Below are 54,923 nucleotides of genomic sequence, written 5' to 3' on the forward strand. Positions count from 1 at the left end.
GTGGCCCCCCGTACTCGACGAGGAAGACGTGGCCGTCGTACCTGACCGCGTCGTACTCCTGTTCGGGGACGAACACGGAGTCGGCGTCGTCGGGGTAGTCGTGTCGGACGAACGCCGCCATCGCGCTGCCGTCCCGGGCCAGCGAGCCGGGGTCGGCCGACTCGAACATCGCCCGGTCGACCTGCGGGAGGTCGCCGTAGTCGACGACCCGCGCGTCATCGTCGACCGCGACGGTCGTGTTGTCGCCGCGGCCGGTGTAGGTCACGTCGAACGTCTCCAGTGTTCGGCGCTCGACGCCGATCCGCGTGGTACGGACGGCGACGACGCGCCCGTCGTGGCGCAGGACCCGCCCGTCGGCGATGTACGGGCCGTTCCGATCGGTGCTCGTCCGGACGTACGAGCCGTCCTCGTGCGCGCGACGAACGACGGTCTGGGCCCCGGGGGAGAGTTCGTTGGCGGGCCGAACCAGTCGCTCCTCGATGTCAGATTCGGGGAGCGCTACCAGCCGGAGGTCGACGCGGGGAGGGCGGCTGCAGCCGGCGAGGGCGACGGCGACGGCACCGCCGGCCGCCGCGAGGAACTGACGGCGTTGCATCACGTCGTATCGTCGTCACCATCCGTGAATACTTTCCGGTGGCGACCGCTCCCCACAGCCATGCCGACCACGACGCGCGACGGGACGACGCTGCAGTACCGGACCGACGGCGAGGGAGAGACGGTGGCGTTCGTCCCCGACATCGGCGTCGGGCCGTGGTTCTGGGGCTGGCAGCACGCCGGCCTCGCCGGGCCGTTCGAGACGCTGACGTGGGCGATGCGGGGGACCGACGGCTCCGACCCGCCGGCGGGACCGCTGTCGGTGGCGACGCTGGCGAACGACCTGGACGCCGTGCTCGCGGACCACGGTACCGACTCGGTCCACCTCGTCGGCAGCGGCCTCGGTGCGATGGTCGCGCTGCACTACGCGCGCAACTCGGGTCGCGTCCGGAAACTCGCCCTGCTCGCCGGCACGGCCACCGGCGACGCATACGACCCGGCCCCGCTGTTCGCCGACCCGGCCGACCCCGATGCCTGCCGGGAGACGCTCTCGATGGCGCTCTCCGCCGAGTTCCGTGCCGCACAGCCCGACGTACTCGACGGCATCGCGGAGTGGCGCGCTGGCGAGGACGCCGACGAGGAGTCGTGGGAGTCCCAGCGAGCCGCGCTCGACGGCTTCGACGCCGGCCCGCTGTACGAGATCGACCACCCGACGCTGGTCGTCGTGCCCGGCGCGGACGAGCTGCTCGACCCCGCGGCCGGCCGTCGGCTCGCGGAGGACCTGCCGCGTGGCGAGACCGTGGCCTACCCGGATGCAGGTCACTTCGTCGGAATCGAACGGTCACGCCCGGTCAACGACGCCCTCCTGGGCTTTCTCGAGCACGAGGACTGACTGGCGGGCGGTGAAGGGTGGTGGGGGAAGGATGGAGGGCTGACATGGCACGGTCAGCACGGGCGGGGGTCGGGCGGTGGACTGTGACAGGGGTGGGGCCTGTCGTGGCAGGTGTGGATTGGTGGGGTTGGTCGGTCGTCTGTCGCGCGGTGCGATGGGTTGGGATGAGTGCGATGCGGTCGTGGGTTTCGACGCGTCGCGGGCGACGGCACGGTCCGTCCGTCGGCCCGTGGTGGGGTGCTCCGACACGTCGACCGCAACTGTGACTTGGTGATGGTCGGCAGTAGTGGTGCGTCCTACAGAGTTAGGCGAGCTCGAAGCGTCGCCGACGACGGCAGGATTCGCCGGGGCGCAACGCCCATTAGGGCCGGTACCCTGCGTTCCGAGCATGAGCCGACTCCGCATCGCGCTGTTGAACGCCGCTCACGACGGAGCGGACACCCGACGGAACTTCCGTCGAGAGCTGGACGCCGACGTGGCCGAGTTCTCCGTCACCGACGGCGAGTTGCCCGAGACGTTCGACTACGACGCCGTGGTCGTCACCGGTTCGCGCTCGTCGGTGTACTGGGAGGAGCCGTGGATCCGAGCCGCACGCGAGTACGCCCGCGAGGCCGCCGGGCGCGGCCTGCCGTGTCTGGGGGTCTGCTGGGGCCATCAGCTGCTCGCGGAGGCACTCGGCGGCGAGGTCGACGCCATGGGCGAGTACGAGATCGGCTACCGCGAGGTCGAGCGCGTCGGGGAGGACCCCCTGCTCGACGGTCTCTCGGACCGATTCACCGTGTTCACCACCCACTCCGACGCGGTGGTCGAGCTCCCCGAGGGTGCCAAGGAGATCGCCGCCAACGAGTACGGCAACCACGGCTTCCGGAAGGGGCACGTCTTCGGCGTGCAGTTCCACCCCGAGTACGACCCCGAGACCGCCCGCACCGTCACCCAGGGGAAGGACGAGCTGAGCGACGAACGCAGGGAGCGGGTCGTCGACGGCATCACCGACGAGAACTACGCGAAAGCGTGTGAGGCGAAGGCCCTGTTCGACAACTTCTGCCGGTACGCCGTCGCGGTCCGCGACGAGCAGCCCACCACGGCGAGCGACTGAGCTGTCGCCCCCGCGAAACCGCCCGGCCGGAGGGTGCCCCTTCGGAAACGAATATAACCATCGGTGCCGTTCCTGCAAGCAAGTATGAACGTCCTCTCCAGAGTCCGGGAACCGGAGTACACGGGCGAGAACCGCTGCTGGCCCTGTACGACGGTGAACGCGATCATCGCACTCGTGCTGGCCAGCGTCGTCGACGTCGCGCTCCTCACCCTCGCGAACGCCGGCACGGCGGTTGCCGGCGGCGCCGCCCTCGCCGTCCTCCTCGTCTCCGCGGCGAGCATCTGGCTCCGGGGCTACCTCGTGCCCGGCACCCCGACGCTCACCAAGCGCTACATGCCCGAGTCCGTCCTCCGCCTGTTCGGCAAGGCGCCCGAGCACCCGATGCCGAAAGCCGGCGACACCCGCGAGGTCGACCCCGAGACGTACCTCTCCGACGCCGGCGCCATCGAGCCCTGCGACGACATCGACGACGTCTGCCTCACCGAGGCGTTCGCCGAGCGCTGGGACGCCGAGCTGGCCGCCATCGACGAGCCGGGTCCCGAGGACGTCCGCACCGTCTTCGGCCTCGGCGACGGCGAGTACGACCTCGACTTCCGCGAGGCGGCCGTCATCCTCGAACGCGACGGCCAGCGCGCGGGCGAGTGGCCCTCACGGACCGCGTTGCGGGTCGACATCGCCGGCGGCCACGCGCTCGCCGCCCTCGACCGCGACGCCTGGGCGGACCTCGACCCCATCGCGCGTGGTCGAGTGCTCAACGGCCTCCGCGTCTTCCTCGAGGAGTGTCCCGACGGCGGCCCCGTCGAGATGAAAGAGGAGACCGTCGAGTCCTGCTGCAACGCCTACGACGTGGTGGCGCTGACGTGTGCCGACAGCGGCGAGCGCGTGCTCGAACAGCGCGTTTCGTGACTGAGTGGTTCTGGTGTTCCTGTTGGCTGTTGTTTCCCGGCTGTAGCTGCAGTGGCTGGTCCGACGTCGTCACCAGCAGCAGATGATACAACATCTGTGAACTCTCGGCGGGTGCACCGACGGACCCGACTCGTGGGCGGACCAGTCAGACAGGCGCAAGGCAACATTTAGGAGTATTTTTCAGCACGTGGCCCCGACCAACTGTATGCTCGACTTCGTCGGCCTCGAATCCGACCTCGGCGACGAGGAGCGGCTCATCCGCGATACCGCCCGTGAGTTCGTCGAGGACCGCGTCAGACCCGATATCGCCGACCACTACGAAGCGGGGACGTTCCCCACCGAGCTCATCACGGAGATGGGCGAGATGGGCTTCTACGCCCCGAACCTGGACGGTTACGACCTGCCGAACGTCTCCGAGACGGCGTACGGCCTGCTGATGCAGGAACTGGAGGCGTGTGACTCCGGCCTGCGTTCGATGGCCAGCGTGCAGGGCGCGCTCGTCATGTACCCCATCCACGCCTTCGGCAGCGAGGAACAGAAGGAGGAGTGGCTGCCGGACATGGGCCGCGGCGAGAAGATCGGCTGCTTCGGCCTCACCGAGCCCGAACACGGCTCGAACCCCTCGGGGATGGAGACCCGCGCCGAAGCGGCCGACGGCGGCTACGTCCTCAACGGCTCGAAGACGTGGATCACGAACGCGCCCATCGCCGACGTTGCGGTCGTCTGGGCGCGGGACAAGACCGCCGACGGCAATCCGGTGCGCGGCTTCCTCGTGGAGACCGACCGCGACGGCTTCTCGGTGAACAAGATCACGGAGAAGCTCTCGCTTCGGGCCTCCATCACGGGCGAGTTCGGCCTGAACGACGTGTTCGTGCCCGAGGAGAACGTCCTGCCCGGCGTAGAGGGCATGAAGGGGCCGCTCTCCTGTCTCACGCAGGCCCGCTACGGCATCGCCTGGGGCGCGGTCGGCGCGGCGCGTGACTGCTTCGAGGTCGCCCGCGAGTACGCGACCGACCGCGAGCAGTTCGACAAGCCCATCGCCAGCTTCCAGCTGCAACAGGAGAAGCTCGCGGAGATGGCCACCCAGATCACGACGAGCCAGCTGCTCGCCCACCGGCTCGCCGAGCTCAAAGAGCGCGGCGACCTCCGCCCGCAGCACGTCTCGATGGCCAAGCGCAACAACGTCCGGATGGCCCGCGACCAGGCCCGCGTCGCCCGCGAGATGCTCGGCGGCAACGGCATCACCTCGGACTACTCGCCGATGCGCCACATGGCGAACATGGAGACGGTGTACACCTACGAGGGTACCCACGACATCCACACGCTCATCCTCGGGCAGGACCTGACCGGGATTGCAGCCTTTGAATAGATAGGGTCGGGCCCCCGGCACCAACCATACCCGTCCGGCCCACGAAGCACGAACATGGCCTCGACACTCGGCTGGTCGCTGCTCAGCTCCGGCATCGTGACCCTCGTGCTCGCCGCGCTGCCCGGCGACGACGTGCTCTGGGGCGTCCTCCTGCTCGTCCTCGGCATCGTCGTGATGGCGCGGCGGCTGTGACGGCACCGAAACACTGACGCCGGCGCGCCGACGAGTCGATATCGTTCTCCACAGGCAACAGCCGTGGCTGGGCCACGCTGTCGCCGGCCGTCGCACGTCACGCGACGGAGCAAGAATGACAGGAGACAGCCGAGACGACGGAATGGAATCGACAGCAACGGAACCGACGAGCGACGTCGACGCGGTGCTGTTCGACCTCGACGATACGCTGACGACGTACGAACAGGACGGGAGCGAGGTTCTGCCCGAGGCGTTCGACCGCGCCAACGTCGAGCCCTTCTGCAGCTACGCCGACCTCGAAGCCGTGGCGGCCGAGCAGGCGTTCCCGCCGGAGCGGACCCACGCGGACTTCTGGATCGCGGCGTTCGAGCGCGCGGCGGAGCGTCACGGCGGCGACCCCGCAGACGCCCGGGCGCTGTACGAGGCGTTCGGCACGGTGCTCGCCCGTGACCGGGTCGAGTTCCTGCCCGGGGCCGAGGCTGCACTCGAATCGGCCCGCGAGGGCTACCGCGTCGGGCTCGTCACGAACGGCGAGCGCGCGGTGCAGGAGTCCAAGCTCTCGAATCTGGGCATCGCGGACGCCTTCGAGACCGAAGTGTACGTCGACGAGGTGAGCGAGCCGAAGCCCGCCGTCGAGCCGTTCGAGACGGCGCTCTCCGACCTCCGTGTCGGCGCCGACCGGGCGCTCTACGTCGGCGACTCGTACCACCACGACGTTCGCGGGGCAGCGCGGGCCGGCCTCCGGGTCGCGTGGTGTCCGCCGGACGGGACGACGCCGGCCGAGGCGCGGGAAGCCGCCCCGGACGGCGAGGATGTCGGGCCGAACCACGTCCTCGGGAGCCTCCACGAACTCGCCGCGTTGCTCGGCTGACCTGGACAAAGCACTTACCCCCGTGTCCGGAATCCGTGGGTGATGCCCTCCCGCAGAGCCCTCCTCTCGACCACCGGCCTCGGACTGACGGCCGCGCTCGGCGGCTGTCTGTTCGGCGGTGGTTCGGACGACAGCGACGACCAGACCCCGGCGACGACGCCGAACCGGACCACGACCCGAATCACGGCCGAGCCCGAGCCGGTGCAGCAGCTCCAGCGCGTGGACCCGGTGGCGGTGCCCGACGACGCGACCGCCGTCCTCGCGAACGAGGACGTTCGGACCCTCGTCAGCGACGCCGCCGCGACCGACGGGAGAGTCGACTACCTGCCCGAGGACGGTCCTGTCGACGAGGACGACCGACTGGTGTTCGGTGCGTTCGACCGCGTGCAGTTCCGGGGGGAGACGTACGACCCCACGTCGAGCTACGCCGGGTTCGCACAGGAGGCGGAGTACGTGGTCGAGGCGACCGGGACGACGGAGAGCGAGGCGAGCGGCGAAGTCGTCGTCTACGGGGAACTGACCGACGCCGAACGGGGGATCGCAGACACCCTCCTGGCCGAGGGGAGCTCCACCGCCGGCGGCCACGAGGAGGTCCCCGAGGCGTTCTTCACGTTCCGGTCGGCCGACTACCTCAGGACGGACGACGCCGTCTACAGCCTGTCGACCCTCGTCGGCGACAACGTCGGCCACCACATGCTCACGCTCCGGCCCGCCGACGTGGGCCAGAACTCGACGCTCGTGACCGTCGAGGACCGTGTGGTGCCGGCAGCCCGCCGCGAGCCGGTCCGGACCGCCGTTGACGAGGGCAGCGTCGCGCTGTCCGCCGACGAGCTCGGGCGGTTCCGTGACGCGCTCGGCGAGGCCCGCTTCATCTGTACCGCTCACGCCGTCGTCGAGTTCGTCCCCGACGACGCCGGGCGGCTCGCGCCGCCTTAAGAACCCGCGGCCTACCGGCAACTGGTCGCGGTAGCGAAACCGGTTTTACTACACCCGTACGTAACTCCTACTGCGTCGACTTTCCCACTTCCACTTCTACTCGCCCCGAGCCGGCGGCTCGCAGCGTCGTATCCTGCCGAGGTGGTCCCGATTGTTCGCCAGCGTCCGGTATACCGGTTCCCGGACGGCCTCCCGGAGGCTCCCCGGGAAGAGCTGGAACGCTGCCATCGGCAGGCGCTCCCACGAGTCCATGCGGGCGACGATCTCCTCGGCGGCGGCCCCACAGGAGTACGTCTCCTCGCCGACGAACAGGTGCGCACAGGACTCGTAGTCCGGGGGCAGCCGCGCCAGCTGCTCGTCGGTGAGCTCGGAGAACCCGACGACTCTGAAGGGCCCACGTGCCGCGGCGTAGCGTGCGCTCCACGTGCAGAAGCCGCAGTCGTCGTCGTAGACGATGGTCGGCCAGGCGCTCATGCGTGACTGTTGGTGCCGAACCGACATGAAGGGCGGTCCCGGGGCGGGCCACGGTCGGCCTCAGGTGAACCGGCCGGTCTCCGCACCGCAGTCCACGCAGCTGCTGACGACCGCGTCGCGCTCGTCGGTGAGCGAGAGGCTCTGCTCGGTGCGCTCGCCGCAGTCCTCGCAGTGGCGGACCATGGTGAGCTCTGTCGACTCCTTCGGTGCGCCCATCGCGAGGACGACCGCCCGCTCGTCGCCCTCGTTGCTGCCGAGCTGCCACTCGCCGGGCGCGAACCGGGCGACCTCGCCCGCTCCGACGGGGACGTCGCCGTCCCCGGTCTCGAACGTGACGACGCCGGACTGGACGTAGAACACCTCCTCCTGGTCGTCGTGGCGGTGGTAGCCGAAGCCGAGACTGTCGCCCGGTGCGAGCTCGTAGTAGTTCAACGCGAGGTCGGTCGCACCGAGCGCGTCGGTCAGCGGTCGTTTCACGTCGGCGGGACCCATCCGCTCGTCGGCGTCCGCGATGGTCACCTTCTCCATGGCCGGGACGACGGCGGCCGGCGGCAAATAGCTGCAGGCTGCGGGAGCTTTAGGTGCCGACGGCGCGACCTGACGGCCATGAGTGGTCCGTTCGACGTGCGCATCCGCGTCGCCGAGATAGTCGACGCAGAACCGTTCCCCGAGGCACGCAAGCCCGAGCTGGTGAAGCTCACGCTCGACGTGGGCGAGGAGGAGCTCCAGTCGGCCGCCCAGCTCGGCTACCACCACGAGGTCGACGACCTCCCCGGCCGACAGGTGCTCTGTGCGACGAACCTCGGCACCGTCACCATCGCCGGCTACGTCTCCGAGGCGCTCACTGTGGGGGTCCCCGGCGACGACGGCAACCCCGTGCTGGTCACCCCCGACGAGGACGTGCCGCTCGGCGGCGAGCTGTACTGAGGGCGGCGGGCCGGTCGGTCGCCGCCGAGTCGGGTGGTTTTTCCACCTCGGCCACCGACCGACAGCCATGGCCATCGACCCGAACTTCGACGAGAACCGCGAGGCCGTCGACGAGCACGAGGGACACGCCGTCTGGGGCCCCGTCGACGAACCCGAGACGCTGGGCATCCACGGCACGCACGTCGCGGTGGACTTCGACATCTGCCTGGCCGACGGCGCGTGTCTGGAGGACTGTCCGGTCGACGTGTTCGAGTGGGTGGACACGCCCGGACACCCCGAATCGGAGATCAAGGCGGACCCCGCCCGCGAGGCGCAGTGCATCGACTGCATGCTCTGTGTCGACGTCTGTCCGGTCGACGCCATCGACGTGGACGCGAGCCGGTCGGCCTGAGCGACACCAGACACTTACCGTTCGAGTATCATCGTTCGGTCATGTCGACGAAGTCGATACAGCGCATCCACGTCTCGTCGGTACTGCTGCCGAGCGCCGTCGTCGGGTTCGTGGTTGGGCTCCTCGGCGGCCTCTGGTCCGTCCTCGCGTCCTCCTCCCCGTCGACCAGCTCGTTCGTCGCGTTCGTCGGGGCCGCGACCCTCGGCGGCTGTCTCGCCGGCGTCCTCGTTGCGATGCTCTACAACACCGTCGCCGACCACATCGGGGGAGTCAGGTTCGAGGTCGATGACACGGCCTCGCGACCGGCACCACCGGGCGAGAGCATCGTCGACGACGACGTGGTCCGCTGTCAGGAGTGTCAGGGCCTGGAGCATCGCGAGCGCGACAGCTGCCGGTTCTGCGGGAGCACGCTACCGAGCACGTAGCGAAGAATCAGGTTCGGTCGACGTCGACTTCCTCTTTGAGCTGCTGGAGTTCGTCGGCCTCCGCGAGGTCGTCGAGACGGTCGCGGAAGTGCTCCTCGCACAGCCCGACCTTGATGCCCTTGGATTCGACGGCGAACGCGGCATCGAGGTCGCAGTAGTGGCACTTCATGCAGCCACCTTGGCGGTGCAACCGTTTGAACGCTACGCTCGCGGTCGATGCCGGCGCGGAACCGTCGGCACGGCCGTCCCCTGCCAGTCAGGCGATACGGGCCGCGACGCGCTCGTACGCCGCCTCGCTGAGCCCGGTGATGCCGAGTTCGTCGTCGTGGGCGTCGCTCCCGCCGGTGACGAGCAGGTCGTACTCGTCGACGGCGCGCTCGACGAGCTCGGTGTCGACGGCGTGGCCGTAGTCGTAGTACCGCTCGACGGCGGGAAGGTCGGCACAGAGTTCGAGGGCGGCCTCGGGGTCGGGGTAGCGGAACGGGTGTGCGAGCGAGACGAGCCCGCAGGCCTCGGTCAGCACCTCACGGCCCTCCGCGAACGAGGGCACGTCACGCGGGACGAAGCAGGGACCGTCGTCGCCGATGAGGTGTTCGAACACCTCGCCGTACTCGTAGTCGGTGTCGGGGTGGTCGGCGACGGCGCGGGCGATGTGCGGGCGGCCGAGACCGGGCCGACTCTCCAGCCCGAGGTCGACCTCGAGGCGGTCCTCCACGTTGGCGATGATGGCCGCGCCGCGCTGTTCGCGGTCGGTCTGGAGGTGGTCGACGAGGGTGGCGAGATCGTCGTCGGTGTCGTCGACGCCGTAGCCGAGCAGGTCGACGCGCTGGTCGCCGGCCTCGACGCGGAGCTCGATGCCGTGGACGACCGCGACCCCGTCGTGCTGGACCACCGGCGCGTCGAGGGCCGGGTGGGTCCGGTCGTGGTCCGTGACGGCGACGACGGAGAGCCCGGCGCGCTCGGCGGCCGCCGGCACCTCGTCGATCGTCATCGTCCCGTCGGAGTTCGTCGTGTGGACGTGGAGGTCCGCGTACACCATACCCGCCGTTCGAACGGCCCGGGGAAACCCGTTCCGACACGTCGGTCTGATCACCTTAAGGTGTACAAGGAACCTGGGACGCTCGAAGGTCGTTTATGGACAATGTTTATAATTATCTTTCACGGAAGATGTGGTATGTTCCGCAATGGAACGGACGAGCGAATCGAGAACCAGACCTACCCACTGACAGCCGACGAACTCGCCGCGGAGCTCGGCGACGCGCAGCTCGACCTGACCCACGGCTCACAGACGGTGTCGGAGGTTCTCGAGCAGATCCGCTGTGACGAGACGTTCCAGCGGCCGGAGGACGTCCGGTTCACCCTCGTCGGCGGCGTCTCGGAGGACGCCGTCGGCCGGAAGGGCTACTCGGACCGCGACCCGACGCCGCCGGGCAGCCCCGAGGCTCCCGAGACGGTCTCGTTCTGAGTCACAGCAGCTTCCCTGTATCACCGTTCTCACGTCCGCTAGCCGTCGCTACAGCAGCGTCATCGCGGAGTCCAGGTAGAGCGGGACGTCGCCCTTCGTGTACCCCTCCGCGGAGCCGTCGGGTCGGACCCGGTAGACGACGGCCGGCCTGTGCCGGACGTCGGGCTGTTCGCCCTTCACGGCGGCCCACTGCTCGTCGGTGAACCCGGAGCAGTCGACGAACAGGACGACGCCGCCGCCGTGGTTCGCGAGCTGTCCGCTCGTCTTCACCTCCGCCGTGTCCCGCACCGCCACGACCGGGCTGTTCGTGCTCCGGCGGTTCGGCGGGCGCGGCCGCGTGACCTCGACGAGGTAGCTCGTGCCGTCGGGCTCGGTCGCCCGGTAGTCGAGGAAGTGGCCGGTCGTCACCTCGATCTCGGGGGTGACGTCGTAGCCGGCGTCGGTGAGCAGCTTCGCGGCGACGAACTCCGAGATGGCCGCGCTCATCCGCCAGTAGTCGAGTGTCTCGCTCGTACCGAGCTTGCCCGCCATCTCCTCGCGGTAGTCGTCGAGGTAGCCCGGCCTGAGCACGGATTCGAGGTACGACAGCGCCTCCTCGGGGTCGGAATCGGGGAAGCCACACGCCCGCTCGTGGAGGAACTCCCGCGTCGTCTCGCGGCCGTCCTTGGACATCAGGACGGTGAGGAAGTACCAGCGGACGTGCGGATAGTCGTCGAGCCACGGCGCCTCGACGGCGAGGTCGGCGAGCAGCTCGCGCTGGGCCCACCGGGCCACCTTGTAGGGGACGTCCTCCCACTCGTACTTGTCCGTCCGCCAGAGTGCGCTGGGGGTCTCGGTGTTGCCGAGCCAGTAGGCCACGTCGCCGTCGGTGCAGAACAGCGCCATGTCGCCGTTGTCCATCTCGAAGCGCCACGCCTGCCAGCCGTTCGGCGGTTTGTAGTGCGGCGAGACGAGGTCTGCACCGAGGTTGGCGTCGAGGTCCGCCAGCAGGTCCCGGCGAACGCGGTCGTCGTCCCAGCGTTCGTGCGAGCGCCGGAAGCGGAGGGGTCGTGCCACACCGGCGGTTGGTCGGCTTCGTTTAAACGGGTTCGGGTAGCTTCGGGCCCGCGTGACGGCGTTCTCCGCCCGGGTACACCTCGTGCGCGCCTGTCGCCCCCGTTCTCCCGGGCTGGTTTCGGCGATAGTTTGATAAGGAGTAGCAACCAATCATGAGTCGTATTGCCATGTCAATGGGTGCCTACGACGATGACGAGCACGAGCGGCGCGAGCAGCAGGCCAGTCGGGTCGACACCGACTTCGACGACGAGCGGACCATCCACCACGGGAAGGTCGAGTACGACTCGGGAGAGTCGACCGAGGACCTGCTCGAGCAGTTCGAGCAGATAAAGTCCGACTAGTTCGGGCCGTTCTACCGACGGATGCTCAGTCCCACCGAGAGCGACGTGGCCAGCGTGACCGCACAGACGTGGGCGACGACGACGGCCGAGAGCACCGGCCGTCCCAGGATGAACGGGACGAGCAGCAGCTGTGCGACCGCGAACCAGAGGTTCAGCAGGTCCGTGCGGGCGAACGCCCACGAGGTCTCGCGGTCGAACTCGTAGACGTACGCCCGCCAGATGGCGACGACGCCGGCCCACCAGCCGGTGCCGATGCGGTAGGCGACGTCCCAGAGGATGAGCAGCATCAGGTACACCGCGAGCACCGGCGGCTCCTCCCCGAACAGGCTGGTGATCAGCGGGTCCGTCGAGCGCGCCGGGTCGACGACGAACAGGTGCGTGACGACCGCGATGAACGCGAGCACGCCGAGGACGACCTCGACGCTCGACCCGAACAGGAGCCGACGGTAGTCGTCGGGTGCGGGGAGCCGGCGGATGGAGGCGCCGAGCCTGAGCATCAACGCGCTCCCGACCGCGGCGACGGCCACGGCCGCGGTGCCGGCGGGCACGGCCGACCAGAGGTCGTAGTACCACGCCAGCAGGAGCAGTGCGGCCTCGAAGCCGAGCAGCTGGATGGTGACGGCGGCCCGCTCGGAGATCTCGATGCCCGGGAGCGCGCCGACGATGCTCTCGTACACCCACGTCTCTCCGAACTCCTCGACCGGCTCGCGAGGCGACTCCGGCACCGAGTCGTCGCTCCTGGGCTCGTCCGCGCTGCCCGTCGTCGCTGCCCCCGGCGGCCCATCGCTCATGCGGGCTCCTCCACGGGAACGGGCGTCGGTGCCGTCGGGTCCGCCGCGAGCGCCTCGCGCACGGCCGTCTCGAACGGTGTCAACTCGACGTCGACGTACTCGGTGATGCTGTCGTCCGTGACGACGACCGGGTTCCGGAGTCCGGCGATGAGCGGTCGTGCGACTCCCTTGGGCACGTCGGTCACGAGGTCGACCCAGTACGCGGACAGCTCCGGGGAGAGGACCGGAACCGGAAGGACACGGAGCCGCTGACCGGTGAGCCGTGCCGTCGTCTCCAGCATCTCCCGGTACGTGAGCACCTCCGGGCCGCCGATCTCGAACGTCTCGCCGGCGGTCTCGGGTGCGTCGAGCACGCCCACGAGGTACGCGACCACGTCGTCGATGGCGATGGGCTGGCACGGCGTCGACACCCACTTCGGCGTCACCATCACCGGGAGCCGCTTGACGAGCTGGTGGACCATCTGGAAGCTGGCGCTGCCGGCACCGACGATGATGGCGGCCCGGAGCGTCGTCAGGGCGAACTCGCCCTCCTCGAGCAGGTGCTCGACCTCGCGGCGCGAGCGCAGGTGCTCCGAGAGCCGGTCGCGCTCCTCGCCGAGGCCGCCGAGGTAGACGACACGCGAGACGCCCGCCGCGTCGGCCGCGTCGACGAAGTGCCGTGCCGCGCGGCGGTCGCGGTCCTCGAAATCCTTCCCCGACTGCATCGAGTGGACGAGGTAGTACGCCGCGTCGACGCCCTCGAACGCGGTCGAGAGGCTCTCGGGTTCGAGCAGGTCGCCGCGGACGACCGTCACGTCGTCGGGGGCGTCGTACCGGGTGGGGTCGCGGACGAGCGCGACCACGTCGTGACCCGCGTCCCGAAGTGCGGGGACGAGGTGGCCGCCGACGAACCCGGTCGCACCGGTGACGAGTACGCGCATACAGCCACGAAGGGGTGGCTGCTGCAAAAAGGGTCACCCCGACTCGTTCCGACGACGTCGCACGCCGTCGCGGTCACTCCACCGCGTCCCAGCCGGGCGTCTGCGGCGCGCCGGCCGCGTCCTCGACGCGCTCGGCGGCGTCGGCGTCCGGTGCCGGCTCGCCCTCGCCGGACGCCCAGGCGGTCCACGTCTCGACTGCATCCGTGACCCAGGAGTCCGCCGACAGCACGGTCTCGCGGTACTCCTCGTAGTGGCGTTCGCTGTGCTCGGCCGTTCCCGGGGCCGACGCCGCCGCCCAGCCGACGAACTCGGCGCGGTCCGCGCTGGTCAGCGTCCCCGCGGCCGCCCGGCCGACGATGCCGGTCAGCGCGTCGGGCTCGGGGTGGACGAACACCTTCTCGCCGAGCGCCTGCGGGCCGAGCAGCAACCCCTCGACGGACTCGGGTGGCTCGTCGTCCAGCAGCCGGTCGCCACCGAACACGGCCTCGACGCGTTCGCACTCCGTCTCGCGCTCCAGCAGGAGGTTGTGTCCCGGATAGTCGGCGCACTCCGACGGGTAGAGCCCGTCGCCGTGGATGCGACACTGGAGCGTCGTCGGGTCGAGGAACACGCAGCTCCGGAGCCACCGCTCCCCGTCGGTCCCGACGGGCGCGACCGGCTTCGGAGTCTTCCGCAATCCGACGAAGAACGTCGGCTGCCCGTCGACGGCCGCCAGCCGGTGTCCGTCGACGACGACCGCGTCGTCCGCCGCCGTTGGCGCCGTCCAGAGCCGGGGGACCAGCGCGTCGCCGTAGCCAGCGTCGCAGAATCTCCGCACCTCCGCCCGCGTCAGCGGCACGAGGTTGTAGATGTCGTCGAGCGGTTCGTGCGGCCCCCGCCGCTCGTGGTCGCTCGGTTGCGCCGTGAGGGGTCGCCAGTCGACACAGCAGCCGGCACAGCCCTCGCAGTCGACGTCCATGTCCAGGTGGTTCGTCCGCCAGCGACAAATCGGTACCTGAGACGCCAGCTGGTCTATATAGCTCTCTATCACGCACCCAAACCTATTCCATACATGAGTGTGAACGAGGCTCACATGGTGAGTGGCAGAAACGGCGGTGTCAGGGCGGTGGCGAACCGCGAGGTGGTCGCGAGCTTCGCCCTGCTGGCATCGCTGGTCGCACTCGGACGGCTCACGACGCTCGGGCCGCTCGCGACACCGGGCACACTGCTGATCGAGGGCTACGAACTGGTAGAGACGTTCCTGACGGACGTGGTGGCCGTCTCCGCCCCGACCGTCGTGCTGTTTCTCGTCTACCTCTACGTCCTCGCCGTCGGCGTCGCCTGGTTCGTCCGCAACACGGGAAAGAGCTAACGCCGTCCAGCCCCCAGGCTGGGGCGTGAGCACGGACCCATGCGACGGCTGCGGGGAGCCGGTGAAGATCCGCGGCGGCATCGGCGACTTCTGGTCGTTCTTCGGCAGCAGCGACGACACCGAGGGGATGCTGTTGACGTTCGACAGCGACGCCTCCGAGCACCTGCTCTGCTACGACTGCATCGACCGGCTCCCGGACGAACCGACCGCGGCCGACGTCGAGGCGCTGTAATCAGTTCTCGTCGCGGGGCTCGACCGGCCTGCCGTCCTCCGTCGGTGGCGCGACGAAGTCCACGAACTCGTCGACCGACGGCTCCGTCACCCGCATCCGGACGTGGATGTCGCCCAGCTCGTCCGGGTTGCCAACCGAGAAGTTCACGACGCCCTGGAACGCCGCCTGCTTCTTCAGGTCGAACTCGACGACGGTCCCGTCACGGTGCTCGAAGAACTGCCCACGGGCCGTATCGAGGATGGCCTGCTCGTGCAGCAGCTCGGAGAAGTGGTCGACCTGGTGTGTCGTCGCGAGCAGTTCGCCCGGCTGCTCGGTCACCTCGGCCTCCGGGAAGATGTTCCGGATGGCGTCGGCGACCCGGTCCGTGACCTCCGTGTCCGTCACCGGCGCCGTTATCTGGACGTCGACGCTGTAGATCATCCCTGCACCTCCGAGACGGCCGCCGGGCCCTCCGCGAGCAACGTCTCGATCTGCTCGCGGAACGCCGCCAGCGTGTCGGTGTTGTCGATGACGACGTCCGCCCGGTCCATCGCGTCGTCCATCCCGAAGCCGCGCTCGCGCTCGTCGCGCTCCCGCAGGCTCTCGCCGTCCTCGTCGGTCCGGTCCCGTCCGCGCTCGGCCAGCCGGTCCCTGCGGACCTCGAAGGGGGCCTCGATGCTCACGAGCACGAAGTCGTCACCGAACGCGGCCTCGAAGGTGTCGAGCTCGACGCCCGAGCGCAGCCCGTCGACCAGCACGGTGTCGTGATCCGCGAGGTGATCGCGGATCATCGGTAGCGACCGCTGAGCGATGGCGTCGGGCCCGTTCTCCTCGCGCAGCGCCTGTGCGATGCGGCCGTGGTGTTCGGCCGGGTCGAGCCCGCGGTCGCGACACTCCTGTCGGATGACGTCGCCCATCGTCACGACGGGGATGTCGTGCTCGCGGGCGACGTTCGCCGCCTCGCCCTTGCCGCTCCCGGGGAGGCCGACTGTTCCGATGACGGTCATCGGCCGAGAGTTGTCGTGACGGCGGCTTAACCCCACCGCTCTCCCGTCGCGGCACCGGTCCGCTCGCCGACGGCACCGCCGTCTCGCTGCCAACCCTTTTCGCCGGTGGACACGTCCGTTCACGTATGGCCCGTTCCCTCCTCGTCCGTGCGGTGTGGTTCCTGCTCGTGGGCTGGTGGCTCACGTTCCTCGCCATCAACGTCGCGTGGTTCCTGAACGTCACCATCGTCGGCATCCCCCTCGGCGTCGCCATCATCAACCGCGTGCCGACGCTGCTGACGCTGAAGGAGCGCCGCGAGCCCATCGACCCCGACGGGGGGCGGAGCCAGCACTCGCTGGTCGTCCGTGCGGTTTACTTCCTGCTCGTGGGCTGGTGGCTCAGCCTGCTCTGGGCGAACGTCGCCTGGGCGTTCGCGGCCTCCATCATCGGCCTGCCGGTCGCCATCGTGATGTTCAACTACCTGCCGTATCTGACCTCGCTCTACCGGTTCGACGGCTGAGCGGGCACGACCAGCGACCCCGTCGCGAACCGCTCGAAGCCCAGCCCGTCCGCCAGCGAGACCGACCACGGCCACGCGTCGAGCGTACGGTACTGCGGCCACAGCCCGGCGTCGAGTGCCCGCTCCGTCGCCCGCGAGACGACCGCCCGGCCGAAGCCACGGGAGCGGTGGTCGGGGTGGGTGACGACGCCGACGTGTGCGACCTGCTCGTCCCACACCTCGTAGCCGGCCGCCGCGACGAGCTGCCCGTCGGCCGCGACGCCGACTGTCTCGCCCGGCTCGAACGCCGGCCCGCCTGCGTCCCACTCCTCGGCCGGCACCGCCGTCCGGAACCGGTCGTACGCCGCCTCGTCGTCCGCCGTCAGCACCCGCGCCGCCGACGCGACCGGTTCGAAGCGCTCGGCGTCGGTGTAGCCGTAGTACGCCGGCCCGAGCACCGTCTCGACGGTCGTGACGTGGTCGGCCACCCACCGAGTGAGCGCCGCCGGGTCGTCGGTCGCGACCGCAGCGAGGTCGGCGGCGTGTGCCCGACAGTCCGCGACGTGCGGGGACGGTGCCCCGATGGCGACGGTCCCGTCCCGGACGAACACCTGGATGCCCGCCTCGGCTCCCGTCTCACCGACGACCACGCCCTCGGACTCGAACGCGTCGCCCGGGACGCCGAGCTGGTCGGTCCAGTACGTTTCGAGCGCCTGCTCCGTCGCCGGCTGCATGGTCGCTCCGACGCGTGCCCCCGTGATAACGTTTCGACCGGTGTGTGAGTCCACCGCACCTGCCGCGTCGGTCGAATCCCGACCGCTTTTCTACGATGGGGACATAGCCGGAATCGAGGGCACGTAGCTCAGCCTGGATTAGAGCGTCGGACTTCTATCCGCACGCACCGGCTCCGGTGGTGTGGGAAGACATCCGATGGTCGTGGGTTCAAATCCCATCGTGCTCGCTATCTGGGAACGAAGTGAGTAGTAGCGACGCACGTGGGATCTGAATCAGGGAGCGGAACAGCGTGGGGAGACCGTGGTTCAAATCCCATCGTGCTCGTCTGTCGTCACGAACCCGCGAGTGACGACGACGAGCGAACGTGGGATTCGAAGCAGGGAGCGGAACGGCGTGGAGCGACCGTGGTTCAAATCCCATCGTGCTCGTCCCTTCGGTCGCTCCCCCGCCGCCTGGCTCAGTGTCACTCGGCCGACACCTGCTACGTCATGGTCGCTTTTGTGTGGCGAAGAGACACTAGCCTGCTAGCCTCGATGTTGATGTGTGATGACACGGTACATATGTGTGCGTCGTCGGACCAGGGAGTAGTCCGGGCGGGCCAGCAGGTAGTCGAGCCGACACCGACGGACCCCTCTGGGGGGAGGGACCGGCGCGTGTTGTGGGCCGCCGTGGAGTACGAACCGGCGACGCGAGGGAAGGGGTCCAGTGCCGCCACGAGCAGTCGGGCAGTGTGCGGGCTATCCTGCGGTCGTCGTCCTGTCCGTCGACCGGACGCGGACGTAGCCGTACAGCGTACAGCCCATCGCCACGAGCAGGGCGAGCACGCGGACGGCGGGGTGGACGCCCAGGTCGGAGACGAGGCCGAAGACGTTCTCGAAGGCGACCATCGTGACGACGAACAGGGCGCTCCCGGCCTGGAAGACGACGAGGGCGCGCCGTCGTTCCCGGGAGACGCCGCGTCGCTGGCGGACCAGCTCCGAGCGGACGAGGGCGACGACGCTCGCGACCACGAGGCCACCGACGAGTAGCCAATCCGAGGGCACCGACATCGTTCGATCGTAGCCGACCGTGGCTGAAAAATATTCGCCTGCGGCCCACCTCCGGGGCCGATATGCAGGCTTTAGTCGTCACCGGCCGAGACGGTGATATGGAGTACTTCGAGGACATCGAGGTCGGCGACACCCGCGAGTACGGCAGCTACACCGTCGAGGCGGAGGAGATCATGGAGTTCGCGGGCCAGTACGACCCGCAGCCGTTCCACACCGACGAGGAGGCCGCCGCCGAGAGCTTCTTCGGGGGGCTGGTCGCGAGCGGCTGGCACACCAGCGCCATCACGATGCGCCTGCTCGTCACGGGCATCTTCCCCGACACCTCGGCGATGGGTGCCGTCGGGGTCGACGAGCTGCGCTGGCCGAACCCGGTCCGACCGGGCGACGAGCTCCACGTGGAGACGGAGGTGCTGGAGACCGAGGCGGACTATCGCCCCGGCGTCGGGCTCGTCCGGAGTCGCGTGGAGACGTTCGATGCCGAGGGCGAGCTGAAACAGCACTTCGTGAGCCGGGCACTGTACGGGCAGCGGTGAGCCCGGCGCTCTCGCTTCCGTTCGCCATCCACGAAACCGGTGGCGTGTGGTGATAGTTATCGAGTGACTGTCATCGCCCGAACCGCAGTAGTGCGGTGCCCAACAGAGTCTTACCGATTGCCGGCCTGTCACCTCCATGGTCGATGCTGCCCCGCTTCTTCCGGGGCTGCTGTTGCTCTCCGCGGCGGCGAGCGCGAGCATCGTCGCGTACCTCCTCGTCCGGCTCCGGCGGCGGACACCGTCACGCGGGACGCGGTCGTTCCTCCTGGTCGCAGCTGCCGCGGGCGTATGGTGTCTCGGCGTGACGCTGATGCTCTGGGAGCCGACGTTCGAGGGGATGGCCGCACTGTCGATGGTCTCCTGGTTCGGCATGCTCGTGCTCGCCATCGCGTGGCCGGCGTTCGTCCTCGAGTACACCCGCTCGGTCGACGTGTTCAGCCCCCGTGTGTTCGGACCGCTGGCGGCCATCCCCGGGCTGACGCTGTTCGGCCTGGTCGTGCGGAGCGGCCTCCTGGTCCGGGACGTCCACGTCGAGAGCGTCGGTAGCCTCTCGACGCTCGACGGGACGCCGGGGCCGCTGCTGGTCGTGTTCGTGCTCTACACGTACGTCGTGAACATCGGCTCGCTCGTGCTGCTCGCACAGCACTACCTCGAGTCCGGCAGCGAGGTCCGGCCACAGACCGGTGCGTTGCTCGTCGCCGGGTCACTCCCCTTCGCGGTCAGCATCGCGAGTCTGCTCGGCGTGACGCCGTTCCAGCCCGTCGATCTGACGCCGCTCGTGTTCACAATCACGAACGTCATCGTCCTCGTCGCGCTGTTCCGGTACGACCTGTTCCGCCTCGTCCCCGTCGCCCGGACCACGCTCGTCGAGGAGCTGACGGACGGCGTACTCGTCGTGGCTCCTGACGGGCACATCGTCGACGCCAACCCGGCCGCCGTGAGGCTCCTCGGGTCGGCCGACCCCGTCGGCAGCGACGTCGACGACCTGTCCGTCGACCTCGACCTCGCCGAAGGCGGTCGCTCGAATTTCACCGTCGTCGAGGGGGCCACGTCGCGCCACGTCGAGGTCGAGGTCTCGCACATCCGGACGCCGGGCGAGGAGCTCACCGGGGCGCTCGTCGTGCTCCACGACGTGACCGAGCAGCGAGAACGCGAGGCGGCACTCCAGGAGACCAACGACCGCCTCGAGGAGTTCGCGGGCGTCGTCAGCCACGATCTCCGCAACCCGCTCACCATCTCGCAGGGCTACGTCGACCTCCTCCGCGACCGCCACGACGACCCCGAACTCGACGAGATCGACGCGGCGAACGCGCGGATGCAGGAGATAATCGACGACACGCTGACCCTCGCCCGGCTGGAGACCGGCGCGCTCGACGCGGAGCCCGTGTCGCTCCGGGACGTCGCTACCGAAGCCTGGAGTGTCGTCGACACCGGGACTGCCAGCCTCGACGTCGACGACCACACGGTCTCCGCCGACCCCGGCCGGCTCCGGACCCTGCTCGAGAACTGTTTTCGCAACTCTGTCGAACACGGCCGCCCGGACGACGACGCCGACCTCGTCGTCACCGTCGACCGACTCGACGACGGGTTCGCCGTCGCCGACGACGGGGTCGGCATCGCCGAGACCGTCCGTGACGAGCTCTTCGAGACGGGCGTCAGCTCCGACGAGGACGGCACCGGCTTCGGGCTCGCCATCGTCGACCGCGTCGCCCAGGACCACGGCTGGACCGTCACACTCGGCGACACGGACGAGGGTGCCCGGTTCGAGGTGCGCGGCGTCGACGTGCGGGAGAAAGCGGACTGCGAGACGCCCTGACACTCCGTAGCGCTCAGAAGCCGTCGCACGGCTCGCTACGCTCGCCGTTCCGGCACGAGGTTCTTCGCTGGCGCTCAGACCCTCGCTACTCCTCGAACCGGAAGGTGCCGTTCCGCTGCACCACTTCACCGTCGACCTCGATTATCGAGTCCTCGCTCATGTCGACGATCATGTCGACGTGGACCGCGGACTCGTTCTGCTCGTTGCCCTCGCCGACGTTGGCCTCGTAGGCACGTCCGACGGCCATGTGGACGGTGTCGCCCATCTTCTCGTCGAACAGCATGTTGTACGTGAACCGGTCGATGTCGCGGTTCATGCCGATGCCGAGCTCGCCCAGCCGGCGCGCGCCCTCGTCGGCGTTGAGCACCTCCGTCAGAAGCTCCTCGTTCTTCTCGGCGCTGTGCTCGACGACCTCGCCGTCCTCGAACCGGAGGAAGACGCCGGTGACCTCGCGGCCCTGATGGTACAGCGGCTTGTCGAACAGCACCTCGCCCTCGACGCTGTCTGGCACCGGCGCGGTGAACACCTCGCCGCCGGGCAGGTTGTGCATCCCGGTGTCGTTGATGGTGACGTTGCCCGCGATGGACATCGTCACGTCGGTCGTCTCGCCGCTCTTGATGCGGACCTCCTCGCCGTCGTCGAGGATCTCCACCATCTGCTGCTGGAACTCGCCCTGCTCGTCCCAGTCCTTGTTGACGGCGTCCCAGACGAAGTTCTCGTAGCCCTCGGTGCTCATCTCCGCGAGCTGGGCGTTCGCGCCCGCCGGATACTGGGTGAGCACCCAGCGCTTCGAGAGCCGCTCGTCGAGCAGCGGCTTGCGCGTCTTCTCGTACTCGCGTGTCGTCGCCGGCTCCACGTCGGCCGTCTCGGTCACGTTCGTGCCGCCGCGGATGGCGATGTAGACGTCCATCTCCTCGAACAGCGCCATCTCGTGGCTCGGTAGCTCGAACTCCCCGCCGTGGTTCCGGAGGTACGCCCGTCGGAAGCGTGTCCCGGTGCGCTGGCTCACCGCCAGCGGGTTCGCACCGACGTCGGCGCACGTCTCGAACAGCGCCGTGACGAGGTCCTCGGCGACGGGGTGTGCGTCGATGACCACGTTGTCACCGGCCTGGAGGTCAGCTGAGTGCTCGGCGACGATACGTGCGTGCTCACGAACTCGTGGATCCATACCGGTAGTCGCGCCGGTGCTCGGTTATCGGTTTCGGTGCGAAACCCGACGGCGACAGGATCAGACTTCGGGCTTCCAGTCGTCGATGCGCTCGGCGTAGGGGACGAACTTCTCGTGGGAATCGTGCTTGAACACGCCCAGGATGGTCCCGTCGAGCTTCTGGACGTAGGTGTAGAACTCGCCCGCGTCCTCGGCGTCGTGGACCATGCCGGGGGCGTGACGCAGCTCGTACTGCGCGGCGACGAAGATCGCCGTCTCCGTCTCCGGGTCGCGGTACTCCACGACGAGGAACACGTTCCCGTCGACCTCGCGGCGGTACACCTCGTACTCCGGGAACTCCTTGTCCCCGAAGACCTCGGTGAACTCCTCGCCGTGGTTCGACGGCACGACGAACACCATCCCGAAGCGGTCGTCGTCGTCGTCGCCCGCCTCGCGGTGCTGCGTGCCGGTGCTGCCCGCCATCATCGTCACCGTCTCCCAGCCATCGTCCTCGCGCTCGTCGGCCAGCGCCTCCATGTCCTCCAGTGCACCCTGCCAGGCCGACTTGAGGACATCGGCGTTGTTCGCGATTCGGTCGACGTACTCGTCGTTATGTTCACTCTCGGGGACGTCTGGCATATCTGAACACACGAAACGGAGCCGGATAAGCGTGTCTGACCACCTGAACCGTCAGACTGTTCCGGGGGCGGAGATGCCGAAGACGAACTCCATCGCGATCGAGAGGCCGAGCATCAGGACGGCCGCCAGGAACTGCTTTGCGTGCGTCGAGAACCGGTCGTTCTGGTTCACCTCGACCCACCGCATCGGCGGGAGCCAGGCCGCAATGCGTTCGAGCCGGGTCGACGACCGCGCGCCGACCGACCCGGACGCCTTCTTCTGCCTGTCGTCACCGCTGGTGACGAACGTGCCCTTCGACTCCATCTTCGACGGCGAGTCCGGCCGCAGCTGGAACGACGCGTACGCCAGCAGCGCGAACCCGACCCAGAACAGCACGTACTTCGTCCGGAACAGCGTCCCCTCCCCCGAGAGCTCGAAGAACGCCGACGTCCCCGCGACAACGGCCGTCAGAAGGGCCGCGTAGGCGAGGGCGTCCAGCGTCTTTCGACCGAGTCGGATCGCTCCGACCACCTCCGGGGGCCGGTCGCTCATTGCTTGAGCTTCTCGAACTCCGGTGCGGGGTCTTCGTACCTGTCCACGTGTCGGTGGCAGAAGCTCGTCCGGCCGTCGTCGCTGACGCCGTAGTGCTTCGGCCGGTCCGTGTCACAGATGCTGCCGAACTGGTCGAACAGGTACTTCCGGGCCTTGTTGTCGTGGCCCTTCTCCACGAAGCTCGCGGCCTCGCGGATGTGCTCTGCGACCTCCGACGGGACGTCCACGTCGCCGAACAGCTCGTCCGTGATCTCCGTCACGTCGGAGAAGCGCGTCGACCGGCCGAGCAGCTCCCGGGCGTGGTCCGTGAGCGACCGGTCCGCACGGGTCCGCTCGCGGATGACCTCCCGGAAGACCTCGACGCGCTGCCAGATGTCGTCGTCGATGTGCTCGTACTCGTCGGGCCGGATCTTCACCGGACAGCGCGTGCTGAACGGACAGCCGATCGGCGGGTCGCGCGGGCTCGGCGGCGTCCCGCGCAGGGTGATGCGGTCCTTCGACGCGGACGGGTCGGGCTCCGGAATCGCCGACAGCAGCGAGTGCGTGTACGGGTTCCCGGGGTTCTCGAACAGGCCGTCCGTCGGCCCGATCTCCATCAGGTTGCCGAGGTACATCACCGCGACCCGGTCACAGATGTGCCGGACGACACTCAGGTCGTGTGCGATGAACAGGTAGGTGAGCCCGAACTCCTTCTGGAGGTCCTCCAGCAGGTTCAGGATCTTCGCCTGGACGGAGACGTCGAGTGCGGACACCGGCTCGTCGAGCACCAGGAAGTCCGGCTCGAGCGCGAGCGAGCGGGCGATACCGACGCGCTGGCGCTGCCCACCGGAGAACTGGTGCGGGTAGCGGTAGTAGTGCTCCGGGCGCAGTCCGACGGTCTCGAGCAGCTCGCGGACGCGTTCGCGGCGCTCCCGTGGCGTCCCCCAGCCGTGGACGTCGAGCGGTTCGCGGATGATCTCACCGACGGTCATCCGGTCGTTGAGGCTCGACTCGGGGTCCTGGAAGACGATACCGAGCTGCCGGCCGCGCAGCCGCTTCAGCGCGCGGGCCGGCGCGGCGGTCACGTCGATGTAGCCGCGGTCGACGTCGTAGACACCGTTCTCGATGCGGCCCTCCTCGATGAAGACGAAGTCCTTCTGGTCGAACAGGCCGAGCTTCGGGCCGAAACCCTGGTCGATGACGTCCGAGACGTCCAGGTCGGTCTGCTGGACGAAGTCGGCCGCGTCGATCTCGTCCGGGTCGACGTCCTCCCAGCCGCGGTCGGGTGCGACCGCCTTGGGCTGGACGCCGTCGGCGAACAGCTTCGTCACCAGCTCGACTGCGTCGTTGTCGGCGTACACCTCGCGGAGGTCGACCGTGCGCCGACCGTAGGTGTTCGCCATCTGCTCGACGACGTCGGGCTTCTGGAAGCGGCTCGCACCGGCCGTGGCGTCCTCGAGCTGGACGAGCGTCCGGCCGAGCGTCGACTTGCCACAGCCGGACTCGCCGACGAGCCCGAGCGTCTCGCCCTTCTTGATGTCGAAGCTCACGCCGTCGACGGCCTTGACCGGCTCGTCGGCGATGAGTCCGCCACCGGGGTAGTACGTCTTCAGGTTCCGCACCTGTATCATCGGCTCTGCCTGGACTGTCGACTGCGACTCGGACATCGCTTGCTTGCTCATTCAGGACCACCTCCCTTGCCGCCTTTGGATCTGTGGATCTCGAGCGCCTCGGCCTGCGGGACGTCCTCGGGGTAGAGCAGGCACGAGGCCGTGTGACTGGTGTCGCTCTGGCCGACGGAGACGGGTTCGGGGTGGACCGCCTGACACTCGTCGAACGCCTCGGGACAGCGCGGCGCGAAGCGACAGTACGTCGCCTCCTCGTTCGGCGTCGGCACGTCACCCTCGATGGTGACCAGCCGTTCACCCTCCTGTCGGCCGGGGATCGAGGAGAGCAGCCCCTGCGTGTAGGGGTGCTTCGGTCGGTCGAACAGCGACTCCGCCGCCGCGGTCTCGACGATCTCGCCGGCGTACATGACGTTCACGCGGTCGGAGATGTCGGCGATGACACCCATGTCGTGCGTGATGAACATGATGGAGAGACCGCGATCTTCCTGTATCTCGGAGAGCAGCTCCAGGATCTGCGCCTGGATGGTCACGTCGAGCGCGGTCGTCGGCTCGTCGCAGATGAGCAGCTCCGGCTCGCAGGCGAGCGCCATCGCGATGACCGCACGCTGGCGCATCCCACCGGAGAACTGGTGGGGGTACTCCCGGACCCGACGCCGCGCGTCGGGGATACCGACTGCTTCGAGCAGGTTGACGGCCTCCTGGGTCGCCTCCTGGCCCTGCAGCCCGCGGTGGAGCCGCAGCGCCTCCTCGATCTGGTTCCCGACGGTGTACACCGGGTTCAGCGAGGAGAGCGGGTCCTGGAACACCATCGCGATGTTCCCGCCGCGCAGCCGTCGGAGCTCGCGTTCGCTCGCGCGGGTGATGTCGACGTAGCCGCGGTCGACGCGGACGCCGTCGCCGGAGGTGCGTCCCTCCTCGACGAAGATGAAGTCGTCCGCGTCGACGAGGTTGAGCTCGTCGGCGTAGCCGGCTGCGATGACGTCGTCCCAGCCGACCGCATCGTCGGCGACCATCTGGCGCGCGTTCACCTGCTCCGGCGGCAGGTCGGCGTACTTCTCGTGGCCGGTCAGCTCGTGTGGCTGTGCGCCGTGCTGGTCCATCGCGTCCTGGACCACGTTGGCGAGGTCGGACTGCTCCTCGAGCTTCCCGATGTCGACGGTCTTCCGCGTGTACGTGTTCGCGAATCGCTCGACCGTCTCCGGGTCGCGGAACTGGATGGAGCTCCCGCGGAGCGTCCGTCCGGGGCTCTCGACGAGGCCCATGATCGAGCGGGCCGTCACCGACTTGCCCGAACCGGACTCGCCGACGATACCGACCGTCTCACCGTGGTCGATGTCGAAGCTGACGCCGTCGACCGCGCGGATGACCTCCTTGTCCGTGAAGAAGGAGGTCTGGAGGTTCTTGATGCGGAGGATGGGCTCCTCCTTGTGGGTCTGCATCGACATCACCCACCACCCCCTGCGGCGGCGGTCTCACCAGCACCGCTGCCCTCGGACTGCGGGTCGATGGCGTCGCGGATGCCGTCACCGAGCGCGTTGAAGCCGGTGACGACGAAGACGACCATCAGGCCCGGGATGGTGGCGATGTGCCACGAGACGGTGGTGACGTACGGCCGACCGATGTTGACCGCACGGCCCCACTCGGGCGTCGGCGGTGCGACGCCGAGGCCGAGGAACGACAGTGCGGCGACGCTGATGATGATCCCCCCGATGGTGAGCGACCCGTAGATGAGCAGGTAGCCCGCCACGTAGGGGAGCATGTGCTTGCGCATCGTGGCCGACGGTCGCTGACCGTAGGACTTGGCTGCGTCGATCCACTCCTCCTCGGACACCTGGAACGCGGGCCCACGGATGGCACGCCACAGCGCCGGCCAGCCGGTGGCCGCGAAGATGAGTGCCAACAGGAACCCACCACTGTAGATGTTCGAGATGGGGTGGCTCGAGAACACGACCGAGAGCAGGATGTAGATCAACAGCCCCGGCAGTGCCTGGATCGAGTCACTGGTGACGACGACGATGAGGTCTGCGAGCCCCTTGTAGTACGCCGTCACCATCGCGAGCGCGGTCGCGATGAAGCCGCCCAGTGCGATGGACAGCAAGCCGATGAACAGCGAGACGCGCGCGCCGTCGGCCATGAACGTGAACAAGTCCTTGCCGTTGGCGCGTTCAGACAGTGTCCCGATGGGGTGGAACCGGCCGTAGTCGTCGTAGCTCATCACGCCGACGTTGTTGTCGGGCGTCCCGGTGGAGGCCGACTGCAGGTTCGCGGTCCCGTGGGTCGACGTCTGCACCTCGCCGTTCTCGACGTACTGGAACTCGTGACCGTACGGGTTGTAGATGTTCTGTGCGGTGGTGGTCGGTCCCAGCGCGGGGGCGAACATCGCCATCACGAGGAACAGGAACACGACCACGAAGCCGAACTGGCCCCAGCGGTGGGTGCGCAGCCGGTCGATCATGTCGTCACGCGGCGTCCAGTCGGCGAAACGGTAGTGCCGACGGAACGTCTTGTAGCCCTGCCAGGCCCAGAGGAGCCAGACGAAGGCGTAGAGGTAGACCGCGAACACGCGGATCGCCCACGCGATGGCGGGCGAGAGTCCGAGGAACGTGCCGTGGTACGGACCGATGGCGATGCGAGCACCCAGGATTTCACTGCCTGCGGGGTACTCGGATGCCGCACTCGCCGGCGGCTTGAAGCCCTGGTTCGGTATCAGGTCCCGCGAGAGCAGCGTCGGGACGTTGGCGACGATCCAGTCGGCGATGCCGGCCATCGTCTGTGCGAAGCCGTGGATCAGCTGTGCGAGCGTCGGTTCGCCGATGAGCGGGAGTGCGGGCAGGAACGCGAGCGGCTCGTACAGCAGGATGAGCCACAGCACCGCCAGGAACACCCCGACGATGAACCGCTCGAGGAAGTCGGTCGAGATCGGCAGGTCCTCGAGCCCGAGCGTCTCGACGATGTTGAACGGGATGAACGCCGCCTTGACGAAGACGGAGAACACCGTGAGCACGATGAGTGCCCCCAGTGCGGACATCACGGTCCCGCCGGCGAATCCGAGCGTGTCGTACATCGTGTCGACGTACCAGCCGCCGACGTCCTTGCTGCCCCCGACGAGCGGGTTGATCTGTTCGCCGAACAGTATCAGCGCGTCGACGAAGGCGCCGAACTCCACGGCGAGAAGCAACAGGGCGCCCCCGAGCCACACCAGTGCTGGTGTCGGGTTCGCCGCGATTCGACCGAAGAGCGTCTTGTTCTGGGTTACCTCGCTCATGTTATTCGTACCCCACTCGTGGGTCGATGATCGTGTAGAGGAAGTCCTGGAATATGTTCATGAAGACGACGATGAGGATGAAGATGTACATCAGTGAGCCGACCAGCGGCATGTCGCCCTGGATGGCGGCCTGGAAGAACAGGTAGCCGATCCCGTTGATGGCGAAGATCTGTTCCATGATGACGGAGCCGCCGATCAGCAGGAACGCCTCGTTCAGGATGATCGGGACCAGCGGAATCAGTGCGTTGCGGAACACGTGCTTCCAGACGATCTTCTGACGCGAGAGGCCCTTCGCGCGGGCGGTCTCGACGTACTTCGAGTTGATCGTCTCGAGCACGGCGGTCCGGCCCAGACGCATCTCGTTACCCATGGATGCGGAGCCGAGGACGATCGCGGGCGGGAGGACCATCTTCACCGCGCGGACGAAGACCTCCCAGTTGAAGCTGAAGAGGGAGATGGTGGTCCCGCCGATGGTGAACAGCTCGGTGCCGTTGGAGTCGTAGAAGTTCAGTGGCGGTGGAGTCCCGATGTTGTTGGTGACGATCCAGGCGTCCCACTGGAACTGGACGACGCCGAACGTCAGCATCTCTGAGTACGTGACGGACTGGCTCAGCACCGAGTAGAAGATGACGCCGAGCCAGAAGTTCGGCATCGCCCGCCAGACGATACCGCCGAAGGAGGCGAAGTAGTCGCCCATCGTGTTCGGGTTGAGCCCGGCGTAGAAGCCGAGCGGGATGCCGATGAACAGCGGAATGAGCACCGACCAGAAGCCCAGCCAGAGCGTCCGCGGGGCGTGCTGGACGATGAGCGTCATCGACTTCGTGTTCTCCTGGATGACGTAGGAGTTCCCGAGGTCGAACGTCAGCAGTCCGACCATGAACTCGATGTACTGTTCCCACAACGGCCGGTTCAGCCCGAGCTGTTCCTCCACCCGGTCGTACTGCGACGGTGGAGTGTTCGGACCGAGGATGGCCGCAACCGGGTCGAGTGGACCCAGTCGAAGGATCATGAACGTGATTGTCACGCCGAACAGCACCACAGGGACTGCCAGGAGGAGTCTGCGGGCGAAGTACCCCCAGCGACTCATGGCGTGTCCCTCCGGTGAGCCACTTCCATCACCATTGTTCTACTGGGAGTATATCTCGCACCCATGGTTATGTCTTGCGTTCCTTAACGGTCGTATTTCCGGACGTACCCGGGGCTACGCGCCCGAAAAATGAAAAATCCGATACGGGACCGAAACCCGATTTAGCTGCGGTCGTTCAGGTAGACGTTGTTGAGCTTCTGGCGGCTGCCGCCACCGGCGCCCACGCGCGGCATGTCGACCCAGTCGTACGCGAAGCGCTCGTCTGCGCGGTGGTAGGCGGGCAGCAGGATCATGTCGTCCCACATGGCCTCCTCCATCTCTATGTAGGCCTCGTTGCGGATCTGCTGGGCCTCGTCGGTCGGGGCCGGGTTGTTGCTGATGCGGTCCCACGCGTCGGACGCGCGCTGCGGCGCGTCGGTGTCGGAGTCGTCCCAGTCCAGGTAGAAGCCCTGTGCACCGCCCTCCTGGTCGGTGTTCGTGAGCTCCGGCACGACCTGCCCGAGGAAGTTGTCCGGTGCGGGCCAGTCCATGATCCACCCGAGCGAGTAGGCGGCGAGGTTCCCGTTGCGGCCGCGGTTGAGCAGCGTCGAGAACGGCGCCTCCTCCAGCTGGAGGTTGACGTGGGCGTTCGCGAGCTTGTCGCGGAGGATGGTGCCCAGCCCCTGCCAGGTGTCGGACTCGTAGGTGGTCAGGGTGACCTCGTACTGGTTGTTCGGACCGTAGCCAGCGTCCTCCATGACCTGGCGTGCGGACTCGAGGTCGGTCGTGTTGTAGCCGTACGGGTAGGCCTGCTCCGCGTGGTCGTAGTAGGCCGGACCCTGGCCGGGGTAGATGCCCGGCGGCGTGAGGTGGTACGCGGGTGCACCGCGGCCCTTGAAGACCTCGTCGACACCCTCCTGCTGGTCCATCGCGTAGGCCATCGCCTTCCGGGCGGGGGCCTCGACGTTCTTCGCGTTCAGACCGATGTAGAACGAGTTGATGGTCGAGTACTTGAGGTACTGGGCCGTCTCGCCGTTCCGCATCGGGCCGTAGGTACCGATCTCACGACCCTTGGAGTCCGTTTGCTCGACGGAGATGAGGCTCGGGTCGTACTGCGAGGTCGGCATCGACACGAGGTCGGAGTTCTTGTTCTGCCCGTAGTTGTACGCCGCGTCGGGGTCCGTGATGACCTGCCAGTGGACACCGGCAACGTGCGGGACTGGGCCGTGGTAGTCCTCGTTGCGGACGATGTCACACGAGGTGTTGGTCTCCCAGCTCTCGAACACGAACGGACCCGCGCCGATGGGGTTGTTGCGTGCGAAGTCCTCGTACGCCATCTCGCCATCGTAGTCCCCGTGGTCGCCGACGATGCCTTCCGGCACGGCGGAGAACGAGGTGTACGCGAGCATCTCGAGCGTGGACGCGAACGGCTGGTCCAGGCTGAGCTCGAAGGTCTTGTCGTCGACGGCTTCCACACCGAGCGAGCCCCAGACGTAGTTCCCGTCGCTGTCCTCCTCCTGCGTGATGCCCATCGCGTAGGACGTCGTGAAGTACGCACGGCGGCTGTTCGAGGAGCCCGCGAGGCGCTCGAACGAGTAGACGAAGTCCTGTGCGGTGACCTCGTCACCGTTGTGGAACTGCGCGTCCTCCTTGATGTTGAAGGTGTACGTCGTGAAGTCCTCGGAGACCTCGTAGTCGGCGGCGAGGAGGTTCGTGACCTCGATCTCGCCGTTCGGGTAGTTCATCAGCGCGTCGAAGACGTTCTGAATGACGCTCCCGGACGCGGTGTCCGTCGCGGCCACCGGGTCGAGCGTGCTCATCGTCGCGTTGATGAGCTGGAACGTCTTGTCGAGGAGCTCGCGGTCCTCACCCGTCTCTCGGGTGGTCTGCTCGGTCGCGGTCTCCATCGGCTCGGTTTCGGTGTCCTCGGGCGTGTCGGTACCGTCTCCTTCACCGCCACCTCCGAGACATCCCGCGACTGCGACTGCAGAAGCTGTGCCACCGGTCGCCTTCAGGAAGCGACGGCGGTCAATGCTGGTATTGTCTGTCATCCCACGCACCCCTTTTGGGACGATATGGTTAAAATTACCGTTATGGTCTGTGGCTGTTTTACATACCCTAACAGTTAAAAGACCTCCACCACGTCGCACGGTTTCCTCACGAGGTGGATGTCAATTGCTAGCACGGCAATGTTGCTGGTAGGGGAGCATTGAAGTGTTGAATAACGCTGCATTACCTATCAAGCCCGACCGACGGGTGGTCGGCCAGCGGTCGTGTGGTGCTCGATCTGGACTCGTGTACGCGATCTTCAATCGTTTTCTCCACACACGCACCCGCGTGCATCGTCAGTAAACAGGGATGTCGATTCGACGCGTTTATCAGTGGCCATGAGAGAGTGACTCATATGGCAGCATCCGAGCCAGGCTCGTTCCCGGACGAGCACGACGTCGTAGCGTCTGTCGATGGTGAAGGCTCCGCCCAGGAGTACGTCATCGCAGACATCACAGAGGATGGAGCCTGGCTCTCCATGCAAGCGGAGGACGCACCTGACCTCCCGGCCTGGCGATAACGCCGGTCGATTTCTCTCGCGACGCAGCACCGACCAGCCGTCGCTCGGCCCGTGACCGATGACACTACCTTTTTGCCGTCGACCCACCTTCAGGGGGATATGCACTACCGGGAGGTCGCCACCGAGCGGGAGTTCTGCTGTCGGCTGGAGACCGGCGGCGACTGGCGGGGACAGCTCGAGGAGCTGGCCGCCGCCGAGGGCATCGATGCCGCCTGGTTCACCGGCCTCGGTGCGGTCCAGGACGCCGAGGTGTGGTTCTACGATCAGGAGACCTGCGAGTACGATGCCGTCACCTTCGACGAACCGCTCGAGGTCGCCGCCTGCGTCGGCAACGTCGCAGACCTCGACGGCGAGCCGTTCGCACACACCCACGCCGTCCTCTCGCGCCCGAGCGGCGGCGCGCTCGCCGGGCACCTGAACGCCGCGACGGTCTGGGCCGGGGAGCTGTACGTCCGTGCGTTCGAGGAACCGCTGGTCCGCGAGCACGACGAGACCACCGACCTGGACCTCTGGCTATAGATGCGGGAGGCAGACGAGCGCTACTTCGAGCGGATCGAATCGCGTCTCGACGAGGCGTTCGACCTCGCCCAGCGTGCGAAGGCGACCGGGGGCGACCCCGAGCCGGAGGTCGAGATCCCGACCGCCCGCGACATGGCCGACCGCGTCGAGAACATCCTCGGCATCGAGGGCGTCGCCGAACGCGTCCGCGAACTCGAAGGCGAGATGAGCCGCGAGGAGGCGGCCCTGGAGCTCGTCGAGGACTTCGTCGAGGGGAGCGTCGGCGACTACGAGTCCCGCGAGGGGAAGGTCGAGGGCGCGGTCCGGACCGCCGTCGCCCTGCTCACCGAGGGTGTCGTCGCGGCCCCCATCGAGGGCATCGACCGCGTCGAACTGCTGGAGAACGACGACGGCACCGAGTTCATCAACGTCTACTACGCCGGCCCCATCCGCTCGGCGGGCGGGACCGCACAGGCGCTCTCCGTGCTCGTCGCGGACTACGCCCGGGCGCTGCTCGACATCGACCAGTACAAGCCCCGCGGCGACGAGATAGAGCGCTACGCCGAGGAGGTCGCGCTGTACGACAAGGAGACCGGCCTCCAGTACTCGCCGAAGGACAAGGAGACGAAGTTCATCGCGAAGAACATGCCCATCATGCTCGACGGCGAGGCGACCGGCGACGAGGAGGTCTCCGGCTTCCGCGACCTCGAACGCGTCGACACCAATTCCGCCCGTGGCGGGATGTGCCTGGTGCTCGCGGAGGGCATCGCGCTGAAGGCCCCGAAGATCCAGCGCTACACGAAGAACCTCGACGAGGTCGACTGGCCGTGGCTGCAGGACCTCATCGACGGCACGTACTACGACGACGCAGCAGCAGAGGACGACGACGGATCCGAGGACGACGCAGACGGCGACGACGCGAGCGAGGCTGACGCTGGCGACAGCGAGGCCGAGGCAGACGACGGGCCGACCGGCCCGCCCCGCGTCGAGAAGAGCCAGAAGTTCCTGCGGGACCTCATCGCCGGCCGTCCCGTCTTCAGCCACCCCTGCGAGTCCGGCGGCTTCCGGCTGCGCTACGGCCGGGCGCGCAACCACGGCTTCGCGACGGCGGGCGTCCACCCCGCCACGATGCACCTCGTCGACGACTTCCTCGCGACGGGCACGCAGATCAAGACCGAGCGACCCGGGAAGGCTGCCGGCGTCGTGCCCGTCGACTCCATCGAGGGGCCGACGGTCAGGCTCGCCAACGGCGACGTGCGCCGGGTCGACGACCCCGAGGAGGCCCTCGAGATACGCAACGGCGTCGAGCGCATCCTCGACCTCGGCGAGTACCTCGTCAACTACGGGGAGTTCGTCGAGAACAACCACCCGCTCGCCCCCGCCTCCTACACCGTCGAGTGGTGGCGCGGCGAGCTCGCCGACGCCGGCGTGGACGTGCAGGCGCTCCGTGACTCGCCGCACGTCGACCTCGCCGACCCCAGCGCCGAGGAGGCGCTCGACTGGGCCACCGAGTACGACGCGCCGCTGCACCCGGCGTACACCTACGTCTGGCACGACGTCCCCGTCGCCGCCTTCGACGAGCTCGCCGACGCCGTCGCCGACGGCTACGTCGAGGACGGCGTCCTGCACGTCCCGCGCCGGGGCGCGGTGCGCGAGACCGTCGAGACGCTGCTGAAACCGCACCACCAGACCGACGACGAGCTCCTGCTCCGGGACTACGTCCCGTTCCTGCGGAGCCTCGGCATCGACGACGACCTCGAACGCACCTGGCGTCTGGACGACCTCTCAGACCGTGCGCTGACCTGGGGCACCAGCGACGACACGGTCGACGCCGGACAGGTCGCCGACCCCGGGAAGCCCGACGACGACCGGCCGCCCGGCACCAACGCCATCGAGGCCGTCAACGAGGTCGCCCCGTTCACCGTCCGCGAGCGCGCCCCGACCCGCATCGGCAACCGGATGGGCCGCCCCGAGAAGTCCGAGTCCCGCGACCTCTCGCCGGCGGTCCACACCCTGTTCCCCGTCGGCGAGGCCGGCGGCAGCCAGCGCTCCGTCGCCGAGGGCGCGAAACACGCCCCGGACATGCGCTCGACCCCCGGCCGCATCGAGGCCCAGGTCGGCACCCGCGAGTGCACCGGCTGCGGCGAGCAGACGTTCGAGACGCGCTGTCCCGACTGCGGCGAACGGACCGAGCCGTACTACTTCTGCCGCGACTGCGAGCAGGAGCTCGAACCCGACGACGCCGGCCGGGTCCACTGCGACCGCTGCGAGGTCGACGGCACCAGCGTCGAGTTCCACGAGATCGACCTCAAGGCGCAGTACTGGGACGCCATGGACGAGGTCGGCGAGCGCGAGAACTCCTTCGAGATCCTCAAGGGCGTCAAGGGGCTCTCCTCGACGAACAAGACGCCCGAACCCATGGCCAAGGGCGTCCTCCGCGCGAAACACGGCGTCACCGCGTTCAAGGACGGCACCGTCCGCTACGACATGACCGACCTCCCCGTGACCGCCGTCCGCGCCACCGAGCTCGACGTGACCGCCGACCAGCTCCGGTCACTCGGCTACCACACCGACGTCCACGGCGACGAGCTCCGCCACGACGACCAGCTCGTCGAGCTGAAGGTCCAGGACATCGTCCTCTCCGACGGCGCGGCCGAGCACATGCTCAAGACCGCCGACTTCGTCGACGACCTGCTCGAATCCTACTACGGCCTCGAACCGTTCTACGAGATGGACGAGCGCGAGGAGCTCGTCGGCGAGCTCGTCTTCGGGATGGCCCCCCACACCTCCGCCGCGACGGTGGGGCGTGTGGTGGGGTTCACGAGTGCGGCGGTCGGCTACGCGCATCCGTACTTCCACGCGGCGAAGCGCCGGAACTGCTTCCACCCCGAGACGAAGATATGGTTCGAGGACGAGTCGGGGGAGACGCACTACGACGAGATCCGCTCGTTCGTGGAGGAGCGGTTGGACCCCGAATCCGCGGAGGAAGACGACTTCGGGACGCCCGTGCAGGAACTCGACGGTGAGGTATCGGTTCCGTCGCTTGCCGACGACGGCACGCTCGTCCGGAAGCCGGTCGAGGCGGTGTCGAAGCATCGCTCGACGGACCATCTAATCGATATCGAGACCGACGGCGGACGATCGATTACGGTCACTCCAGAACATTCGATGGTCGTCTGGGACGACGGCCCACGGCACGTCGATGCTCGTGAACTGGCGGTCGGTGACGAGATTCCGGTCTCTGCGGTCGACGCGCCCGGCGGTGAATCCGTCGAGACGGCGCTGGCCGTCGACGGCGGTTCCCCGGAGGTGCAGGTGGTAGAACGGGTGCAGATTCGGCGTTCGGATGTCGAACACACGTACTGCCTTACCGTCGCGGACACCCACCGGCTCGTGGCGAACGGGGTACATTCCGGTCAGTGTGACGGCGACGAGGACTGCGTCATGCTCCTGCTCGACGGCCTGCTCAACTTCTCGAAGGCGTTCCTCCCGGACCAGCGGGGCGGGAAGATGGACGCGCCCCTGGTCATGTCCAGCCGCATCGACCCCTCCGAGATCGACGACGAGGCGCACAACATGGACATCATGTGGGAGTACCCCACCGAGTTCTACGAGGCGACCCGCGAGATGGCGGACCCCGAGGAGGTCGAGGACATCATGAAGATCGGGGAGGACACGCTCGGCACGGACCGGGAGTACACCGACTTCGCGCACACGCACGACACGACCAATATCCACATGGGGCCGGCGCTGTCGGCGTACAAGACGCTGGGGTCGATGCAGGACAAGATGGACGCCCAGCTGCACCTCTCGCGGAAGCTCCGGGCGGTCGACGAGACGGACGTGGCCGAGCGCATCATCGAGTACCACTTCCTGCCGGACCTCATCGGCAACCTGCGGGCGTTCTCCAGACAGGAGACGCGCTGTCTGGACTGCGGCGAGAAGTACCGGCGGATGCCCCTGACCGGCGACTGCCGGGAGTGCGGCGGGCGGGTGAACCTCACGGTCCACCAGGGCTCGGTGAACAAGTACATGCAGACGGCGCTGATGGTGGCCGAGGAGTTCGGCTGCCGCGACTACACCGTCCAGCGGCTGGAGAAGCTGGAGAAGGCGCTCTCGTCGGTGTTCGAGGACGACACGAACCGCCAGACCGGCATCGCCGACTTCATGTGAGGTGTTGACACGATTCCGGGCGTGTGACGCCCCAACGAAGAAACAGGGACTTTAAGCGGCTTTTGCACGTATCCCGCCGGTATGAAAGTTGCCGACGCGATGACGCCGCGCTCAGAGTTGGTCACCGTCGAGCTGCCGGGCACCCGCGACGACGTGCTCGAGTATCTCCAGGAGTACGGTTTCTCTTCGGTACCGGTCGTGAAAGAGACGGACGGCGTGGAGGCGTACCGCGGTCTCGTCTCGCGGGACCTGCTCATCGAGCGCCCCGACGAGGACCAGCTGGCGCTGCTGATGGACGAGGACGTCCCGACGACGACCCAGGACACGGACCTCACCGAGGTCGCGCGCCTGATGGCCGAGGAGGGCGCGCGCCGGGTTCCGGTCGTCGACGGCGAGCTCGAGGGCATCGTCACCATCACCGACGTGATCCGCGCCATCGCCCGCGAGAAAGTCGAGACGGACGCGGTCGTCGGCGACGTGGCGACGCGCGACGTGAACACCACCTACACCGGCACGCCGCTGCCGGTCGTCGAGCGCGAGCTCTACTACGCGAACGTCCCCTACGCGGTCGTGCTCGACGACGACGCCGACCCCGCGGGCATGATCACCGAGGTCGACATCGTCGAGGTCGCCCGCATCGTCGAGGGCGAGGAGGACACCGGCGACTCCATCGCGAACCAGGACGATGAGTGGGCCTGGGAGGGCATCAAGGCCGTCGGCGGCCGCTACCTGCCGACCCGGAACGTCGAGGTCCCCGCGACGGCGGTCTCGGAGTTCATGACCGAGGACCTTGTCACGGTCTCGGCGAAGAAGACGGTCGTCGAGGCCGCCCAGCTGATGATCCGACACGACATCGAGCAGGTCCCGATGTTCTCCGGCGAGCCGCTGGTCGGCATCGTCCGGGACATCGACCTGCTGGAGGCGCTGTATGACTGAGACGGCGGACGTCGTCGAACTCGCCAAGCGTCGGGGCTACTTCTTCCAGGCCAGCGGCGCCTACGGCGGTGTCTCCGGCTTCTACACGTTCGGTCCGCAGGGCGCGGCGCTCAAGCGCAACGTCGAGGACGCGTGGCGCGACCGCTTCACCATCCAGGAGGGTAACCTGGAGGTCGACGCGCCGACCATCGCGCCCGAGCCGGTGTTCGAGGCGTCGGGTCACCTCGACGGCTTCGACGACATGCTCGTCGAGTGCCCGGAGTGCGGCGAGAGCCACCGCGCGGACCACATCATCGAGGACAACACGGACATCGAGGAGGCCGAGAGCTACCCCATCCCGCAGGTCGAGGAGCTCATCGCGGAGTACGAGCTCGTCTGTCCGTCCTGCGGTACGGGCCTCGCCGGTCAGGCGGTCACGGCGTTCAACCTGATGTTCGAGACGAGCATCGGTCCCGGCTCCTCGCAGCCGGGCTACCTGCGGCCCGAGACGGCTCAGGGCATCTTCGTGGAGTTCCCGCAGCTGAAGGAGTACGCCCGCAACCAGCTCCCGTTCGGCGTCACGCAGATCGGTCGCGCGTACCGCAACGAGATCTCGCCGCGGAAGTCGCTGCTCCGGGTGCGCGAGTTCACGCAGGCCGAGCTCGAGCTGTTCGTCGACCCGGAGGAGGACGAGCCGGATCTCGACGCGGTGCGGGACGTGACCGCGCCGCTGTACCCGGCCGAGGCGCAGGAGGACCCCGACGGCGAGGCGACCGAGTGGACCATCGGCGAGGCGGTCGACGAGGGCGTCATCGGCGACGAGTGGGTCGCGTACTACCTCGGCGTCGCGAGGGAGTGGTACGAGCGCGTCGGCGTCGACATGGACCGGTTCCGGTTCCGTCAGCACCTGCCGGGCGAGCTCGCTCACTACGCGGCGGACTGCTGGGACGCCGAGGCGGAGATGGACGGCGACTGGAACGAGATCGCCGGCTTCGCCTACCGCGGCGACTACGACCTCTCGAAGCACGCCGAGCACTCGGACGACGACTTCACGCTGTTCAGGCAGTACGACGAGCCGAGGACGGTCGAGCGCGCGACGGTCGACCCGGACATGAGCTACCTCGGCCCCGAGTTCGGCGGCGCGGCGGCCGGCATCGCCGATGCGCTCCAGACGCTCGCCGAGCGCGACCGGACCGCGTTCGACGGTGATGCGGTCACGGTGGAGGTCGACGGCGATGCCTACGACATCCCGACCGAGCACGTGAACTTCAGCGTCGACGAGGTGACCGAATCGGGCGAGCACATCACGCCCCACGTCGTCGAGCCGTCGTTCGGCGTCGACCGCGCGCTGTACACGGTCGTCCACCACGCCTTCCGGCGGGACGAGGTCGAGGGCGAGGAGCGGACCTACCTCGCGCTCGAACCCGAGGTCGCGCCGACGTTCGTCGGTGTCTTCCCGCTCACAGACCAGGACGGCCTGCCCGAGCGTGCCCGTGAGGTGGCACAGGAGCTCCGCGACGCGGGCCTGTCGGTCACCTACGACGACTCCGGCTCCATCGGCCGGCGCTACCGCCGGCAGGACGAGGTCGGCACGCCGTTCTGTGTCACCCTCGACGGCGACCCGCAGGGGACGGCGACCATCCGCGAGCGCGACTCGACGGCACAGACCCGGGTCGACCTCGACGACCTCGTCGAGACGTTGACCGCGCTCCGAACCGGCGAGGCGACGTTCGACGACTACTGAGATGGACGACGAGGTCGCCAGACGGCTGGTCCACGCGAGCGGCGCGGTACTGCCGACCGCGTGGGTCGTCGGCCAGCTCGACGCCGTCCCGGAGCTCCCCTGGCAGGTGGTCCGGTACGTGCTCGTCCTGGGGACCGCAGTCGCCCTCGGACTGGAGGTCGTCCGGCTGTTCATCGGCCTCGACTGGACCATCTTCGAGAAGCTCACCCGCGAGTACGAACAGGAGAACCTCGCGGGGTACGCGCTGTACATCATCGGCGGCACGTTCGCCGGGCTCCTGTTCGTTCCAGCGGTCGCCGTCCCGGCGATGTACATGCTGACCATCGGCGACCCCATCAGCGGGCTGCTCGGCTCCGGCGAGCTCCGGACCGTGAAGCCGCCACGGGTGCTCGGGACGATGTTCCTCGTCTCGCTGGCGTTCGCCGTGCCGTTCCTCCCGGTCGTCGCGGCGGTCGCGGCCGCCGTTGCCGCGACGCTGGCCGACGGCGTCAAGCCCGTGGTCGCGACGTACGTCATCGACGACAACCTCACCATCCCCATCCTCGCGTCGGTGGCCGCGGCGATCGTGCTCGTGGCGACGGGCGAGCCGATCGACGCCGTCGTCACGGGGCTCGCGTAGCGAACACGGCGACGCGTCGCCGCGTGCCCGCTGTTCCCTAGCCATATAGGACGGATCTACTCACCCGAAGCGCGGACACAGTTCGGGTGCATCATGACCACACTCGAACTCATCATCGCGGCCGCGATCGTCCTGCTCGTGCTCGCCGTCGTCGTCGCCATCGTCGGCGACGAGGAGCTGCTCGTCGAGCTCGTCGGCGAGCTCATCGACTGACCCACCGGCGAGTCGGCCCGTCCCGCCGTCGCCCCCTCCGCCGACCCCCTCGTTTCACTTCCACCGTGGTCGGCGAACCCTTAACCGGGACGACGCCCAATCCCGCGGTAGATGGCGACGACGGACAGCGACGGGGAGTCCATCGAGCACCCGCTGCTCACGCCCGGATTCCTCGAACGACGGCTCTACCAGCTCAGACTGGCCGGTACCGCGACCGAGGACCACACCCTCGTCTGTCTGCCGACCGGCCTCGGGAAGACGACGGTCAGCCTGCTGGTCACCGCCCGCCGGCTCGACGAGGTCGGCGGGAAGTCGCTGCTGCTCGCGCCGACGAAGCCCCTCGTCCAGCAGCACGCCGAGTTCTACCGCGAGGCGCTCACCATCCCGGACGACGAGATCGTCGTGTTCACCGGCGACGTGAGCCCGGACGACCGCGCGGCGCTCTGGGAGGACGCCACCATCGTCATCGCGACGCCGCAGGTCGTCGAGAACGACCTCGTCGGCGGCCGCATCTCGCTGCGCGACGTGACCCACATCACGTTCGACGAGTGCCACCGCGCGACCGGCGACTACGCCTACAACTTCATCGCCGAGCGCTACCACGGCGACGCCGCCGACCCGCTCGTCACCGGGATGAGCGCCTCGCCCGGCGGCGACGCCGAGGAGATACGCGAGGTCTGTGAGAACCTCGGCATCCGCGAGGTCGAGGTGATGACCGAGGAGGACGCCGACGTCGACGAGTACACCCACGACACCGAGGTCGAGTGGCAGAAGATACAGCTCCCCGATGAGGTCATCGAGATACGCGACGCGCTCAACGACGTCATCTCGGACCGGCTGGGCAAGCTGAAGGAGCTCGGCGTGACCAGGAAGACGTCGCCGGACCTTTCCGAGCGCGAGATACACGAGATCCAGTCCCAGCTCCGGCAGATGATGGACAACGACCAGTCGGCGGGCTACGAGGGGATGAGCTTCCTCGCGGAGATACGCAAGCTCCGGACCGCGGTCACGTACGTGGAGACGCAGTCGGTCGAGGCGACCTGTCGGTACTTCGAGCGCCAGCAGAACGCCGCCCGGTCGTCGGGCGCGTCGAAGGCCAGCCAGCGCATGGTCTCCGAGCCGAAGGTCGAGGAGGCCATCCGGCGCGCGCACTCGTTCGACGACATCCACCCGAAGTACCGGAAGGCGCGCATCCTGCTCGCGGAGACCCTCGGCATCAAGGACGGCGAGCGCGTCATCGTCTTCACCGAGTCCCGGGACACGGCAGAGGCGCTCACCGACTTCCTCTCGAACCACTTCGAGACGCGCCGGTTCGTCGGGCAGGGCGACAAGGAGGGCTCCGACGGGATGACACAGAAGGAACAGCAGGCGGTGCTGTCGGCGTTCAAGGACGGCGAGTTCGAGGTGCTCGTCTCCACCAGCGTCGCCGAGGAGGGCCTCGACGTCCCCGAGGTCGACCTCGTGCTGTTCTACGAGCCGGTGCCGACGGCCATCCGTTCCATCCAGCGCAAGGGCCGCACCGGTCGCCAGACGGAGGGCCGCGTCGTCGTCCTCATGGCCGAGGACACCCGCGACGAGGCGTACTTCTGGATATCGCGGCGCAAGGAGAAGCAGATGGAGTCCGAGCTGCGCGAGCTCAAAGGCGTCGCCGACGAGGTGGCGGCCGACCTCGACAGCGGCCAGACCAGCCTCGGCGAGTTCGACGCGGGCGACGAGGGCGACGTGCAGCCCGGCCTGCAGGAGTTCGGGGGCGAGGACGACGAAGATGGGTCAGCGACGGCCGACTCGTCGGATGCCGTCGACGAAGGTGAGTCGGACGACGACGCCACCGTCGAGGACGACGACTCCGCCGAGGCCGCCGAGAGCGACGGCGTCGTCGTCACGCCGGACTCCGATCCGGACGACGACGTCGCCGAGATCGTCATCGACCAGCGAGAGATGGACTCGGCCATCCCCCGCGAGCTCTCCACGCGCGACGACGTGGAGACCCGGCTGGAGACCCTCGAAGTGGGCGACTACGTGCTCTCGGACCGCGTCGCCGTCGAGCGGAAGTCCGTCTCGGACTTCCTCGACACGCTCACCGGGAGCGACCGGTCGCTGTTCGAACAGCTCAGGGACCTCTCGCGGCACTACGCCCGACCCGTCCTCGTCATCGAGGGGACGGACAGCCTCGTCGGCACGCGGGACATCCACCCGAACGCGGTCCGTGGCGCGCTCGCGTCGCTCGCGGTCGACTTCGGCGTGAGCGTCCTCCGCACCGAGAGCGAGGCGGACACCCGCGACCTGCTCGCGGTCATCGCCGGCCGGGAGCAGTCGAAGAACGACCGCGAGGTCTCCGTCCACGGCGAGAAGGCGAAGAAGACGCTCACCGAGCAGCAGGAGTACGTCGTCGGGGCCATCGCGGACATCGGCCCGGTGACGGCGCGGTCGCTGCTCGCGCACTTCGGGACCGTGGAGGACGCGCTGTCGGCGACGGAGGAGGAGCTGCTCGAGGTCGACGGCGTCGGGTCGGTCACCGCAGAACGGATCCGCGAGGTCGTCGGGAGCCAGTACGAGCCGGGACGGTAGCGACCACAGTTCGTGTCTCAGCGACCGCGGAGCGCCGCCAGCGTCTCGGTCGCCTCCCGCACGGTCTGGAGGGACTCGCGTGCGCGCTCCGGGTCGTCGGTGTTCGCGGCGGCCTCGCTGAACCGCCGGATGGTCTCCTCGATGGCGGCGGTCGCGTCGTCGAACTCGGCGGTGCCGGCGGGTCGACTGGTCGCCGGCGCGGGTCGGTCGCCACGGCGGTCGGTTGCGTGCGTCCGGTCGCGACGCTCCTGGTTCTGCGAGGGGGTCTCCGCGTCGGTCACGGGCCGCTCCGCCGTCCGCGATGGCGAGGGACGGTGCGCGCGCACCGACTGCTCCGGGGTCGGCTCGTCGTCGGTATCGTCCCGTTCGGGCGACGCCTCAGTCGTCGTCTCGGACTCGGGTTCGGTGGCGGGCTGTTGCTGCTGGGCGGCGGCCTGCCCGGCGCTCTGGCAGGTCGGACAGAACTCCTGGCCGTTCTGGCGGAAGAGGGGGTCGCCACAGCGGTCGCAGTGTCTGTTCGTCATCGTCGCGCCCTTCAGCAGGAGCTCGCTCATCCGGCGTGTCTGCTCGCGCTCTTGCTCCTCGTCGGCGAACTGCTCGCGCAGCTTCTCTCGTTCGGCCTCCTTGTCGAACTCCTCGCTCATGGTTGGTGGAACGCGTGCGAGGTCGAAAAGGGTACTGCCATCGACTCGTCGGAAGAACCAGCGTCTCGTCGTTCGTGGGTCGACCCTGTCCGAGGTTTTGGTAGTCGGGGTGGTGGCCGCCTCTTGGGGTGGAGAATTTAGATTCGCTCCTGTAGTATTTCCATATCCAAAATTCGTAAATTCAGGACTGGTTCTACAAAATATTTAAGTCGTAGTGGGGGAACCATTCTCTCGCACTGGGAAGCGGTGCGAGAGATGATATCAACCATGACGAGACCACGAGTTCTCGCGGTCCTGTTCGTCTGCATGCTGTCGCTGTCGATGGTTGCGCCTGCGGTGGGGGCGACGGCGGCGAAGGCGGCGACACCGGCGACGTCGTCGTCGGCAGCAGCGACGGACACGACCGCGGTCAGTACCGATGCAGTCGACCCGAGCGAGCGAATACACAGCTCCCTCCAGAACGCTGAGGGCACGAAGCAGGTCATCGTCCGCCTGCGCGACGCCGACATCAGCGAGGGGATGACCCAGCAACAGGTCGTCTCCCGGCTCCAGCGCCAGGCAGACCGCACGCAGGAGCGTATCCTCCAGTTCGCGGCGGCCCGCGAGGGCGTCACGGTGGAGAACCGCTTCTGGATCACCAACGCCGTCCTGCTCCGTGTCGACACCGACGAGGTGGCGCTCACGGAGATCGCCGGCATGTCCGCCGTCGAGGAGGTCCACGCGAACTTCGACGTGCAGGCGCCCGACCCGCGGGAGGCCGCTTCGGCACCGCGGGCGAGCGCGACGTCGAACTACAACACCACGTACGGCCTGGACCAGGTCAACGCGACCGAGGTCTGGAGCGAGTACGGCACCCAGGGCGAGGGCGTCACGGTGGCCGTGCTCGACACGGGTATCGACGCCACGCACCCGGACATCGACCTCTACAGCGAGGACCCCGGCAACGCGACCTACCCCGGTGGGTGGGCCGAGTTCGACGGCAACGGTGAGATGATCCCGGGGAGCGAGCCCTACGACGACAACGGTCACGGCACGCACACGTCCGGGACCGTCGCGGGCGGCGACGCCAGCGGCGAGCACATCGGCGTCGCACCCAACGCCACGCTCATCCACGGCGGCGTCCTCACTCCCGAGGGCGGCACGTTCTCCTCCATTATCGCGGGGATGGAGTGGGCCATCCAGGAGGATGCGGACGTCATCAGCATGAGCCTCGGCTGCATCGTCGGTGACACCGCCTGCTACACCGACGCGACCATCGAGCCGGTCCAGAACGCCGAGGCGGCGGGCACCGTCGTCATCGCCTCCGCCGGCAACGACGGCGAGGGCTTCAGCAGCTCGCCCGGTAACGTCTACGACGCCGTCTCCATCGGCGCGTCCAACGAGAACTACGGCATCGCGACGTTCTCCAGCGGGATGGTCGTGAACACGAGCCAGGCGTGGGGCGACGCCGCCCCCGAGCACTGGCCCGACGAGTACGTCGTGCCGGACGTCTCCGCGCCCGGCGTCGCCGTCAAGAGCTCCGTGCCCGGCGGCTCCTACGACGAGTACTCCGGTACCTCGATGGCCGCGCCGCACGTCGCGGGCGTCGTCGCACTGATGGAGTCCGCGGCCGGTCCCGGGCAGCTCAGCAACGGCCAGATCCGGACCGCGCTGCGCGAGACCGCCTGGAAGCCCGACGGCGAGCCCGCCGCGAACGACACCCGCTACGGCTCCGGGCTCGTCGACGCGAAGGCCGCCGTCGACATGGTCGCCCTCGAACAGGGCGTCACCGGAACGGTCACCGATGCCGACGGCAACCCCATCGCGGGGGCGACCGTCTCCATCGACGGTGTCAGCTCCACCACGACCAACGCCAGCGGTGGCTACTCCATCGTCGCACAGAACGGCACGTACAACGTGACGGCGTTCGGGTTCGGCTACACGGGCTCGACCCAGACCGTCACGGTCGACGGCGACTACGTCACGCAGGACTTCTCGCTCTCGCCGATGCTCGACGTCAACCGCCCCGAGGGGCAACGCGATGTCGCGGAGGGTGGCGAGAACGTCTCCGTGACGCTCGAGACCGCGAACCTCGAGTCGTACAGCGCGGAGCTCGCGGACGGCTACAGCGAGGAGAACGCCACGCTCTACGTCAACGGTGAGCAGACCGAGTTCGGTTCGCCGGTCACCTTCGACGAGCCCAGCGACGTGACGCTGACCGTGACCGTCCGCACGACGGCTGACACCAGCGGTGAACTCAGCATCGACCACACGTTCGAGGGGCTCGGTACCACAGCCGGCGCGACCACCGGCCCGACCGCCGTCTACGAGGACGTCACCGAGGTCGGCATCGTCGAGGACGCCGGTTCCTACGGTGGCGACATCGCCGGCACGCTCGGCGAGTACCTCCCCGAGAACTACCGCACGACGGTGGTCGACGCGCCGACGGCCGTCGCGAACGTCGACAGCTACGACACCCTCGTCGTCCAGAACCTCGCGTCCGAGAACGCAGGCGCGTTCACCAACGCGACCGCGGACGCCTCGACCGGCGTCGTCTACCTCGACAACTGGGGCGGTCAGAGCAACGCCATCCCGGCTCGCTCGGCCGCCATCGGCGACCCGGCGAACACCAGCTTCGCCTACGGTGACGGGCTCGTCACCTACAACGTGACGGGGTCGCACCCGATCCTCGAGGGCGTCGCCGCACCCGGTGAGAGCGTCCAGCTCCACACCGCGACGACGTTCAACGACCACTCGTGGTTCGCCGGCACCGACGCGCAGGTGCTCGCGGACCTCGAGACCGCGGACGCCGGCGTGAAAGGTGCCGGCCTCGCCGTCGACGCAGAGCGCCGCGACGTCCTCGCGTCCACGCTCGGCCGCGAGACGTACGTCACGGACGAGCAGTTCACCGACGAGGCCGACCAGATCCTCGCGAACTCGGTGCAGTGGGCCGCCGGCGGCGTCGCCGCCGAGCCCGATGGGACGGTCGACGTGACCGAGACGACGGTCCAGCCCGGCAGCAGCGCGACCGTGACGGTCCACAGCGAGGACCTCTCGGACGTCGCCGGCTACCAGGCCAAGCTCACGTTCAACGCGAGCCGGCTGCAGGTCACCGACGTCAGCGGCGTCGACATGGCCGACCCCGTCGTCGACATCGACAACGAGAACGGCGTCGTCTACATGGCGCAGGCCCAGGCCAGCGGCGTCGACGCACCCGAGTTCGTCGACGTCGAGTTCGACGTCCTCATGGACGACCACGGCCAGTCCGCCAGCGTCGAGTGGGTCACCGAGGACTCCCTCGTCACCGACACGAACGGCACCGCGCTGGACGTCGAGTACACGCCCGGTGCGGTCGAGACCGCGGCCTGCATGGCTGGCGACGTGAACCAGGACGGGTCGCTCACCGTGCAGGACGCGACGCTCGTCCAGCAGTACATCGTCGGCCAGGAGCCCGACAACTTCGAGGCGTCCTGTGCCGACCTCAACGGCGACGGTCAGGTCACCTCCGCCGACGTCACCCTCATCCTCGAGGAGATCGTCGGCAGCAACGTCGTCGCACCCGCCGCGACCGACGGCGACCTCGCCACAACCGCGTAACGCCAGCTGACCGCCGCGACCTTTTTTCGCAGGCATCGACCTGTACGTTTATTTCGTTCCGGCAGAAACACCGTGTAACGATGTCATCGAAACGCCATGCGTCGGGGCTCGTCGTGCTGGTTGCCCTGGCGACGGTCTGCGGGGCGCTCGCACCGGGCGTCGTCGCGGCCGAGGAGCAGTCGGAGGCAACGATAACGGTCGGCGACGCGAGCGCCGCGCCGGGGGAGACGGTGACCGTGCCGGTCGCCGTCGAGGGGGAGAACATCGCGGGCTACCAGGCGAACCTCACGTGGGACCCGTCGGTCCTGCGGTTCGAGTCCGTCGAAGGCGCCGACCTCTCCGACCCCGTGAAGAACGCGAACGAGGGCTGGGTGTTCATGACCCAGTCGCAGTCCAGCGGGACCAGCTCGCCGACGGTCGCACGCGTGACGTTCACCGTCGTCGGCGACGGCGGCGACGAGACGGAACTCGCGTTCGTCGACGCCGACACCTCCGCGAACGACGAGTCGAGCCAGCTGGAGACCGCGGTGGCGGGAGGCACCGTCACCGTCTCCGGCGGCAGCGCACAGGTCGACGCGGACGGTGGCGACGATGCCGCCTCCGGGGACGACGGCGGGACGGCCCCCGGGACGAGCAGCGGTGACGACGGCGGCGACGGTGGAGGCGCGGATACGAGCGCCGGGACGGGTGGCGACGGCGGTTCGGGCGGGCTCTCGCCCACGCTCGTCGCTGGCGGCGTCGGTGGCGCGGCCGTCGTGCTCGGGGCGGGCTACGTGCTCGGCCAGCGCAGCGGCGGCGAGTGACCGGCGCGACGAGCAGTCCCGGAGCGGTCGCCAGAGGTGCCGACTTCGACACGTTTAACCGGGAATCGGGAGCAGTTTCGAGTGTTATGGCGAAAGTTAGCGTAGTCGGTGCGGCCGGCACCGTCGGGGCCGCCGCAGGCTACAACCTCGCGCTTCGTGACGTGGTCGACGAGCTCGTCTTCGTGGACATCCCGGACCAGGAGGACGTGACGGTCGGACAGGCCGCGGACACCAACCACGGTATCGCCTACGACTCGAACACGTCGGTCCGGCAGGGCACGTACGCCGACACGGCGGGTTCGGACGTCGTCGTCATCACGGCGGGCATCCCGCGCCAGCCCGGCCAGACCCGCATCGACCTCGCGGGCGACAACGCGCCCATCATGGAGGACATCGGCTCCTCGCTCGCCGAGCACAACGACGACTTCATCACGGTGACGACCTCGAACCCGGTCGACCTGCTCAACCGCCACCTGTACGAGGCCGGCGACCGCGACCGGAACAAGGTCATCGGCTTCGGCGGCCGCCTGGACTCCGCGCGCTTCCGCTACGTGCTCTCCGAGCGCTTCGACACGCAGGTCCAGAACGTCGAGGCGACCATCCTGGGCGAGCACGGCGACGCGCAGGTCCCCGTCTTCTCGAAGGTCCGCGTCGACGGTGCGGACCCCGAGTTCAGCGACGACGAGAAGGAGGAGATCCTCGGCGACCTCAAGGAGTCCGCGATGAACGTCATCGAGCGCAAGGGCGCGACCGAGTGGGGCCCGGCGACGGGCGTCGCCCACATGGTCGAGGCCATCCTGCGCGACACCGGCGAGGTGCTCCCGGCGTCGGTCAAGCTCCAGGGCGAGTTCGGCCACGACGACGTGGGCCTCGGCGTCCCCGTCAAGCTCGGCAGTGACGGCGTCGAGGAGGTCGTCGAGTGGGACCTCTCCGAGTTCGAGCGCGACCAGCTCGGCGAGGCGGCCGACAAGCTCTCCGAACAGTACGAGAAGATCGCGTAACCCGGTTTCTTACGTCGGTTCGTCGCCGTCGCGCTGCGACGGCGGCCCGGCGACTTCGATCCGTGCGGAACGTGCCTGTGCCTCCGATACCCGAACGTCGAGCAGTTCCGCCCACTCGCGGAGACGAGCGGTGTAGTCGTCGGTCGACATGGTTATGGGATGCATCGACAGCGATAATCATAACTGTTGTCCCGGGACGGACAGGGTCGTCGGGTCGGTCAGGCACCGCCCCAGACGCCCTGGGCCCGGTCGAGCGCGGTGACGACGACGACGTGCGGGAGGGTGAGCACGGCGAGCAGCACCAGGTAGGCCGCGACGGCACCCTCGACGCCGGCCGGCGTCTGCGGCACCGTGACCCAGACGAGGGCGAGGACGACGAGCGCACCCAGGGTGTTCGGCGCGGCGTCGCGGGCGTAGCGTCGGACCGCGGTCAGGCTGTCGCCGCGGGCGAGCGCGTCGACCGCCGGGTCGTCGAGCAGCACCGTGCGGACGACGTGGCGCAGCGAGTGCCACAGCGTGAAGTAGAGCCCGATGGCGAGCAGCGGCGGGACTACCGAGAAGAAGGCGGCGAGCAGGCCGGTCTCGGCAGCGTCGAGCCACCACGTCTCCGGGTCGACCCGGTAGCCGACGGCGAGCGTCGCCGCGAACAGGACAGCGAGACCGACGGTGAGGACGGCGCGTGCGGTCGGCGTGAACGCCCACGCGACCGCGCCGGAACCGGCACCGAACAGGCCGACGGTCCACGCGAGCACCTGTTCGTAGATCCCGGGGAAGGCGACGAGCGGGACGAGCATCGGCAGCGAGCCCCGCGTCGCGACGAGCAACGCGGTGTGGCGGCGCGAGCCGGGGTACCGCCCGTCCGAGCGCTCGTGCAGCACGTAGCAGTCGCCCTGCCCCCAGTGGACGAGCGTGAGAGCGACGAAGAAGACGAACGAGGCGACGGGCACGACGAACCACGCGAGGAGGTACGCGCCGCCGAGGACGAGGTAGACGGCAGCGACGAAGCGGTACGCCCTGTCGGAGAGCCCGCTGTGGGCGGCGACGACGTGGTCGGTCGCGCCGTGGGGGAGCCCGAGGACGAGGACGCTGGCGACGAGTGGCACCGCCGCGAGCGTGGGCGACACCTGCGCGCCGAGCGCGAACGCGCCGGCGACCCCGGCGAGGACGAGCCAGACGGGGCCGAACAGCACGTCGACGGTCCGCCGTCGGGCGGCCGCGTGGCTCACCGCCATCGCGCGACCACCCGGTGGAAGAGGACGATGCCCTGGACGACGAGCAGGTTCGTCACGAGGAAGAACGTCATCTCCTCGACCGGGAGCCCGAACAGGCCGACGCCGACGGTGTGGGTCGGCGAGATGACCCAGATACCCAGTCGGATGGCGAGCCAGTCCGCGGCCCAGAGGTAGACCGTTGGCACCGCGACGAGCACGGCCAGCCGCCGCCGGATGGTCCAGAGGAACCCCCCGCCGATGGCCCACTGCAGGGCGAGCACCGGCGCGGCCCACGCGAGGATGGCCCCGAGGTAGAACGCCTCCCCGGAGACGGCCGCCCAGAGACCGGCGGCAGCGACGGCGAGCCACCCGAGCGCGCCGCCGACGCGGGGGGCCGCCATCGTCGCCGTCTCGTGGGGGACGGGCGTGGTGACGTAGCCGCCGTCGGTGGTCACGTCGGTGGTGGGGGTGTCCCCGACCCCGGCCGCACGCCCGGCGTCGGCCCAGCCGCGGTGGTAGCACCAGCGCGCGGCGAGGACGGGCTGGAGGGCGATGAACAGGTACTCCTCGACGGGCGCCAGCCAGATGCGGAACGTGACGGCCCCCTCACCGTACCACCAGACGCCCTGCCCGATGAGGTAGTTGTCCCAGGGTATCGTGTACACGAGCGCCGCCGCGACCATCAGTCCGGTGGCGACCGCGGCGTGGCGGCGCCGCTCGCGCCGACCCCTGCGGACCAGCACCGCGATGGGGACGACCACGAACACGACGAGGAACGCGGCGTACGACGGGATGCCGGTCATCGAGGGGATGTATGGGATACGTGCAGCGATGTCTCGGTGTCTGTGCGAGGGTGGTGACCGCTCAGGCGGCCTCGGGCTGCTGTGCGGCGCCGGTGTCGGATTCGACCTGGTCGAGGACGGCGTGGCTCCGCAGCAGCAGGAAGCCGAAGCCGACCTTCGCGCTCAGGTCGAGCACCATGAAGATGGCCGTCTCGGGCACGATGCCGATGATGGCCAGCCCCTCGGTGCCGACGAGCCAGACCACCGGGTAGGCGAACCAGAGCACCATCGTCAGGTTCCGGAGTGTCCCGAACAGGCTCCCGACCTCGCCGGGCTGCTCCCTGGCGCGGGCGGTGAGCCGCCCGATGAGGAAGTACAGCAGGACGAGGAAGAAGCCACAGCTGATGCCCCACCAGGCGATGCGGAGGGCGGCGCCCTCGGTCGCCAGTGCGCCGCCGAGCCCCGTGACGATCATCGCGATGTCGAGGCCGACGAGCGTCCCGATGGTGTTCCGGCTCGCCCCTGCGAGCAGCGCGAGGTCGAGCAGGAGCAGCGGCGTGGTGAACAGCCAGTCGGCGTACCGTGCCCAGTATATCGGGAAGTCGTGGTTCGGGATGGTGATGACGCCGAACCCCGTCGCCATCGAGAAGTACGACACCGCCGCGATCGCTGGAATGAACGTCGTGACGATGTAGTAGGTCTGTTTACGTTCGTCGGTCTCGTTCCATCCCATCGCGAGGAACGCGAGGGTGCCGAGTGCCATGCCTGCCGTGCCGATCCAGAGCCAGATTGCTTCGTCTCCTGGGACTGCCATGATGCGAGTTGACATACGACACGCTCTGGATTAGGGAGAGTGCCGAACTAGTTGTGCTTTTGAACCTCCACAAACGGACTCACGCGAACTAGTTTGGTATCATGGCCGCCAAATACCTCGGTCTGGTCACCAGGCATCGATACCTATCACGAGCTGGCCACCTACTGTCGCTATAGATGCAGATTTCTACCTAACTGGTTTGCATCTGGTCTGTTGATGAAATATTATGCCTAACCAGTTGTGTCCTACGGTCGGTCGAAGAACTCGCCCACCAGTTTGCGCTCGGCAGCCCGGAGGTGCTGGTGGTACGTCGAACGGGCGATGCCCATCGACTCCGCGAGGTCGTCGCCGCTCGTCGGTCGGGGCCACTCGAAGAAGTCCCCGAAGTACGCCCGCTGGAGCGCGGTCAGCTGGCGGTCGGTCAGTTCGTCCTCCAGCGCGGCGATGAACTCCTGCTTCGTCGTCGCTGCCCGCTGGCGCTCGCGGTACGCACCGAGGCTGACGCCGTCGAACGCCTGCTCGACGTTGTCGACGACGGTCCTGGCGTTGGCCTCCCGGGGGAGCTCCACCTCGACTGTCGTCGTCTCCGGGGACGCCTCGATGTCGGTCACGTCGCCGCCGTACTCCGCGAGCGTCGACAGCAGCCCCGAGCTGCCGATGCTGAACTCGACCAGCGAGATGCCCTCGTTCCGGGTGATGACCTTCGCCGAGGCCACGTCGTCGTGCTCCTCGGCGATCTCGACGACGCCGTCGGGGTCGTCGGACTCGACGGTGAAGAACATCCCCAGCGTGTCGTCGTCGCGGTACACCGAGCCCGCGTACGAGAGCGTCGCGTCCGCGCGCTTTGCGACGTCCACGAAGAACACCGACGGGTCGTCCACGTGGAACGAGAGCTCGACGATGTCGTCCGCGGTCAGCGTGCGGCGCGTCTCCGCCGCCGACACCGCCGTCGCGACCATGCGTCCGAGCGCTGCGAGGATGGCCACCTCGCGCTCGTCCAGCGCCCCCGCGTCGCCGGTGTACACGGTCAGCACGCCGTAGCGGGCGTCTCGGTACACCAGCGGGATGACCGCCAGACTCTCGAACGGTTCGTCGGTGCACGCCTCGTGCCAGTCCGCCGTCGGCAGCTCGTCGACCGCGGCGACCTGCACCTCGCCCGTGTCGATGGCGCGGGCGACCGGCCCGTCGCTCCGGCCGAGCTCGAGCGCGTCGCCGTCCGCGCTCCCGCCGACGATAGCGTTCGGTCGGATGCTGTCGTCCGCCAGGTCAGGTTCGCCGATCCACGCGCAGGTGTACGGGTCGGTGTCCGCGAGCAGCTCCGTGACGTTCCGCTCGATGCTCGCCCGGGTCGTCGACTCGACCAGCGCCTGCGTCGTCTCCTGGACGACACCGTTCACCCGGTCGAGCAGGTGTTCGAGGCCCGCACGCTCGGTGTCCAGCATCGCTGCGCGGTGCTCGGCCGTGCGCTCGGCCTCGACGCGGTCGGTCACGTCGGTCTGGAAGCCGACGTAGTGTGTCACCTCGCCCGTCTCGTCCCGAACCGGCGCGATGTCCACGCGGTTCCAGAAGCGCTCGCCGTCTTTCGTGTAGTTCACCAGGGCGTCGATGGCCTCGCGCATCGCCCTGACGGCCTCCGGGTCCGAATCCTCCCCCTGGAGGAACCGGCAGTTCCGCCCGATCGCGTCCTCCCGTTCGTACCCCGTCAACCGCACGAACGACTCGTTGACGTACACCAGCGGCATGTCCGGCGCGTTCGCGTCCGCGATGGTGATGCCGACCGGCGCCTCGTCCAGCGCCCGCTCCTTCAGCCGGTCCGTCCCCGTCCCGGCGTCGAGGCACGCCCCGACCCGCTCTCGCAGGCGGTCCTTCCAGTCGCCGGTCTTCCGTCGCACGTAGCCGTCGACGTCCGCCGCGACGGCCTGCTCGGCGACCCGTTCGCTCCCGACCGCCGTACACAGCACGACCGGCACCTGCCCGTGGACCGCCCGGATGGTCTCGAGCAGGTCCACCCCGGTCGCCTCGCCGAGGTCGTGTTCGCTCACGACACAGTCCGGCACCGCGTGCCCGATGGCCGAGAGCGCCTCGTCGTCGCTCCCGGCGACCTCGACGTGCACGTCCGCACCCAGCGCCGATAGTACAGCCGCCGTCTCCGTGGCCCGGTCCTCGTCGCCGTCGACGACGAGGATCCGGGGCATCGCACTCATGTCTACTCGTATCGGACTCCCTCCCTAAAGCAGTTGTCAGTGCTTCGCACGCTACGGAATCAGCTGCTCGCCGTCGTCGTCGTACACGACGATGGCGTCGACCGGACACGACCGCGCAGCGAACTTCGCATCCAGCTCCTGCCCCTCGGGGACCTCGACGGCGAACACGTCCTCGGCGACCTCCTCGCCGCCGACGAGGTCCGCCTTCCCGTCGTCCGTGTCCTTCTCGAAGCCCTCGCCCCACTCCGCCACGCACTGGAACATCCCGATGCAGGTGTCCCGGTCGAACTCGACTCGCATGGGCTGGGCTTCGTCCGACCCGGGTATATGGTTGACGGGGACGGGTTCCCGTCCCGGTGTCGGGCTGGAGTCCCGGCGCTTCCCGGCTCACTTCTCGACGACGAGCAGCGAGACGCGCTCGCGGACCAGCTCGGAGAGGGAGGCGTCGGTCGCGGCGCGTTCGGCAGCAGAGATGTCGAAGAACTCGCAGACGAGGGCCTCGTCGGTGGCGGATTCGAGCACCTCGTCGTCGGTCCACTCGGCGGCCAGTGCGTCCGCGGCGGTGGCCTCGCGGTCGTCCGTCGCGAACGGATCGTCGGGGAACTCGCCGACGACCACGGCGACGACCGGCACGGCCTCGCCCCCGCCGACCCCGAGTTCGAGTGCGCGGGAGATCTGGCGGCGACCGGCGGCGTACAGCAGCACCTCGACGCCCGGGTCGCGGGCGATGGCGTCGTCGCGCCGCCAGGCCCGCGCCGCGCGGTCGACCGCGGCCTCGAGGTGGGCCTCGTCGACGACGTAGCGCGAGTCGAACGCCTGGATGACACAGTCGTACTCGGCGGCGACCGAATCGAGGCTGGCGAGGAACGCGTCGACGTCGTCGACCGTCGTCCGGCCCTGGACCACCCGCATCAGAAGTCACCCAGGCTGGTCTGGCTCTGCGGTTCGTCGTCCGGTTCGTCGGAGGTGTCGTCTGTCGAGCTACTGGTGGCCACCCCGCTCGCCGGGTCGACGCCCTCGACGGAGGGGTCCTCCCGGCCGGCGTTCTGCATGATGGTCTCGGCGGTCTTCGGCCGGTCGCCCAGCGCGGCCAGCACGACCGACTTCTCGACGGTGCGGAGGGCCTCGCGGTCCTCGATGCCGGCGTCGTACAGCCGCCGGGCGCGCTTCCGGCCCACCTCGCGCACGGAGACGAGCTCGAGCAGCTCCTCGCGGACGCCGTCCTGCACGCGCTTCTTGGCCTCGCGGACCCCGACCGTCACCGGGCCGGGGAGGTCGAGCTCGCCGGCGATGCGCTCGGTCGCGCCGAGCAGCCACTCCGCCGTCTCGACCTTCCCGCGCAGGTCGCCCGGGCCCACGTCGTAGCGTTCGGTGATGCGGTCCTCGTCGACCTCGTCGGCCCAGTCCTCCAGCATCCGGGCGGTCTTGAGCGCCGAGAGCCAGTCCTCGAAGCGGTCCTCCTCGTACTCCGTCGGCGCGGGGCCGAGCAGCTCCGTCTCGCGCTCGTAGAACACCTCGGTGTACTCCTCGCGGTCGCCGGATTTCAGGTAGAGCTCGTACATGTCCG

The 54,923-nt window shown here is 68.5% G+C and carries 57 protein-coding genes and 1 tRNA gene (2 of these 58 cut by a window edge); 28 read left to right on the top strand and 30 right to left on the bottom strand.

Annotated elements, in window-relative coordinates; translation table 11 throughout:
* A protein-coding gene (locus ACSG06_RS00270) for a DUF7979 domain-containing protein (protein WP_440988257.1) crosses the window boundary here: on the bottom strand, window positions 1-595 show its 5' portion. 389 nt of this gene lie to the left of the window's left edge; only the first 595 of its 984 coding nucleotides appear in the window; the start codon lies at window positions 593-595; the stop codon falls past the left edge of the window.
* Window positions 596-655: 60 nt separating this feature from the next.
* Here ACSG06_RS00270 and ACSG06_RS00275 point away from each other — a divergent pair, with 60 nt between their 5' ends.
* The 7 genes from ACSG06_RS00275 to ACSG06_RS00305 all read left to right on the top strand — a co-directional run bounded on the left by ACSG06_RS00275 (window position 656) and on the right by ACSG06_RS00305 (window position 6,796).
* A complete protein-coding gene (locus tag ACSG06_RS00275) occupies window positions 656-1,426 on the top strand; it encodes an alpha/beta fold hydrolase (protein ID WP_440988258.1) in 771 nt (256 codons plus the stop codon).
* A 388-nt stretch (window positions 1,427-1,814) separates the two neighbouring features.
* Window positions 1,815-2,522, top strand: a complete 708-nt coding sequence (locus tag ACSG06_RS00280; RefSeq protein ID WP_440988259.1) for a type 1 glutamine amidotransferase — start codon at window positions 1,815-1,817, stop codon at window positions 2,520-2,522.
* A gap of 84 nt (window positions 2,523-2,606) precedes the next feature.
* Entirely contained in the window at window positions 2,607-3,428 is an 822-nt protein-coding gene (locus tag ACSG06_RS00285; RefSeq protein WP_440988260.1) for a DUF8054 domain-containing protein, read from the top strand.
* Between the two features lie 205 nt (window positions 3,429-3,633).
* Window positions 3,634-4,797, top strand: a complete 1,164-nt coding sequence (locus ACSG06_RS00290) for an acyl-CoA dehydrogenase family protein (RefSeq protein ID WP_440988261.1) — start codon at window positions 3,634-3,636, stop codon at window positions 4,795-4,797.
* A gap of 54 nt (window positions 4,798-4,851) precedes the next feature.
* Window positions 4,852-4,989, top strand: coding sequence for a hypothetical protein (locus ACSG06_RS00295; protein WP_440988262.1), 138 nt, complete (start codon window positions 4,852-4,854; stop codon window positions 4,987-4,989).
* A 142-nt stretch (window positions 4,990-5,131) separates the two neighbouring features.
* Entirely contained in the window at window positions 5,132-5,860 is a 729-nt protein-coding gene (locus tag ACSG06_RS00300) for an HAD family hydrolase (protein WP_440988263.1), read from the top strand.
* Window positions 5,861-5,902: 42 nt separating this feature from the next.
* On the top strand, window positions 5,903-6,796 hold the full coding sequence (locus ACSG06_RS00305) for a hypothetical protein (RefSeq protein WP_440988264.1): 894 nt from the start codon (window positions 5,903-5,905) through the stop codon (window positions 6,794-6,796).
* A gap of 96 nt (window positions 6,797-6,892) precedes the next feature.
* Here ACSG06_RS00305 and ACSG06_RS00310 read toward each other — a convergent pair whose 3' ends face one another.
* Both ACSG06_RS00310 and ACSG06_RS00315 read right to left on the bottom strand, forming a co-directional pair.
* Window positions 6,893-7,270: a thiol-disulfide oxidoreductase DCC family protein gene (locus tag ACSG06_RS00310; RefSeq protein WP_440988265.1), complete on the bottom strand. Its 378-nt coding sequence runs from the start codon at window positions 7,268-7,270 to the stop codon at window positions 6,893-6,895.
* 60 nt (window positions 7,271-7,330) lie between these two features.
* Window positions 7,331-7,798, bottom strand: coding sequence for a cupin domain-containing protein (locus tag ACSG06_RS00315; protein WP_440988266.1), 468 nt, complete (start codon window positions 7,796-7,798; stop codon window positions 7,331-7,333).
* A gap of 78 nt (window positions 7,799-7,876) precedes the next feature.
* Between ACSG06_RS00315 and ACSG06_RS00320 the strand changes: the two genes are divergently transcribed.
* The 3 genes from ACSG06_RS00320 (at window position 7,877) to ACSG06_RS00330 (ending at window position 9,013) form a co-directional block, all read left to right on the top strand.
* Window positions 7,877-8,197, top strand: coding sequence for a tRNA-binding protein (locus tag ACSG06_RS00320; protein WP_440988267.1), 321 nt, complete (start codon window positions 7,877-7,879; stop codon window positions 8,195-8,197).
* A 67-nt stretch (window positions 8,198-8,264) separates the two neighbouring features.
* On the top strand, window positions 8,265-8,588 hold the full coding sequence (locus ACSG06_RS00325; protein ID WP_440988268.1) for a 4Fe-4S dicluster domain-containing protein: 324 nt from the start codon (window positions 8,265-8,267) through the stop codon (window positions 8,586-8,588).
* Window positions 8,589-8,629: 41 nt separating this feature from the next.
* On the top strand, window positions 8,630-9,013 hold the full coding sequence (locus ACSG06_RS00330; protein ID WP_440988269.1) for a hypothetical protein: 384 nt from the start codon (window positions 8,630-8,632) through the stop codon (window positions 9,011-9,013).
* A gap of 7 nt (window positions 9,014-9,020) precedes the next feature.
* Here the strand turns inward: ACSG06_RS00330 and ACSG06_RS00335 are convergent, their stop codons facing one another.
* Both ACSG06_RS00335 and ACSG06_RS00340 read right to left on the bottom strand, forming a co-directional pair.
* Window positions 9,021-9,182, bottom strand: a complete 162-nt coding sequence (locus ACSG06_RS00335) for a DUF6757 family protein (RefSeq protein WP_256295896.1) — start codon at window positions 9,180-9,182, stop codon at window positions 9,021-9,023.
* An 87-nt stretch (window positions 9,183-9,269) separates the two neighbouring features.
* The gene (locus ACSG06_RS00340) at window positions 9,270-10,052 is read right to left on the bottom strand and encodes a PHP domain-containing protein (RefSeq protein WP_440988270.1); all 783 of its coding nucleotides are present in this window, start codon (window positions 10,050-10,052) and stop codon (window positions 9,270-9,272) included.
* Between the two features lie 135 nt (window positions 10,053-10,187).
* On the opposite strand from ACSG06_RS00340, the gene ACSG06_RS00345 reads away from it, so the two are divergent.
* Window positions 10,188-10,478 carry a DUF5789 family protein gene (locus tag ACSG06_RS00345; protein WP_440988271.1) on the top strand — a complete coding sequence of 97 codons (291 nt, stop codon included), beginning with the start codon at window positions 10,188-10,190 and terminating at the stop codon, window positions 10,476-10,478.
* A 48-nt stretch (window positions 10,479-10,526) separates the two neighbouring features.
* Here ACSG06_RS00345 and ACSG06_RS00350 read toward each other — a convergent pair whose 3' ends face one another.
* Window positions 10,527-11,534, bottom strand: coding sequence for a DUF5784 family protein (locus ACSG06_RS00350; RefSeq protein ID WP_440988272.1), 1,008 nt, complete (start codon window positions 11,532-11,534; stop codon window positions 10,527-10,529).
* 167 nt (window positions 11,535-11,701) lie between these two features.
* Here ACSG06_RS00350 and ACSG06_RS00355 point away from each other — a divergent pair, with 167 nt between their 5' ends.
* Window positions 11,702-11,875 carry a DUF5786 family protein gene (locus tag ACSG06_RS00355; RefSeq protein WP_440988273.1) on the top strand — a complete coding sequence of 58 codons (174 nt, stop codon included), beginning with the start codon at window positions 11,702-11,704 and terminating at the stop codon, window positions 11,873-11,875.
* An 11-nt stretch (window positions 11,876-11,886) separates the two neighbouring features.
* Here ACSG06_RS00355 and ACSG06_RS00360 read toward each other — a convergent pair whose 3' ends face one another.
* The 3 genes from ACSG06_RS00360 to ACSG06_RS00370 all read right to left on the bottom strand — a co-directional run bounded on the left by ACSG06_RS00360 (window position 11,887) and on the right by ACSG06_RS00370 (window position 14,544).
* A complete protein-coding gene (locus ACSG06_RS00360) occupies window positions 11,887-12,666 on the bottom strand; it encodes a DUF7530 family protein (RefSeq protein WP_440988274.1) in 780 nt (259 codons plus the stop codon).
* Window positions 12,663-13,586 carry an NAD(P)H-binding protein gene (locus tag ACSG06_RS00365; protein WP_440988275.1) on the bottom strand — a complete coding sequence of 308 codons (924 nt, stop codon included), beginning with the start codon at window positions 13,584-13,586 and terminating at the stop codon, window positions 12,663-12,665. The genes ACSG06_RS00360 and ACSG06_RS00365 overlap by 4 nt, the downstream gene beginning before the upstream one ends.
* 73 nt (window positions 13,587-13,659) lie before the next feature.
* Entirely contained in the window at window positions 13,660-14,544 is an 885-nt protein-coding gene (locus ACSG06_RS00370) for a YkgJ family cysteine cluster protein (RefSeq protein ID WP_440988276.1), read from the bottom strand.
* Window positions 14,545-14,658: 114 nt separating this feature from the next.
* Between ACSG06_RS00370 and ACSG06_RS00375 the strand changes: the two genes are divergently transcribed.
* Both ACSG06_RS00375 and ACSG06_RS00380 read left to right on the top strand, forming a co-directional pair.
* A complete protein-coding gene (locus ACSG06_RS00375) occupies window positions 14,659-14,937 on the top strand; it encodes a hypothetical protein (RefSeq protein ID WP_440988277.1) in 279 nt (92 codons plus the stop codon).
* A gap of 25 nt (window positions 14,938-14,962) precedes the next feature.
* Window positions 14,963-15,169, top strand: coding sequence for a DUF7561 family protein (locus ACSG06_RS00380; protein ID WP_440988278.1), 207 nt, complete (start codon window positions 14,963-14,965; stop codon window positions 15,167-15,169).
* On the opposite strand, the gene ACSG06_RS00385 is transcribed toward ACSG06_RS00380, so the two are convergent.
* Both ACSG06_RS00385 and ACSG06_RS00390 read right to left on the bottom strand, forming a co-directional pair.
* On the bottom strand, window positions 15,170-15,589 hold the full coding sequence (locus tag ACSG06_RS00385; RefSeq protein ID WP_440988279.1) for an RNA-binding domain-containing protein: 420 nt from the start codon (window positions 15,587-15,589) through the stop codon (window positions 15,170-15,172). It abuts the gene before it with no gap.
* A complete protein-coding gene (locus ACSG06_RS00390) occupies window positions 15,586-16,155 on the bottom strand; it encodes an AAA family ATPase (RefSeq protein WP_440988280.1) in 570 nt (189 codons plus the stop codon). The genes ACSG06_RS00385 and ACSG06_RS00390 overlap by 4 nt, the downstream gene beginning before the upstream one ends.
* A gap of 125 nt (window positions 16,156-16,280) precedes the next feature.
* Here ACSG06_RS00390 and ACSG06_RS00395 point away from each other — a divergent pair, with 125 nt between their 5' ends.
* Window positions 16,281-16,655: a YccF domain-containing protein gene (locus ACSG06_RS00395; protein WP_440988281.1), complete on the top strand. Its 375-nt coding sequence runs from the start codon at window positions 16,281-16,283 to the stop codon at window positions 16,653-16,655.
* On the opposite strand, the gene ACSG06_RS00400 is transcribed toward ACSG06_RS00395, so the two are convergent.
* On the bottom strand, window positions 16,637-17,368 hold the full coding sequence (locus tag ACSG06_RS00400; RefSeq protein ID WP_440988282.1) for a GNAT family N-acetyltransferase: 732 nt from the start codon (window positions 17,366-17,368) through the stop codon (window positions 16,637-16,639). The two genes, ACSG06_RS00395 and ACSG06_RS00400, sit on opposite strands and share 19 nt — an antisense overlap.
* A gap of 117 nt (window positions 17,369-17,485) precedes the next feature.
* Here ACSG06_RS00400 and ACSG06_RS00405 point away from each other — a divergent pair.
* Window positions 17,486-17,595, top strand: a tRNA-Arg gene (locus tag ACSG06_RS00405).
* Between the two features lie 511 nt (window positions 17,596-18,106).
* Here the strand turns inward: ACSG06_RS00405 and ACSG06_RS00410 are convergent.
* Complete coding sequence (locus ACSG06_RS00410; RefSeq protein ID WP_440988283.1) at window positions 18,107-18,418, bottom strand: hypothetical protein; 312 nt, start codon at window positions 18,416-18,418, stop codon at window positions 18,107-18,109.
* Window positions 18,419-18,516: 98 nt separating this feature from the next.
* Here ACSG06_RS00410 and ACSG06_RS00415 point away from each other — a divergent pair, with 98 nt between their 5' ends.
* Both ACSG06_RS00415 and ACSG06_RS00420 read left to right on the top strand, forming a co-directional pair.
* Window positions 18,517-18,951 carry a MaoC family dehydratase gene (locus tag ACSG06_RS00415; protein ID WP_440988284.1) on the top strand — a complete coding sequence of 145 codons (435 nt, stop codon included), beginning with the start codon at window positions 18,517-18,519 and terminating at the stop codon, window positions 18,949-18,951.
* Window positions 18,952-19,087: 136 nt separating this feature from the next.
* Window positions 19,088-20,767 (top strand): histidine kinase N-terminal 7TM domain-containing protein, encoded by a 1,680-nt coding sequence (locus ACSG06_RS00420; RefSeq protein WP_440988285.1) that lies wholly within the window; start codon window positions 19,088-19,090, stop codon window positions 20,765-20,767.
* Between the two features lie 85 nt (window positions 20,768-20,852).
* Here the strand turns inward: ACSG06_RS00420 and ACSG06_RS00425 are convergent, their stop codons facing one another.
* From ACSG06_RS00425 to ACSG06_RS00460, 8 genes are all read right to left on the bottom strand, one after another.
* On the bottom strand, window positions 20,853-21,935 hold the full coding sequence (locus tag ACSG06_RS00425) for an aminopeptidase (protein ID WP_440988286.1): 1,083 nt from the start codon (window positions 21,933-21,935) through the stop codon (window positions 20,853-20,855).
* A gap of 60 nt (window positions 21,936-21,995) precedes the next feature.
* Window positions 21,996-22,553, bottom strand: coding sequence for a DUF7529 family protein (locus tag ACSG06_RS00430; RefSeq protein WP_440988287.1), 558 nt, complete (start codon window positions 22,551-22,553; stop codon window positions 21,996-21,998).
* A gap of 51 nt (window positions 22,554-22,604) precedes the next feature.
* Window positions 22,605-23,084, bottom strand: coding sequence for a DUF7555 family protein (locus tag ACSG06_RS00435; RefSeq protein ID WP_440988288.1), 480 nt, complete (start codon window positions 23,082-23,084; stop codon window positions 22,605-22,607).
* Window positions 23,081-24,745, bottom strand: a complete 1,665-nt coding sequence (locus ACSG06_RS00440; RefSeq protein WP_440988289.1) for an ABC transporter ATP-binding protein — start codon at window positions 24,743-24,745, stop codon at window positions 23,081-23,083. Before ACSG06_RS00440 ends, ACSG06_RS00435 begins: the two co-directional genes overlap by 4 nt.
* Complete coding sequence (locus tag ACSG06_RS00445; RefSeq protein WP_440988290.1) at window positions 24,742-26,136, bottom strand: ABC transporter ATP-binding protein; 1,395 nt, start codon at window positions 26,134-26,136, stop codon at window positions 24,742-24,744. Before ACSG06_RS00445 ends, ACSG06_RS00440 begins: the two co-directional genes overlap by 4 nt.
* Window positions 26,136-27,956: an ABC transporter permease gene (locus ACSG06_RS00450; protein ID WP_440988291.1), complete on the bottom strand. Its 1,821-nt coding sequence runs from the start codon at window positions 27,954-27,956 to the stop codon at window positions 26,136-26,138. Before ACSG06_RS00450 ends, ACSG06_RS00445 begins: the two co-directional genes overlap by 1 nt.
* A gap of 1 nt (window position 27,957) precedes the next feature.
* Window positions 27,958-29,043, bottom strand: a complete 1,086-nt coding sequence (locus tag ACSG06_RS00455) for an ABC transporter permease (RefSeq protein ID WP_440988292.1) — start codon at window positions 29,041-29,043, stop codon at window positions 27,958-27,960.
* Window positions 29,044-29,204: 161 nt separating this feature from the next.
* Window positions 29,205-31,073 (bottom strand): ABC transporter substrate-binding protein, encoded by a 1,869-nt coding sequence (locus ACSG06_RS00460; protein ID WP_440988293.1) that lies wholly within the window; start codon window positions 31,071-31,073, stop codon window positions 29,205-29,207.
* 353 nt (window positions 31,074-31,426) lie between these two features.
* Between ACSG06_RS00460 and ACSG06_RS00465 the strand changes: the two genes are divergently transcribed.
* From ACSG06_RS00465 to ACSG06_RS00495, 7 genes are all read left to right on the top strand, one after another.
* Complete coding sequence (locus tag ACSG06_RS00465) at window positions 31,427-31,591, top strand: DUF7556 family protein (protein WP_440988294.1); 165 nt, start codon at window positions 31,427-31,429, stop codon at window positions 31,589-31,591.
* Window positions 31,592-31,690: 99 nt separating this feature from the next.
* Window positions 31,691-32,110, top strand: a complete 420-nt coding sequence (locus ACSG06_RS00470) for a PPC domain-containing DNA-binding protein (protein WP_440988295.1) — start codon at window positions 31,691-31,693, stop codon at window positions 32,108-32,110.
* Window positions 32,111-36,262, top strand: coding sequence for a DNA-directed DNA polymerase II large subunit (locus ACSG06_RS00475; RefSeq protein ID WP_440988296.1), 4,152 nt, complete (start codon window positions 32,111-32,113; stop codon window positions 36,260-36,262). It begins immediately after the preceding gene.
* A gap of 81 nt (window positions 36,263-36,343) precedes the next feature.
* A complete protein-coding gene (locus tag ACSG06_RS00480; RefSeq protein WP_440988297.1) occupies window positions 36,344-37,198 on the top strand; it encodes a CBS domain-containing protein in 855 nt (284 codons plus the stop codon).
* Complete coding sequence (gene glyS / locus ACSG06_RS00485) at window positions 37,191-38,921, top strand: glycine--tRNA ligase (protein WP_440988298.1); 1,731 nt, start codon at window positions 37,191-37,193, stop codon at window positions 38,919-38,921. Before ACSG06_RS00480 ends, glyS begins: the two co-directional genes overlap by 8 nt.
* A gap of 1 nt (window position 38,922) precedes the next feature.
* On the top strand, window positions 38,923-39,540 hold the full coding sequence (locus tag ACSG06_RS00490; protein ID WP_440988299.1) for a dolichol kinase: 618 nt from the start codon (window positions 38,923-38,925) through the stop codon (window positions 39,538-39,540).
* 324 nt (window positions 39,541-39,864) lie between these two features.
* Window positions 39,865-42,321 (top strand): DEAD/DEAH box helicase, encoded by a 2,457-nt coding sequence (locus tag ACSG06_RS00495; RefSeq protein WP_440988300.1) that lies wholly within the window; start codon window positions 39,865-39,867, stop codon window positions 42,319-42,321.
* Window positions 42,322-42,338: 17 nt separating this feature from the next.
* Here ACSG06_RS00495 and ACSG06_RS00500 read toward each other — a convergent pair whose 3' ends face one another.
* On the bottom strand, window positions 42,339-42,965 hold the full coding sequence (locus ACSG06_RS00500) for an Sjogren's syndrome/scleroderma autoantigen 1 family protein (protein ID WP_440988301.1): 627 nt from the start codon (window positions 42,963-42,965) through the stop codon (window positions 42,339-42,341).
* Window positions 42,966-43,232: 267 nt separating this feature from the next.
* On the opposite strand from ACSG06_RS00500, the gene ACSG06_RS00505 reads away from it, so the two are divergent.
* The 3 genes from ACSG06_RS00505 (at window position 43,233) to mdh (ending at window position 48,345) form a co-directional block, all read left to right on the top strand.
* On the top strand, window positions 43,233-46,541 hold the full coding sequence (locus ACSG06_RS00505; RefSeq protein ID WP_440988302.1) for a S8 family serine peptidase: 3,309 nt from the start codon (window positions 43,233-43,235) through the stop codon (window positions 46,539-46,541).
* An 80-nt stretch (window positions 46,542-46,621) separates the two neighbouring features.
* Window positions 46,622-47,344, top strand: coding sequence for a cohesin domain-containing protein (locus tag ACSG06_RS00510; protein WP_440988303.1), 723 nt, complete (start codon window positions 46,622-46,624; stop codon window positions 47,342-47,344).
* An 86-nt stretch (window positions 47,345-47,430) separates the two neighbouring features.
* Window positions 47,431-48,345, top strand: coding sequence for a malate dehydrogenase (gene mdh, locus ACSG06_RS00515; protein ID WP_440988304.1), 915 nt, complete (start codon window positions 47,431-47,433; stop codon window positions 48,343-48,345).
* 9 nt (window positions 48,346-48,354) lie between these two features.
* On the opposite strand, the gene ACSG06_RS00520 is transcribed toward mdh, so the two are convergent.
* From ACSG06_RS00520 to ACSG06_RS00555, 8 genes are all read right to left on the bottom strand, one after another.
* Window positions 48,355-48,495: a hypothetical protein gene (locus tag ACSG06_RS00520; protein ID WP_175526335.1), complete on the bottom strand. Its 141-nt coding sequence runs from the start codon at window positions 48,493-48,495 to the stop codon at window positions 48,355-48,357.
* A gap of 68 nt (window positions 48,496-48,563) precedes the next feature.
* Window positions 48,564-49,577: a Brp/Blh family beta-carotene 15,15'-dioxygenase gene (locus tag ACSG06_RS00525; protein WP_440988305.1), complete on the bottom strand. Its 1,014-nt coding sequence runs from the start codon at window positions 49,575-49,577 to the stop codon at window positions 48,564-48,566.
* Window positions 49,568-50,359 (bottom strand): lycopene cyclase domain-containing protein, encoded by a 792-nt coding sequence (locus tag ACSG06_RS00530; RefSeq protein ID WP_440988306.1) that lies wholly within the window; start codon window positions 50,357-50,359, stop codon window positions 49,568-49,570. Before ACSG06_RS00530 ends, ACSG06_RS00525 begins: the two co-directional genes overlap by 10 nt.
* A 61-nt stretch (window positions 50,360-50,420) precedes the next feature.
* Window positions 50,421-51,152, bottom strand: coding sequence for a bacteriorhodopsin (locus tag ACSG06_RS00535; protein WP_440988307.1), 732 nt, complete (start codon window positions 51,150-51,152; stop codon window positions 50,421-50,423).
* 245 nt (window positions 51,153-51,397) lie between these two features.
* The gene (locus ACSG06_RS00540) at window positions 51,398-53,356 is read right to left on the bottom strand and encodes a bacterio-opsin activator domain-containing protein (RefSeq protein WP_440988308.1); all 1,959 of its coding nucleotides are present in this window, start codon (window positions 53,354-53,356) and stop codon (window positions 51,398-51,400) included.
* Window positions 53,357-53,407: 51 nt separating this feature from the next.
* Complete coding sequence (locus tag ACSG06_RS00545; protein ID WP_440988309.1) at window positions 53,408-53,656, bottom strand: ferredoxin; 249 nt, start codon at window positions 53,654-53,656, stop codon at window positions 53,408-53,410.
* 87 nt (window positions 53,657-53,743) lie between these two features.
* On the bottom strand, window positions 53,744-54,268 hold the full coding sequence (gene cgi121, locus ACSG06_RS00550; RefSeq protein WP_440988310.1) for a KEOPS complex subunit Cgi121: 525 nt from the start codon (window positions 54,266-54,268) through the stop codon (window positions 53,744-53,746).
* Window positions 54,268-54,923, bottom strand: the 3' end of a protein-coding gene (locus ACSG06_RS00555) for an ATP-dependent DNA helicase (protein ID WP_440988311.1). Its footprint extends 1,735 nt past the window's final position; 656 of the gene's 2,391 nt are visible here — the last part of the coding sequence; its start codon lies beyond the right edge, outside the window — the gene reads right to left on this strand; it ends in the stop codon at window positions 54,268-54,270. The genes cgi121 and ACSG06_RS00555 overlap by 1 nt, the downstream gene beginning before the upstream one ends.

The organism is Haloarchaeobius baliensis (assembly GCF_052060055.1).
Classification (GTDB): domain Archaea; phylum Halobacteriota; class Halobacteria; order Halobacteriales; family Natrialbaceae; genus Haloarchaeobius; species Haloarchaeobius baliensis.

Coding starts and splice junctions, on each gene's coding strand:
- ACSG06_RS00275 (WP_440988258.1), top strand. CDS start 656: ATGCCGACCACGACGCGCGACGGGACGACGCTGCAGTACCGGACCGAC.
- ACSG06_RS00280 (WP_440988259.1), top strand. CDS start 1,815: ATGAGCCGACTCCGCATCGCGCTGTTGAACGCCGCTCACGACGGAGCG.
- ACSG06_RS00285 (WP_440988260.1), top strand. CDS start 2,607: ATGAACGTCCTCTCCAGAGTCCGGGAACCGGAGTACACGGGCGAGAAC.
- ACSG06_RS00290 (WP_440988261.1), top strand. CDS start 3,634: ATGCTCGACTTCGTCGGCCTCGAATCCGACCTCGGCGACGAGGAGCGG.
- ACSG06_RS00295 (WP_440988262.1), top strand. CDS start 4,852: ATGGCCTCGACACTCGGCTGGTCGCTGCTCAGCTCCGGCATCGTGACC.
- ACSG06_RS00300 (WP_440988263.1), top strand. CDS start 5,132: ATGGAATCGACAGCAACGGAACCGACGAGCGACGTCGACGCGGTGCTG.
- ACSG06_RS00305 (WP_440988264.1), top strand. CDS start 5,903: ATGCCCTCCCGCAGAGCCCTCCTCTCGACCACCGGCCTCGGACTGACG.
- ACSG06_RS00310 (WP_440988265.1), bottom strand. CDS start 7,270: ATGAGCGCCTGGCCGACCATCGTCTACGACGACGACTGCGGCTTCTGC.
- ACSG06_RS00315 (WP_440988266.1), bottom strand. CDS start 7,798: ATGGAGAAGGTGACCATCGCGGACGCCGACGAGCGGATGGGTCCCGCC.
- ACSG06_RS00320 (WP_440988267.1), top strand. CDS start 7,877: ATGAGTGGTCCGTTCGACGTGCGCATCCGCGTCGCCGAGATAGTCGAC.
- ACSG06_RS00325 (WP_440988268.1), top strand. CDS start 8,265: ATGGCCATCGACCCGAACTTCGACGAGAACCGCGAGGCCGTCGACGAG.
- ACSG06_RS00330 (WP_440988269.1), top strand. CDS start 8,630: ATGTCGACGAAGTCGATACAGCGCATCCACGTCTCGTCGGTACTGCTG.
- ACSG06_RS00335 (WP_256295896.1), bottom strand. CDS start 9,182: ATGAAGTGCCACTACTGCGACCTCGATGCCGCGTTCGCCGTCGAATCC.
- ACSG06_RS00340 (WP_440988270.1), bottom strand. CDS start 10,052: ATGGTGTACGCGGACCTCCACGTCCACACGACGAACTCCGACGGGACG.
- ACSG06_RS00345 (WP_440988271.1), top strand. CDS start 10,188: ATGTTCCGCAATGGAACGGACGAGCGAATCGAGAACCAGACCTACCCA.
- ACSG06_RS00355 (WP_440988273.1), top strand. CDS start 11,702: ATGTCAATGGGTGCCTACGACGATGACGAGCACGAGCGGCGCGAGCAG.
- ACSG06_RS00360 (WP_440988274.1), bottom strand. CDS start 12,666: ATGAGCGATGGGCCGCCGGGGGCAGCGACGACGGGCAGCGCGGACGAG.
- ACSG06_RS00365 (WP_440988275.1), bottom strand. CDS start 13,586: ATGCGCGTACTCGTCACCGGTGCGACCGGGTTCGTCGGCGGCCACCTC.
- ACSG06_RS00370 (WP_440988276.1), bottom strand. CDS start 14,544: ATGGACGTCGACTGCGAGGGCTGTGCCGGCTGCTGTGTCGACTGGCGA.
- ACSG06_RS00375 (WP_440988277.1), top strand. CDS start 14,659: ATGGTGAGTGGCAGAAACGGCGGTGTCAGGGCGGTGGCGAACCGCGAG.
- ACSG06_RS00385 (WP_440988279.1), bottom strand. CDS start 15,589: ATGATCTACAGCGTCGACGTCCAGATAACGGCGCCGGTGACGGACACG.
- ACSG06_RS00390 (WP_440988280.1), bottom strand. CDS start 16,155: ATGACCGTCATCGGAACAGTCGGCCTCCCCGGGAGCGGCAAGGGCGAG.
- ACSG06_RS00395 (WP_440988281.1), top strand. CDS start 16,281: ATGGCCCGTTCCCTCCTCGTCCGTGCGGTGTGGTTCCTGCTCGTGGGC.
- ACSG06_RS00400 (WP_440988282.1), bottom strand. CDS start 17,368: ATGCAGCCGGCGACGGAGCAGGCGCTCGAAACGTACTGGACCGACCAG.
- ACSG06_RS00410 (WP_440988283.1), bottom strand. CDS start 18,418: ATGTCGGTGCCCTCGGATTGGCTACTCGTCGGTGGCCTCGTGGTCGCG.
- ACSG06_RS00415 (WP_440988284.1), top strand. CDS start 18,517: ATGGAGTACTTCGAGGACATCGAGGTCGGCGACACCCGCGAGTACGGC.
- ACSG06_RS00420 (WP_440988285.1), top strand. CDS start 19,088: ATGGTCGATGCTGCCCCGCTTCTTCCGGGGCTGCTGTTGCTCTCCGCG.
- ACSG06_RS00425 (WP_440988286.1), bottom strand. CDS start 21,935: ATGGATCCACGAGTTCGTGAGCACGCACGTATCGTCGCCGAGCACTCA.
- ACSG06_RS00430 (WP_440988287.1), bottom strand. CDS start 22,553: ATGCCAGACGTCCCCGAGAGTGAACATAACGACGAGTACGTCGACCGA.
- ACSG06_RS00435 (WP_440988288.1), bottom strand. CDS start 23,084: ATGAGCGACCGGCCCCCGGAGGTGGTCGGAGCGATCCGACTCGGTCGA.
- ACSG06_RS00440 (WP_440988289.1), bottom strand. CDS start 24,745: ATGAGCAAGCAAGCGATGTCCGAGTCGCAGTCGACAGTCCAGGCAGAG.
- ACSG06_RS00445 (WP_440988290.1), bottom strand. CDS start 26,136: ATGTCGATGCAGACCCACAAGGAGGAGCCCATCCTCCGCATCAAGAAC.
- ACSG06_RS00450 (WP_440988291.1), bottom strand. CDS start 27,956: ATGAGCGAGGTAACCCAGAACAAGACGCTCTTCGGTCGAATCGCGGCG.
- ACSG06_RS00455 (WP_440988292.1), bottom strand. CDS start 29,043: ATGAGTCGCTGGGGGTACTTCGCCCGCAGACTCCTCCTGGCAGTCCCT.
- ACSG06_RS00460 (WP_440988293.1), bottom strand. CDS start 31,073: ATGACAGACAATACCAGCATTGACCGCCGTCGCTTCCTGAAGGCGACC.
- ACSG06_RS00465 (WP_440988294.1), top strand. CDS start 31,427: ATGGCAGCATCCGAGCCAGGCTCGTTCCCGGACGAGCACGACGTCGTA.
- ACSG06_RS00470 (WP_440988295.1), top strand. CDS start 31,691: ATGCACTACCGGGAGGTCGCCACCGAGCGGGAGTTCTGCTGTCGGCTG.
- ACSG06_RS00475 (WP_440988296.1), top strand. CDS start 32,111: ATGCGGGAGGCAGACGAGCGCTACTTCGAGCGGATCGAATCGCGTCTC.
- ACSG06_RS00480 (WP_440988297.1), top strand. CDS start 36,344: ATGAAAGTTGCCGACGCGATGACGCCGCGCTCAGAGTTGGTCACCGTC.
- glyS (WP_440988298.1), top strand. CDS start 37,191: ATGACTGAGACGGCGGACGTCGTCGAACTCGCCAAGCGTCGGGGCTAC.
- ACSG06_RS00490 (WP_440988299.1), top strand. CDS start 38,923: ATGGACGACGAGGTCGCCAGACGGCTGGTCCACGCGAGCGGCGCGGTA.
- ACSG06_RS00495 (WP_440988300.1), top strand. CDS start 39,865: ATGGCGACGACGGACAGCGACGGGGAGTCCATCGAGCACCCGCTGCTC.
- ACSG06_RS00500 (WP_440988301.1), bottom strand. CDS start 42,965: ATGAGCGAGGAGTTCGACAAGGAGGCCGAACGAGAGAAGCTGCGCGAG.
- ACSG06_RS00505 (WP_440988302.1), top strand. CDS start 43,233: ATGACGAGACCACGAGTTCTCGCGGTCCTGTTCGTCTGCATGCTGTCG.
- ACSG06_RS00510 (WP_440988303.1), top strand. CDS start 46,622: ATGTCATCGAAACGCCATGCGTCGGGGCTCGTCGTGCTGGTTGCCCTG.
- mdh (WP_440988304.1), top strand. CDS start 47,431: ATGGCGAAAGTTAGCGTAGTCGGTGCGGCCGGCACCGTCGGGGCCGCC.
- ACSG06_RS00520 (WP_175526335.1), bottom strand. CDS start 48,495: ATGTCGACCGACGACTACACCGCTCGTCTCCGCGAGTGGGCGGAACTG.
- ACSG06_RS00525 (WP_440988305.1), bottom strand. CDS start 49,577: ATGGCGGTGAGCCACGCGGCCGCCCGACGGCGGACCGTCGACGTGCTG.
- ACSG06_RS00530 (WP_440988306.1), bottom strand. CDS start 50,359: ATGACCGGCATCCCGTCGTACGCCGCGTTCCTCGTCGTGTTCGTGGTC.
- ACSG06_RS00535 (WP_440988307.1), bottom strand. CDS start 51,152: ATGGCAGTCCCAGGAGACGAAGCAATCTGGCTCTGGATCGGCACGGCA.
- ACSG06_RS00540 (WP_440988308.1), bottom strand. CDS start 53,356: ATGAGTGCGATGCCCCGGATCCTCGTCGTCGACGGCGACGAGGACCGG.
- ACSG06_RS00545 (WP_440988309.1), bottom strand. CDS start 53,656: ATGCGAGTCGAGTTCGACCGGGACACCTGCATCGGGATGTTCCAGTGC.
- cgi121 (WP_440988310.1), bottom strand. CDS start 54,268: ATGCGGGTGGTCCAGGGCCGGACGACGGTCGACGACGTCGACGCGTTC.